We start from the raw sequence: 57222 nt of genomic DNA on the forward strand, positions 1-57222 counted from the left end.
TCGTCGGCGCGTTCTTCGGCGTGCTGGCGTAAGGGCCCGGCTGCATAGACTGTCATTGCAACCTGGTAAGGGGATGGAGCGGGCCTATGCCCTCCATCCCCTTACTTGTATAGAGGGAGTTCGTATGTTCGCGAAGGATCGCGAAGCAATGCGCCTGACGCCGGCAGAAGTCAGGCTGATTCTTATTGAGTCCCTGCAGTGGTGCGCCAACAACGCGGTCTACTTTTTGGGGCTTATCGGTGCGGCCACGTATGATCTGGCTGGCACGGCCTTTTTGGTTGCCGCCATTACGCTCGTGCGCAATCTTATGACGTCGGTGGGCAATATGGTGTCGGGCTCGGTCATCGATCGCTTTGGACCGCGTCGGACGTCGTTTGTGACGTGCGTGATTACGGCGGTGCTTTCGCTTGGCGTGGGGTTGGCGCCGTTGTCTGTCCCCGGGCTTGTGTTTGCCGCGTGTGTCTTGGGACTTGCGGGCGGTTTTATCAACACCTGCACGCATGCGTTTCCGGGATACCTAGAGTCGACCACCGAGGGCCGTACCCGCGTGAACGGTCTCATGGTGTTTTACAGCAATATCGCCTATACCGCTGGCCCGCTGCTCGGTGGTGCCATCGTGAGCTGTTTTGCCACGCAATCGGTCTATCTGCTCATGGCGGGCATGATGGGTGTGGCGGCCGTGCTCTCCTTGGGCTGCCACGAGTGTGTTGTTCCCGCAAAAGGGGAGAAGCCGAAGGGCGGTATTCTGGGCGGCATGGCCGAGGGTGCGCGACTTACGTTTCGCGACCACGACCTGCGCCTCATCTTTATCTCGGGCTTTTTGGGTTTCTTTGCGTTTGGCGCGTTCGATTCGCTGGAGTCGTTGTTCTACCGTGATGTGCTCAACGTGGATATCGTCTGGCTGGGCTGGCTGTCCTCGGTCGTGGGCCTCACTTCCTCGGTGGGCGCGTTCATCCTGACCAAGCTTTCTGCTCGCCATGTCAACCTACGATTGTTACTCGGCGCGCTCATGGCCGTGGGCATTGGGTCCATGGTGTACGTGGGCACCGATATGCTGGGGGTCGCGATTATCGGTCAGGCGATTAACGGTCTGGCCTGGGGGTTCCTGGAGCCGCTGCAGATGATCTTGATTCAGGAGCGCGCAGACATCAAATACCTGGGGCGCATTACCGGCTTTGTGCGTTTTGGCCTGATGAGCGCCGGCGTGGTGCCGCTGCTGGCGGCTCCGTTTTTGGCGGAGGCTTTGGGCGTCCAGACGGTATTGTTTGGGGCATCGACCATTATTGCGCTGGTAGGAACGCTGTTCTTTGTCACACAAGGGAGACGCCAGGGGCGTTAGCTATACATCAAATTCTAATTTAATACCACTCACCAGAGAATTTCGACCGTTCACCGAGGATTGGGGCAGATTGAAAAGTGGTATTAAAAACACGTTAGGTGTATGTCTATAATTGGTATCGAAAAGAAACGCGATGTATAGATTCGCGTGCAAGACAGAAAGGAAAAGCAATGAAGGAAACCGAGAAGATCGAGATCATGCACTTTAGCCAGGAGGGCTACGTCGAGGACGGCAAGAACGTCTACGAGGCCGGCAAGAAGATGACCGCGCTCGCCGACAAGGTCGCCGACGAGGGCTACGACGCCGTGTTCCTGATGGGCGTCGGCGGCACCTGGGACGAGCTCATGCAGCTCGAGTACCTCATGAACAAGTTCGGCGACCGCGACCTCGAGGTCTACCTGATCCACGCCGCCGAGTGGAACGTCTCCGGCCACAAGCGCATGACCGAGAAGTCCGTCGTGCTCACCGCCTCCGAGTCCGGCACCACCCCCGAGGTCCTCGAGGCCGTCAAGAAGATGAAGGAAAAGGGCATTCGTGTCTACGCCATGACCAAGCCCGAGGGTCTCATCGGCCAGGCTGTCGGCGCCGAGAATTGCGTCAAGATGGCTTCCGATCATGGTAACGGTGGCTGCGAGATGGGCTACTACCTCGCCGACTGCTTCGGCCTGCGCCTGCTCAACCGCCGCGGCTGCTTCCCGCAGTTCGATAAGTTCATCGAGCAGACCAAGGACGTTTGGACCCACCTGGTCGACATCCGCAAGAGCTTCGAGCCGCGCGCCGAGGAGCTCGCCAAGAAGTACGCCCTGGCCCCCTACACCATGTTCATCGGCTCCGGCGCCCTGTGGGGCGAGACGATCCTGTTCTCGATGTGCATCCTCGAGGAGATGCAGTGGAAGCGCACCCGCTACATCACCTCGGCCGACTTCTTCCACGGCACCCTCGAGCTCGTGGAGCCCGGCGTCCCCGTGTTCCTGTTCATGGGCGAGGACGAGAACCGCAAGCTCGACGAGCGCGTCCGCGCGTTCCTGACCCGCGGCGTGACCGGCGACACCGACATCAACATCATCGACACCGCCGAGTTCGCCATCCCCGGCCTTGACGACGAGTTCCGCGTCATCGTGTCTCCGTGGATCCTCTCCTCGCTGATCACCGATCGCCTTGCCGCTTACTACGAGACGGTCACCAAGCACAACCTCAACTACCGTCGCTACTATCACCAGTTCGATTACTAATCGGCGACAAATTAGCTACTGATCAAGAAGCACCCTGCCCGGGCGCATGCGTCCGGGCATTTTTATGCCGAAGTTCGCAAGAAAGGGGAATCGAATGAGGCAGTTTATCGTTGCATCCCATGCTCATTTTGCGTCCGGAATCGTCGAGAGCATTGGGCTACTCTCGGGCGAGCGCGAGAACGTCCATGCGCTGTCTATGTATGTCGACGGAAACGAGGACCTGGTCAAGGAGGCCGCAGCGATTCTGGACGGCTTTGCCGCGGACGATGAGGTCGTCGTTTGCACCGACCTCTTTGGCGGCAGCGTCAACAACGAGTTCACCAAGATCGCCCAGACGCGCCCCAACACGCACCTGGTGACCAATATGAATCTGCCGCTCCTTATTCAGCTGCTGTTCGTGCCCGACTCCACCCCGATCGATGAGGCCATTCGCCAGATCGTCGAGGCGGACGACACCAAGGTCAAGTACGTCAACGACCTGCTGGGGCAGGCCGAACTCGATGAGTTTTAATCGTTAGGAGCACATCATGATTCAGATGATTCGCGTGGACTATCGACTGCTTCACGGCCAGGTTGCCGTTAGCTGGACCTCGGCTCTGGGTGCCGACTGCATCCTGTTAGTGAGCGACACGGTCCTCAACGACAAGCTTCGTCTGCAGGCCCTGTCCCTTGCAAAGCCCGAAGGATGCAAGGTCGTCGTCAAAAACACCGAGGATGCCGTCAAGGCGCTCCAGAGCGGTGTGACCGACAAGTACAAGCTCTTCGTGGTTTGCGAGACGATCCAACAGGCCGGTGCCGTCGCCAAGGCGATGGGCGTCAAGAAGATCAACCTCGGCAATGTGGCCTTTAGCGAGGATGCCCGCCAGGTCTCGACGAGCGTATTCCTTACGCCCGAGAACGAGGCCTACGTGAAGGAGCTACTCGGCGAGGGCTATGAGCTGTTCATTCAGATGATTCCGGCGGATGCGAAGACTGATGCCGCAAAGGTCATCGGTTAGGGGCTGTCATGGTTATCAAGACGATCCTGATTTTCCTGATTGCCCTTTTGGGCTATTCCGAGTGGCTGACCGGTACGAGTTACCTTCAGCGCCCCATTGTGCTCGGACCGTTGGTCGGCCTTGTCATGGGCGATGTGGTGACCGGCACCATTATGGGCGCCACGATGGAGCTTGCCATGGTCGGTGCCATCTCGGTCGGTGCGTATAACCCGCCCGATACGATTTCCGGAACCATTCTGGGCGTGTCGCTTGCCATGCAGGCCGGCGCGGACGCTTCGGCGGCCCTGACCCTGGGCATTCCCATCGCAACGATCGTCCTGGCGCTCGATACGGCCCTGGGCCAGCCGGTCATGCTGCTGCTGGTGCACCGTATCGACAAAAACGTCGAGGACGGAGACACCAAGGCCATCACGCGCAACATGCTCATCGCCGGTTACGCGCAGAGCTGGTGCGGCCTGCTGATCATTCCCCTGGCATTCTTCTTTGGCGCCGATGCTGTTGCCAGCCTGCTCAACATCATCCCCGATTTCGTTCAGACCGGCATGGATGTCGCCGCCGCCTTCTTGCCCGCACTCGGCTTTGCGATGCTGGCGCAGATGATTATGAACAAAACAGTGGCTCCGTTCTTCTTCGCTGGCTTCTTCCTCGTCGCCTACTTTGGCATTAGCACGACGGGCGTGGCGATCTTTGCCGCGATTATCGTCGTCGCGATGACGGTTTTGGGTGACAAGAAAAAGGCGGAGCAGCCCGCAGCGGCAACCGAGGATCCTGCGATTGGGAGTGGGTTCGATGAGTTTTAAGTTTGAGTCTTCTTACGACGGGTTGATTTCCCGCGCAGACCTTAAGAAGCTGTTCTGGCGCTCGATTCCCTATGAGCATTCCTGGAACTACGAGCGTATGGGCCATATCGGCTTTATGTGGGCCCTTATGCCGATCCTTCGCAAGCTGTATCCGCAGGATGCGGACTTTAAGGCCGCACTCAAGCGCCATATGGAGCTCTATAACGTCACGCCGTATATCTCGACGCTCCCCATGTCCATTGCTGCCGCAATGGAAGAAGTCAACGCCACCGAAGATAACTTTGACACGAGCGCGATCTCTAATGTCAAGCTTGCTTTGATGGGACCGCTGTCCGGCGTGGGCGATGCCTTCTACTGGGGTACGCTGCGAATTTTGGCAACGGGTGTCGGCACGTCGCTGGCGCTGCAGGGCTCTATTCTTGGCCCGATTTTGTTCCTGCTCGTGTTCAACGTCCCCCACTACATCATCCGTTACCTGCTGACGTTTGTGGGATATCGCTTTGGCTCGGACATGATCAGCAAGGTCCAGGAATCGGGCATTATGGACACGATCGTCAAGATGGCCTCTATCATGGGCGCCATGGTGATCGGCGCTATGACCATGGAGATGGTCACCGTGGACATTCCGCTCATGGTCGGCGCGGGCGATGGCGCTCAGACGCTCGCCGAGCTGCTCAACGGAATCTTCCCGGGCTTTGTTACGATGGGGCTGTTTGGAATTGTCTATCTCATGCTCAAGAAGAAGATGAATCCGCTGCTCATCATGCTCGTGATCCTACTCGTGAGTATCGCCGGCGCGTTCTTTGGAGTGCTTGGTGTCCAGTAGGGTATCCGTCATAATTAAAACAATATAAGAGGGGGCGTCGCGCACATTGTGCTGCGGCGCCCTTTTGCCGAAAGGTGGACAAGATGGAGTATCCGCAGCTTGCCGTCATGAATATCAGCCATCGTTATTTTGACCTTGAGGAATTCTTTTCCTCGGCAGCGGCCTCGGGCTACACGTGTTGCGAGCTTTGGACCGGGGCGATGCATCTGTATGTCGATTGCCATGGATACGATTCGATCGAGCAGGTGCGGGAGCTGTCACAGCGGTATGGGGTTCGGATTGTGGGGCTTTGTCCCGAACAGAACAACCCCAAGCCGTGGAATATCGCGGCGCGCGGGAATGAAGCGCGTACCCGCACGCTCGCGTACTTTAAGAACGTTGTGGATATCGCGGCGGAACTTGGAGCCGAGCAGGTCATGGTCTCGAGCGGCTGGGCATTTTTGAACGAGCCGATCGAGGACGCGTGGGGTCGCAGTGCCTCGATGCTGCGTGCGATTGCCGAGCATGCGGGAGAGCGCGGCGTGCGACTGGTGCTCGAGGCCCTACAGCCGGTTGAGTCGATGATCGTGAACTCGGCGGCCGATACGAAGCGCATGATCGAGGCAGTTGATCATCCGGCACTTAAGGCGTGTCTGGATATGGGCGCCATGGCGGTGGCGGGGGATACCATCGACGATTACTTCGACCTGCTTGGCGATGATGTCGCCCACGTGCATTTTGTCGATGTTGCGGCAGATGGCACGACGCATCTTGCCTGGGGTGACGGCGACCGCGATATGCGCGCTGACCTGGATAGGCTGGTGGCGCGCGGCTATCGCGGAGTTGTTTCGGCCGAGACCTATGACGGGCGCTATTTTGCCGACCCCGCAGCTGCCGATGCGCAGGTAATGGCAGAGTATCGTCGTGCGATTGGCGCCTAGGTGGGGTTGGGCTGCGGCAACCTACTCTATGTTTCCAGATGAATACGGTGTGAGCGGTTGCGACGGATTTTCCCCGCAAGCACTCTAGTATGCTAAAGTACCCAGAAGACCGGCGGAGCTACGCCGGTCTTCTGCTCTATATGAAACACAGCATGAGGAGGCTCACCAGATGACGGCCACACCGTGGGGATTCCGGGACATATTGCCCGAGGAGGCTCAGGCGCGCGAGGAGATTGCGCTGACGGTGAAGGGCTGCTTCAGGGAGCATCATTACCTTCCGGTCGAGACGCCGCTGCTCGAGGACAAGGGTTCGCTCGAGGAAGGCGGCCGCATTGCGGACACGCCGTTTAAGCTCTTTGATGACGACGGTCGCCTGCTGGTGGTCCGTCCCGACAACACATTGCCGATCGTGCGTCTGGTTTCGACCCGCATGCGCGCGGCCGACCTGCCCCTACGCCTTCGCTACGAGGCGCCGGTGGTTCGTGAGTGCCAGCGCAATGCCGGCGGCTCGCGCCAGTTTACACAGCTGGGCTTTGAGCTTATCGGTGCGGGCGACACCGCGGGCGATGTCGAGATTGTCTCGCTCGTGGCCGAGGCGGTGCGCAAGCTGGCGCTGCCCGATGCGCGCATTATCGCAGGTAGCGTGCGTCCGTTTAAGGAGCTGCTCGCGGCGTGCGAGGATCGCGAGCTGGCTGCCGAGGCCCTGCGCTGCGTGCACGCCAACGACTTTGTGGGCCTCGATGCCCGCGTGGCGGCAAGCGCCGAGTCCGATGCCGTCAAGGTTGCCATTAGCGAGCTGCCGCGCTTGCACGGCGGCGCCGAGGTACTCGACCGCGTCGATGTGCTTCTGGCGGCGGCGGGCATCGTCGCGCCGCTCACGAGTGAGCTGCGTGCTCTGGTCGAGGGCCTGGCTCCCGGGGACGCCCAGGTGCTGTCGTTCGACTTCTCCATCATGAACTCTTTCGATTACTACACGGGCCTGGTCTTTAAGGCCTATGCCGGCGGCCTGCCTGACCCGGTCGGTTCGGGCGGCCGCTACGACTCCATCTTTACCGGCGCATTTGGCGACGGCATCGAGGTGCCGGCGGCGGGTTTCGCCTTTTCGCTCGAGCGTCTGGAGGCCGCGCGCACCTCGGCCGAGGACGCCGCTTCCGATGGCGATCACGCCGCGGGCCGTGGCGCCGAGGGCCCGCTGCGCATCGCCGTGCCCAAGGGCTCGCTCAAGGCCGATACGCTCGACGTGCTCGAAGCCGCGGGCCTGGACGTCTCTGAGTTGCGCGATCCGGGCCGTCACCTAATCGTGCGCGGCCGCGACACGCGTGCCGGTGAGGGCGCGGTCGGAGATATCGAGTTTGTCATTGTGCGCCCCAGCGATGCGCCCGCCTTTGTGGGCTGCGGCGGTGCCGATTGCGGCATCTGCGGTTGGGACTCGCTTATCGAGGCCGACCTCAACTTGCTGCAGCTGGTCGATCTGGGCTATGGCCTGTGCACCTTTATCGAGGCGGAGCCCGCATGGCGCGCCGGTCAGGCCGAGCGCAACTATGCCCGCCGCGGGTCGCTTCGCGTGGCAACCAAGTACCCGCGCATCGCGAGTGCCTGGTATGCTGAGCGCGGCGTGAACGCCGACATCGTCTCGCTGCACGGCAATATCGAGCTGGGGCCCATCGTCGGCATGACCGATCGCATCGTGGACATTACCGCCACTGGTGCCACCCTACGCGACAACGACTTGGTCATCACCGGCCGCATCATGGACTGCACGGCCCGCTTCTTTGTCAACCCGGGCGCCGCGCGCCTGGACCCGCGCGTTCGCAACCTGGCCGATCGCCTGGCGACTGCCGTGAAGGACAAGCATTTTGAGCCCGTCGCGGGCTCGGCACAATAGCGCGAGCGCGCACGGGCGCCCCAACGTACGGGCTGCGGGCCGATTGGCGCCGCCGCCCGGCCTCTCGTTTTTCGAACACAACCTCGACCGATAGGGGATACCGATATGAAGACCATCAAGCTTGCTCCTGGTGAGCGCCTCGTTACCAACCAGCTCAACCGCAAGGGCGTGCTACCGCAAAACATCGTCGACGCCGCCCGCGATATCGTGGCCAACGTGCGCGCCAACGGCGATGCCGCGGTGCGCGATTACTGTCAGCGTTTTGACGGCGTTGAGCTGCAGAGCTTCCGTCTGCCGCAAGAGCAGATCGATGCCGCGCTCGAAGGCCTCGATCCCGCTTTTGTCGCGGCGCTCGAAAAGGCTGCACGCCAGATTCGCGAGTTCCACCAGCGCGAGGTCGAGCAGAGCTGGTTTACCACGCGCCCGGACGGCACGATGCTCGGCGTTAAGGTGACCCCGCTCGCGGCGGCCGGCATCTACGTGCCGGGCGGTCGCGCGCAGTATCCCTCCACCGTGCTCATGAATGCCATTCCCGCCAAGGTCGCCGGCGTCAAGCGCGTGGTTATGGTGACCCCGCCGCAAAAGGACGGCCTTATCAGCCCCTACACGCTCGCCGCGGCAAAGCTCGGCGGAGTGGACGAAATCTATATGGTGGGCGGCGCCCAGGCCGTGGCCGCGCTGGCGTACGGCACCGAGACCATTCCGCGCGTCGACAAAATCACCGGTCCGGGCAACGCCTTTGTTGCCGCTGCCAAGCAGATCGTCTCCGGCGATGTGGGCATCGACATGGTCGCTGGCCCGTCCGAGGTCTGCGTGCTGGCCGATGCCACGGCCAAGCCTATGGTGGTCGCGGCCGACCTGATGGCTCAGGCCGAGCACGATCCGCTGGCGGCCTGCTATCTGGTGACCTGCGACGAGCAGTTTGCGCGTGAGGTCGAGGCGGGTATCGACATTCTGGTAGCGCAGTCCCCGCGTGCCGAGATTACGTGCGCTTCGCTCGATAACGAAGGCGCCATCGTGGTGGCCGCCGACATGGCGGCCGCCGTCGAGGCCGTGAACACCGTGGCGCCCGAGCACCTTGAGCTGCACTGCAAGGATGCGATGGGCCTGCTCGGCGGCATTCGCAACGCCGGCGCCATCTTTGTGGGCGCTTGGAGCTCCGAGCCGCTCGGCGATTACGTTGCCGGTCCCAACCACACGTTGCCGACCGGCGGCACGGCCATGTTCTCCAACCCGCTTTCGGTCGAAGAGTTCGTTAAGCGCTCGAGCGTTATATGCTATACGCCCGAGGGCCTGCTCTCCGACGCTCCCGCTACGCAGCGTCTGGCCGAGGCCGAGGGCCTGTGGGCGCACGCGCTTTCGGCCGCACTGCGTCGCCGCGTGTTGGAGCAGGGCGAGGATGCCGTGAGCGCCGAGTCGCTCGCCGCGGCCGACCTGACCAAGGTCGCCTGGCCGGGCGACGCCGTGGCGACGGTTGCCGAGGGCGTGGACCTGGCGGCTGCAGGCGCAGATGGCGCTGGCGTAACCGGCGGGGAGGCCTAATATGGCCGAACTCACGCCTCGCATGAAGGAGCTCGTCCAGCCTTACCTGGCCGGTATTGAGCCCTACGATCCCAACTTTACGCCCACGCGCATCAACCTTTCGGCCAACGAGAACACCTATCCCGTGCCGGCTGGCGTGCGCGAGGCGGTCGACGCCGCCCTGGCTGCCACGCCGCTCAACCGCTATCCCGATCCCATGTCCAACGATCTGCGCGACGAGCTTGCCGCTTGGCATGGTGTGGCGCGCGAGAATGTCTGCGTGGGCAACGGCGGCGACGAGCTGCTCTATAACTACCTGTTGGCGTTTGGCGGCGCGGGACGGACCCTGCTCAACTGCCCGCCGTGCTTTAGCGAGTATGCGTTCTTTGCGTCGCTCTGCCAGACCGAGGTGCGCGACGTGTGGCGCGACCCCGCGACCTTTGAGCTCGACCAGGCAGCCGTGCTTGCGGCGGCGTCCGAGTGCAACCTGGCAATCGTGACCTCGCCCAACAACCCCACGGGTGACGTGGCACCGCTCGACTTTGTCGCGGCGCTGTGCGATGCGTGCCCCGGCATGGTAATGGTTGACGAGGCCTACGTGGAGTTTGCCGACGATTCGTTTGGCGCGGTCACCACGGCGCAGGGGCTTATCGCCGAGCATCCCAACCTGGTGATTCTGCATACGTTGTCCAAGGCGTTTGGCGCTGCCGGTACGCGTCTGGGTTACGTGATCGCGGCGCCGGAAGTCATCGACGTGTTCGCGGCGATTCGCCAGATCTATTCAGTTAACGTGCTGAGCCAGGCGGCAGCACTTGCCTGCGTGCGTGCCCGTGATGCCTACACGCCCGTGGTGGCACAGATCGCATCCGAGCGCGAGCGCGAGCTGTGCGCCCTGCGCGCAATGGCTGCCGAGGGCATGCCCGTGGAGGCATGGCCGAGCGCGGCGAACTTTGTGCTCGTGCGCACGCCGCATGCCACGCGCGTGCGCGAGCGTCTGCGCGACGAGTATTCGATTTTGGTGCGCGACTTTAGCTACGCGCCGGGGCTTGCGGACTGTCTGCGCATCACTGTGGGTACGCCGCAGGAAAACGACGAGGTGCTGGCCGCGTTTGCCGCGCTGGTGAAGGAGGAGATGTAGATGGACCGCTATGCCGAGGTAACCCGCAAGACGGGCGAGACCGACATTGTCGTAAAGCTCGACCTGGACGGATCTGGCGTGTGCGATATCTCGACCGGCGTGCCGTTTTTCGACCACATGCTCAACGCTTTTGGCCGCCATGGCCTGTTCGATCTGACGGTGCATGCGGTGGGCGACGTCGAGGTCGACGCGCACCACACCGTTGAGGACACGGGCATTGTGCTGGGCGAGGCGTTTTGCCAGGCGCTGGGCGACAAGGCGGGTATTACGCGCTTTGCCGACGCGGCGATCGCCATGGACGAGACACTCGTGATGGCCGCCGTGGATATCTCGGGTCGCGGGCAGGCCTATTGCGAGCTGCCCGTGCCGACTGAGCGCGTGGGCAGCTTTGATACCGAGCTGGCCGTCGAGTTCTTCTATGCCTTTGCGCGCGATGCCAAGCTCACGCTGCGCGTGCGCGAGCTGGCGGGCGGCAATTCGCACCACATTATCGAGGCCGCCTTTAAGGCCGTGGGCCGCACGATGCGCCGCGCCTGCGAACTCGATCCCCGCGTGCAGGGTATCCCCAGCACCAAGGGCTCGCTGTAACCGTCACAAGGGTAAAACCACCACGAAGATGCCTGTCCTCTTTGTGGTGGTTTTGGATGATGAGAAGTGGAGGGGTCGCGTGGGCGAACCGAAGATCGTGGTGGTCGACTACCACAAGGGCAACTTGTCGAGCGTCGTGCGCGGGCTTGCGCGCGCCGGTGCCGCCGCCTGCACGTCGGACGATCCGGAGCAGATCCGCAACGCCGACGGCCTGGTCATCCCGGGCGTGGGTGCGTTCTATGACGCGATCGCCTTTATGCGTCAGAGCGGCGAGGAGGTGGCCGTGCTCGATGCCGTTGCCGCCGGAACTCCGCTGCTCGGCATCTGCCTGGGCCTTCAGCTGTTTTTTGAGCGCGGCAACGAGGGCGTGCCTGCGAACGAGGACGCGGACGCGGACGACGATGCCTCCGAGCAGGCCGGTGGTCCCTGGGTCGATGGCCTGGGCATCATGCGTGGCTCGTGCACGCACCTGGAGTCGAGCCGTCTGAAGGTCCCGCACGTGGGCTGGGACCAGGTGCGCATGACGCCCGCCGGTGCGGCCGATCCGTTGCTTGCCGGTTTTGCCGAGGGCGCCAACATGTATTTCACTCACAGCTACGCGGTGGCCGACGACGTCGATGCCGCCGATGTGTTGGCGCGCACGCACTATACACGGAGCTTCCCGTGCATCGTGCGCCATGGCAACGTGTGGGGCTGCCAGTTCCATCCCGAGAAATCCTCTGCGCTGGGTCAGCGCATCCTTAAGAACTTCGTGAGCATCGTCGAGGGGGCCGGCCGATGATTCTGTTTCCCGCAATCGATTTGATCGGCGGCAAGGTCGTGCGCCTGGAGCGCGGCGACCGGAGCCGCTGTAAGGTGTATTCTGACGACCCCGTGGCCGTTGCCCGCTCCTTTGCCGAGCAGGGCGCGAGCTGGGTGCACGTCGTCGACCTGTCCGCTGCCTTTGGCGAGGACGAGGACGCGTGCGCTGCCAACTCGGCAGCGATTAAGGCCATCTGCGGCGTCGACGGTCTGTCCGCGGACGTGGGCGGCGGCGTACGTTCGCTCGCGCGCATCGACGAGCTGGCCGGCTACGGCGCGCGTCGCATCGCGCTAGGCACGGTGCTCGTGACCGAGCCGGGATTTGCCGAGGTGGCGGCGCAAGGCTTTGGCGAGTTACTGGTGGCAGACATTGCCGCCCGTGACGGCCAGGTCAAGGTGAATGGTTGGCGCGACGGCGCGGGTGTGGCGCTCGACGACGCCGTGGCGCAGCTCACCGAGCTGGGCTTTAAGCATCTGGTGTATACCGACATCGCGCGCGATGGCATGCAGACGGGCATCGACGTGGCGGCGTATCGCCATGTGGCCGAGGTCGCGGGCTTTCCCGTCGTGGCTTCGGGCGGCATCTCGACGCTCGACGATATCCGCGCACTGGCCGCGGTGGGCGAGGATGCCATCGAGGGTGCCATTACCGGTCGTGCGCTCTACGAGGGCAACTTTACGCTGGCCCAGGCGTTGGCCGCCGCCCGAGGGAAGGAGTAGCCCATGCTTGCCAAACGCGTAATTCCCTGTCTGGATGTTAAGGACGGCCGCGTGGTCAAGGGCGTCAACTTTGTGAGCCTGCGCGATGCGGGCGACCCGGTGGAGCTGGCCCGCGCCTACGACCGCAAGGGCGCGGACGAGGTCGTGTTTTTAGACATTACCGCCACAAGCGACAACCGCGCGACGACCATCGAGATGGCGGCGCACGCGGCCGAAGAGCTGGCCATTCCCTATACCGTGGGCGGCGGTTTCCGCGACTTGGCGGGTATGCGGACCATGGTTGCCGCCGGTGCCGATAAGGTGTCGCTTAACTCTGCCGCCGTGCGCGACCCGTCGCTGATCAGCCAGGCCGCCGCGGCGTTTGGCAGCCAGGCCGTGGTCGTGGCGATTGATGCCAAGCGCGTGGGGCTGCCCGGGGAGCCGGGCGCCGATAAGTGGGAGGTCTTTACGGCGGGCGGCCGCAACGCTACGGGTATCGACGCGGTGGCGTGGGCCGAGGAGGCGGTTCGTCGCGGCGCCGGCGAAATCCTACTGACCAGCATGGATCGCGACGGCACCAAGGCCGGCTTCGATTTGGCGCTCACCCGCGCCGTGGCGCGCGCGGTACCAATCCCCGTCATCGCGAGCGGCGGCGTGGGCACGCTCGAGCATTTTGCCGAGGGCGTGATCGAGGGCGAGGCGGATGCCGTGCTGGCAGCAAGTGTCTTTCACTTTGGAACCTTCAGCATTCGCCAGGTGAAGGAGTATATGGCGTCGCAGGGCATCCCTGTGAGGTTGGACTTCTAGTGCTGCGGCTTGTCCAGGCACCGCATCTTGCCGCTCAAACCGTCGCTCGCGTACCAAAGTACGCGTCGCTCCTCTTTCGCGGCAACCTGCGGCACCTGGACAACCCTCGCCGACCTGTGGGGTTTCGTTTGTTACTTGGGAGAAATGATGACTGAGGTAGTAGAAGCTGCTGATCTTAAATACGACGCTCACGGGCTGATTCCTTGTGTGGTTCAGCAGTATGACACCGGCGAGGTGCTTATGGTTGCTTGGATGAACGAGGAATCGGTGGGGCTGACGCTCAAGACCGGGACCACGTGGTTTTGGAGTCGCAGCCGCCAGGAGCTCTGGAACAAGGGCGCGACGAGCGGCAACATGCAGGAGGTCAAGGAACTCTGGGCCGACTGCGATAGCGATACGCTACTGGTCAAGGTCGACTCTCCGGGCCCGGCCTGCCACACCGGCAACCGTACCTGCTTCTTTAAGCACGTAAAGGGGGGGACACGATGAAAGTCGTGACGCCGTTCGAGGTCGCCGAATGCAACACCGAGCTCCTCCGCGCGGGCGTGCCATGCCGCGTGCACCTGACTGATGCCTGCGGGGCGCAGTCGCTTTGGCTCGAGGCCGAGAAGGAAAGGCTCAATGAGGCCCATGCCGTCATCGTCGAGTTCTTTGAGAAAAAGGGCGCAAAGCCTCGGTTCGATGAGACCGGTACCTACTTTACGCTGCAGTAACGAGAGGAAATAACCATGGGAGTCAGAACAGCTAACGTGCAGCCGGGAAACATCGGTGAGACGCTGACGGGACTGGCCGAGGTGATTCACGGCCGTCGCGATGCGCCGCCGCAGGAGAGCTATACCGCGCGTCTGCTGACCGACGTCGAGGACGAGCTTCTCAAGAAGCTTGCCGAGGAGGCGAGCGAGGTGATCATGGCCTGCAAGGATAACGACCACGATCACATCCGCTACGAGGCCGGCGACCTGATCTACCACCTGCTCGTGACGCTCGAGCGCTACGGCATCACCCTCGACGAACTGGCCGGCGAACTCAACGCCCGCCGCCACTAGTCATTGGGGACGTTCTTAAACGACTAGTTAGGCGAGGGGCGTGGATTCCCATTCGCCGGTGGGGTGGGGGATATCGAAGGCCCGGTAGCCGCAGTCGTAGGCGTGGGCCTGGGCCTCGCGGATGTTCCAGCAGATGTCGCAGGCGCGGTGCGCGTCCGAGCCAAAGGTGATGGGCACCTCGGCATGGGCGAAGCGGCGCAACAGCCCGGTCGCGGGGTAGTAATCGTCGAGCCCCTTGCGCGGTGCGGCGGTCGAGACCTCAACGCGGCGACCCGTATCGTGGGCGCATTCGGCCATCTGCTCCCAAAACGGCGCGGGGTCAAAGTCGGGTGCAAAGCCGTCCTTCGAAAAGCGCATGACCAGGTCGGGATGGGCCATCGCGTCAAAGTTGAGTGAGCTTTCGCAAGCACGGCACCAGTCGTCGACGTAGCACTCCCACACGCCGCGCACGCCTAAGTTTTCCCAAACATGCAAGTTGGTATCGTCGTCGATCCAACCGCAAAGGGAATCGGGTGTATCGGGGCGCGCGACGTCCTCTGTCCCTGCCGTGCCCGCGGCGCCTGCCGCAATATCGCCCGGGTTGCCAATCCAGTGCACGCTGCCCAGACGTACGACGGCGCCCTGGGACCAGCGCTCTACCAAGGGCTCGCAGCCCTCGTACCAATCGCATTCAAAACCGTAGATAAAGGTGAGCTCCGGCGCAATCTGCGCGGCGAGTTTGCGGGCGTCCTCAAAGGCCAAACGATGTGCCGGCAAGTCGCCCTCGACGACCTGCACCTCGCAGTTAGCATCCATACTGGCGGGCAGGGTAAGGTGGTCGGTCGAGACCATGACGCGGCAGCCGGCGGCAGCAGCGGCACGGACGTTGTCCTCGAACGAGGCGTGCCCGTCCGAGAACGAGGTATGAGTATGGCAATCGACCAGCGGGCAGGCGGGCATGGCGACTCCTTTGCATTTGGTGAATCCGCTCCATTGTAACGGCGCCGCCCCCGACGCGCCGGGCACGTCGGGGGCCGAAATCGACTGGAAAGGGCGGGCAGCGCACGGTCGCCGCCGCATGGCATCGACCCAGCTTCCAAACATGTACGTCAGCATCCAAAAGCTGCAAAAAATGACATGTTTGGAGGGTGACGTACACGTTTGGACGAGGGCGACGTTCGGCAATCGACGGCGCCCGCTGCGGCTACTTGTCAGATGCTGCCGCTCGCTTGGCCTGCACCGTTATAATCGCGTGCCTCACGGCGGTGATGGGGCGATAGCGGATCATACGCGGTCCCGACCAGCGCATGACCTCGCGGATCTTCTCGCGCATGGCAGGCCGGTAGCAATGCGAAGGACAGGCCGAGCAAAATGTCTTGGTGCCCATGTGCGGGCAGTGCTCAATGCGCGCGATGGCGTATTTCTGCAGCTCGGCGCATTCGGGGCAGAGCGTAATGGTTCGAAGGCCGAGTTTCACGCGCACGGACTCATCGTCGCCAGCCTGTTCGACCACATGCCCGCCGCCATGATGCCCACGACACCACAGCGCAATCATCTGCGACACCATTTGGGCCTCACGCTCACGTTTGCGTGCTAGCTCCGGTGTGTCGACTGGGCGCGCCATTAGCTCAGCCTCCCGTGCTCGACCGAAAGCGAGAAATCGGCAAACGCGTAGGTGCTGGCACGGTGGCTCACGAGCACAATGGTCTTGCCGCGGCGCTTGAGCTCGTCGATTGCCTGCATCACGGACGCCTCGTTGAGAGCATCGAGCGCGCTGGTGGGTTCGTCGAGCAAGATGAAGGGTGCGTCGTTGAGGAAGATGCGCGCAAGGCCGATGCGCTGGCGCTCGCCGCCCGAAAGCGAGTCGCCCAGCTCGGCAACGGGCGTGTCGAGTCCCTGCGGCAGACGGTCGATGAGCGTGGTGAGTGAGGCGGAGCGGCAAGCGTCGAGCAGCTCGGCATCGGTGGCGTTGGCGTGCGCGACCAGCAGGTTCTCGCGTACGGTGCCGCAGAACAGATGCGTGTCCTGGGTCATATAGGACTCGTGGCTGCGCAGGCTCGCCGTGTTGATGTGGCGGGCATCGACGCCGCTCACCGTGATGGTGCCGGCTGCGGGGTCCCAAAAGCGCATGAGCAGCTTAAGCAGCGTCGACTTGCCCGAACCCGAGCGCCCCATGATGCAGGTCATGGTACCGGGCGCAAAGGTGCAGGTCACGTCGTCGAGGATGAGACTCGCAGCGGTGTCGTTCGCGACCTGCTCTGTGGCGCCCGCACCGCCCGCGTCCACGCCGCCCACATAGCTAAAGCTCACATGCTCGGCTGCGGCGCCGGCAAACTCAACGTTCTGTCCATCGGCGACCTCGGCGCACTGGGGCTGCTCGTCGAGCAAATCGAGCACGCGTGCGCCCGAGGCGAGCGTCTCCTGCAGTGAGGCGCCCAGGCGGCTCACGGCCATCACCGAGCCAAACGACGACACAAAGGTAAAGACGGCGACAAACGCTGCGGCAAAGTCAATCGTTCCCGCAGCCACCAGCTGCAGCGCACGCCCGAGCATCACCAGATTAGCCACAAGAATAAGCGCATCGGCTACGGCCTCGCTGACCGCCTGGCGGCGCTTGAGGCGCGCGTCCACGGCGCCGACTTGCTCGGTCAGCTTGCCCAGGGCACGGCTGCGATCGGTGCCACCGGCAAACTGGATGGTCTCGCCCGCGCCGCGCAGACTGTCGAGTACAAAGGCGCCCAGCTTACCGGCGCCCTCGCGGCTCTGGCGGCCGGTGGTGCCGCATGCCTTGGCCGAGGTCAGGGGCAGTAGCACGCCCAGGACCGCGTAGGCCACGAGCGCGATGCCCGCGAGCTCGGGGCTCACAGCCAGCAAAAAGCCCTCAAACACAACGGTGCAGACCAGAGCTATGGCAATGGGCGAGATGGTGTGCGCGTAGAAGACCTCGAGCAGCTCGATATCCGAGGTGACCAGGCTCACGAGCTCGCCCTTGCCGCGGCCCTCGAGCTTGGCGGGGGCGAGCTGGCGCAGGGCGCCAAATACCAGGTCGCGAATGTGTGCGAGCAGACGGAATGCGATGTAATGGTTGCAGAGCTGCTCGCCGTAGTGGAGCGGCCCGCGCGCGATGCCGCAGGCGGCGCAGGCCGCGCATGCTGCGATAAGACCAAGCCTCAAGGCGTTGCGGCCCAGCGCGGCCATAAGGCCAAGGGCGCCAAAGGCCGGCACGAACGCGGCGGTGAGCATGCCGATGCTGCCCAGCGCGACGGCTAGCACAAGCCAGCCGGCAAGCGGTCGGACGAGCCCCATCATGCGCCACATGATGGACGGCGCCGAGCGACGGGCGCGGCCGGAGTCAGGCGCCGCGGCAGCGGAAGACGAACTAGTACCGTTGAGGCCATCGGCACAGGCGGCGCTGCCGTCAACAGCCTCAACCGCGCCGGCATCCTCAGCATCACCCTCTGCATACGCATATGCCGAGAGCTGCTCCTGGCTGCTCCACATGCGCGCATAGGCGCCCGCGGCGGCCAAGAGCTCGCCGTGAGTCCCGTGCTCGGCAATGCGGCCGCGTTCCAGCACCAGGATCTGATCGGCGTCCACGATCGTCGACAGGCGGTGTGCCACCACAATTACAGTGTGCCCGCCGGCAAGCGACGCGATGACCTCGCCGATCGCGGCCTCGCTTGCGGCATCGACGTTGCTCGTAGCCTCGTCAAACACATAGATCGGCGAGTCGTGCAGCAGGGCGCGGGCCATGCACACGCGCTGGCGCTGGCCGCCCGAAAGGTTGGTGCCACCCTCGTTAATCACCATGTCGAGCCCGCCGTTGGCCCGCACAAAGGCCGCCACGCGCGTGCGGTCGAGCGCGCGCAAAAGCTCGGTGTCGGTGGCGTTGGGCTGGGCGAGCAGCAGGTTGCCGCGCAGGGTGCCGGCAAACAGGTAGCCGTTGGTGGGCACCAGCGTGACGGCGCGCATGAGTGAGGCGGCCGTGACATCGCGCAGCTCGACGCCGCCAATGCGCACGCTGCCGCGGTAGGCGTCCTTGCGGCCCGCGATAATCCCCGCGAGCGTGGACTTGCCGCCGCCGCTTTCGCCCACGAGTGCCACGAGCGAGCCGTGCGCAATGGTCGCGCTGGCGCTGTCCAGCACGGTGCGGTCGCCGTAGGCATAGCTCACGCCTGCGAGCTCGATATCGCCGCGACCATCAAGCTCAACATCGCCGCGCTCGGGCTCGGGTGTATCCAAAATGCCAAACATGCGGCGCGAGGCGGCCATGCCGTTCATGGCCGTGTGGAACAGCGATCCCAGGCGGCGCATAGGCAAAAAGAACTCCTGTGACAGAAAGACGATGAGGAAGGCAGCCTCAAAGCCGATCTTGCCCGTGGCGAGCTGCAGTGCGGCCACGATAATGCCGAGCGCGGCGCCCATATAGACGACCAGGTCCATAACGCAAATGGAGCGCAGCTGCATCACCAGCAGGTGCATGGTCGCTGTGCGGAAACGCTCGGACTCGGCGTTGATGCGCTCGTGCCAGCTTCGATCGGCCTGGTAGACCTTAAGGGTGGTGAGACCCTGCACGGCCTCCAGGAACATGCCGCCAAGATCGACATAGCTGCCCCAGTACTCGGCACCGATCTTTTTGGCGTTGCGCATGACCATCATAATGGAGACGGGGATGACCGGAACGCAGGCGAGCAGCAGCGCGGCGGGAAGACCCGCCTGGCCCACGAGCAGTACAAACAGCGTGATGGGTGCCAAGCCGGCAAAGAAGAGCTGCGGCAGGTAGCCGCCAAAGTACACCTGGAGTTGCGTGGCGCCCTCGACGCTGGTCTGGACGGCCTCGGCGGTGGGGACGGTCTCGGTGTAGGAGGGGCCGAGTGCGGTGAGCTTGTCGTAGACGAACGAGCGCACGCGGCGGACGGCCTCGAACGCGGCTTTGTCGCCGGCGCGTTGGGCCAGGTAGATGGAGGCGGCGCGCACGATGATGGCGGCGGCGAGCGGCAAGGCCGCCTGTGCGAGGGCATCGACGGCGAGCGCGGCGGAAAGACCGTCCGTGACGATGCCGCCCAAGATGCGCGCAAGCACCCACATCACCGTGATGTTTGCCATGAGCGCGATCCACTTAAACAGGACGCTTGCCATAATGTAGGGCGTTGCCTGCGGAACCAGGGAGAAGAGCCGCTTCTCGAACATGAAACTTCCTATGTCATAACGGTGCCGGGTGGGGTCCTCGGCAGCCGCTTAGTTAGCCAAATGCAACTAGAGTAGCATCGTGCAGCGGATAAGTATGCCGAGGGTTATTTTTTGGCCGATGAACTGCGTAGAAAGTTCAAAATTGTTGAGTGCGGCGAACTTTGTGGTGGACGGAATGCGGGCGCAATTTTGATCGTGTGCGGCCCGCTCCAAAACGTGTACGTCAGCCTCCAAAACCGACAAAAAATGACATGTTTGGAGGCTGACGTACATGTTTGGATAGGGGCAAGGGCGACGACGGACGAAAGTCACGCCTGTGCCACGTTCGATGTGCTAGCGTTTGGGTGAATAAAACGAGCCCGTGCGGAAAGGATCCGGACCGTATGCAACGTGGAAGTACATCTCCGCTGTCCCGCGAGACCGATGCGCCCGAAACCATCGTCAAGCTGGAGTGCGACATCGATGATGCGTCGCCCGAGGTACTCGCCTATGCCGCCGACCGCCTGCGCGAGGCAGGCGCCCGCGAGGTGCACTGGCTGCCCCTCTACTGCAAAAAAGGCCGCCCCGGCTGGCAGCTGCAGGTGATCTGCTCGCATGAGGATATCGAACGCCTGCAGACGATTATCTTTTTGGAAACCACGACCAACGCCGTTCGTCGCCAGGTGATGGAACGCGTTTGCCTGCCGCGTCGTTTTGAGCAGGTAGCGACGCCTTGGGGCGAGGTGTCCGTTAAGGTGGCGACCCTGCCAGACGGCAGCGAGCGCGCGGCTCCCGAGTACGAGGATTGCGCCCGTCTTGCCCGCGAACATGGCGTGCCACTCCAACGCGTGATGCAGGCGGCTCAGAGCGCGGCGCTACGATTCGAGTAGCACGGTAGATGGGCTCCACATCCGCCGGACCCCGTATTCAGCCCCCATCAACCCCACCCGAAAGGACTCCCCATGAAATACCTCATCGCCTCCGACATCCACGGCTCGGCATACTGGACCGAGCGCCTGGTCGCCGCCATCGAATCCGAGCAGCCCGACCGCATCGTGCTGCTGGGTGACCTGCTCTACCACGGCCCGCGCAACGACCTGCCGCGCGACTACGCCCCCAAGCGTGTGATTCCGCTGCTCAACGCCCTGGCCGACCGCATCATCGCGGTGCGCGGCAACTGCGACGCCGAGGTCGACCAGATGGTCCTCGACTTTCCCGTCATGGCGGACTACGCCACGCTGTTCGACGAGACCGGTCGCGAGCTGTTCCTGACGCACGGCCACGTCTTTGGCGCCGGCATGCACAACAGCGTCGACCACGCGCCCGCGCTGCCCGAGGGCTCCGCGCTCGTCTACGGCCACACGCACATCAAGGTTAACGAGGCAAGCGCCGCGCACCCGGGCCTGTGGCTCTTCAACCCCGGCAGCGTGAGCATTCCCAAGGACGGTGCGCACAGCTACGGCATCTACGAGGGCGGCGCGTTCCGTCACGTGATCCTGGAGGAGGAGTAACCATGGCCGAGCATATGGCTCAGCAAAATGCCGAGGGTTCGCGCGACCTGTCCACGCTGGTCGACGCGTCGGCCGAGCTGCAGCATCTGGTGCAGACCATCTGGCGCCTGCGTCAGCCCGATGGCTGCCCGTGGGACCGCGAGCAGACGCATCAGAGCATTGGCAAGAACATGATCGAGGAAGCCTACGAGGCGCTCGATTGCATTGAGGCGGACGACGTGGCACATCTGCGCGAGGAGCTGGGCGATGTGCTCATGCAGGTGGTGCTGCATGCGCAGATTGCGGCGGATGCCGGTGAGTTTACGCTTGCCGATGTGGCGCGCGATATCGACGCCAAGCTCATCCGTCGTCACCCGCACGTGTTTGGCGATGCGGATGCCGAGAGCTCCGACGAGGTGCTCAAGATTTGGGACGAGGTCAAGCTTGCCGAGAAGGCCGCCAAAGACCAGGCCGTGGCGGCAGGCGAGACTGCGCCCGAGGGTCTGCTCGACGGCGTGCCCACGCACCTGCCGGCGCTGATGCAGGCTCAGAAGGTGTCGCGCAAGGCGGCTGCCGTGGGCTTTGAGTGGGAGACGGTCCAGGACGTGTGGGACGAGGTCGCTGAGGAGCGTGCCGAGTTTGAGGCCGAGGCTCCCGGCTCGCCCGAGCGCGAGATGGAGTTTGGCGACCTGCTCTTTGCCCTGGTCAACGTTGCGCGCAAGGAGGGAATCGACGCCGAGAGCGCCCTGCGTGCCAGCACGGCAAAGTTCCGCCGCCGCTGGGCCGCGATGGAGCAGATGGCGGCCGACGCCCACGTGGATCTGGCCGAGCTTTCGACCCACGGCCTCAATGACCTCTGGGATGCCGCAAAGGCAGAGGAGTAAGACTGCGGGGGCGACGGGACGGACTTTCTCATCGCCCCCATTATTTTTCAAAAAGATTGTATCCCTTGGCTAACTTAGGGCATAATGCAAAAAGTGCGATAAGGCTAACTTACAGAGGCGCACCGACGGTGCGCGGTCAGCCGGTCGCTTGCATCCACTACGTTTCCAAGTGAGAGGGAGACAACATGAGCGATATTTTGGACGTCTACGGTCGCGAGGTGCTCGACAGCCGCGGCAATCCCACCGTCGAGGTCGAGGTCGTGCTCGAGGACGGCAGCTTTGGCCGCGCAATGGTGCCTTCGGGTGCTTCGACCGGCGCCTTTGAGGCCTGCGAGCTGCGCGATGGCGACAAGGGCCGCTACCTGGGCAAGGGCGTTTCGCAGGCCGTCGAGCACGTCAACAACGAGTGCGCTAACGCCGTCGTGGGCCTCGATGCTTTCGACCAGCGCGCCGTCGATGCCGCGCTGGTCGCCGCGGACGGTACCCCCAACAAGACCAAGCTCGGTGCCAACGCCATTCTGGGCGTGTCGCTGGCCGTTGCCCGCGCCGCTGCCGAGTCGGCGGGTCTTTCGCTGTACCAGTATCTGGGTGGCGTCAACGCCCACCTGCTGCCCACACCTATGATGAACATTCTCAACGGCGGCGTGCATGCCGACAATAACGTCGACTTCCAGGAGTTCATGATCATGCCGGTGGGCGCCCCGAGCTTTGCCGAGGGCCTGCGTTGGTGCGCCGAGGTCTACCACACCCTCAAGGGCGTGCTGCACGAGGCCGGCCTGGGCGGCGGCGTGGGCGACGAGGGCGGCTTTGCGCCCAACCTTAAGACCAATGCCGAGCCGTTCGAGTACATTACCAAGGCCGTCGAGAAGGCTGGCTTTAAGCCCGGCGTCGACTTCATGTACGCCATGGACCCGGCCTCGACCGAGTTCTACAACGCCGAGACCGGCATGTACGAGCTCAAGGGCGAGGGCGTGGAGTACACGAGTGCCCAGATGGTTGATTACTGGGAGAAGCTCGTCGACACCTATCCCATCATCTCCATCGAGGACGGCATGGCCGAGGAGGACTGGGACGGCTGGGTTGAGCTCACCCGTCGCATTGGCAACAAGGTGCAGCTGGTGGGCGATGACCTGTTCGTCACCAACACCGAGCGCCTTAAGAAGGGCATCGAGCTGGGTGCCGCCAACGCGATCCTGGTCAAGGTCAACCAGATCGGCACGCTCACCGAGTCGCTCGAGGCCATCGAGACCGCCAAGGAGGCCGGCTATGCTTGCATCGTGAGCCACCGCTCCGGCGAGACTGAGGACTCCACGATTGCCGACCTGGTCGTGGGCGTCAACGCCGGCCAGATCAAGTCGGGCGCCCCGTGCCGCAGCGACCGTATCGCCAAGTACAACCAGCTCATCCGCATCGAGGACGAGCTCGAGGGCAGCGCGCGCTACGCCGGCAAGGCCGCGTTCTACAACATTCGCTAAACGGGCGAATTTGGCGAGGGAGAGGCTGATTCGGTTCCGCCCCGCCTTGGCTGGACGCCGCAAAGCGCTGGGGGCGCTGGGCCATATGGCTCAGCGCCTTTTTTATGTCGAGCAAAGGCCGCCGAAGGCGTTGCGTGTGCTCGTGCTATAACTAGAATACTTAGCGCAAACAAACCTCAACCGCACAAGGCGCACATGGATCAGATTTACGACAACAGGTACTATTCCGCCGGTTCGCGTGAGCCGTCGCCTCGCCGTGCCCGCACGGTGCAGCTCGGTGGGTCCGCCTACGTCGGTGCCGACCGCTCCGCGCAGCGCCCGACAAGTACCTCGCGCCCCAATGCTCAATCGAATACTTCGGCAGATGGACCGGTGCGCCCGGCACGTTCGTCGCATGCATCGCGTCCCTCGACTCAGGCACACGACAAATCGAGCAGGCCCTCGAACCGTTTTTCGAGCTCGGACTTTATGCGCTACGCCAACGACAATGCGGTGGTCAAGGCAATCTATGACTTTACGCATGGCTCTCTGCGTCCGCTGTTTATCGGTATCGTGGTGACTCTGGCGCTCGTGAGCCTGTATTTCCCCGTGCGCGACCTGTACGTTGCAAAACGCTCGAACGACATCTTGGCCAAGCAGGTCGAGATTCGCGAGCAATACAGAGACGAGATGAAAAAAGACACTGACAAGTGGCTCTCGGAAGAGGGCATTAAGGATCGGGCACGGGAACTGGGCATGGTGATGCCCGGCGAAAAGAGGATTGAAGTACAGGGTCTGGACGAGGATTCGGATTCGTCGTCGAGCAAAAAGTCCTCAAACGCCAAGAAGGCCAGCGAAGTGGCCAAAGAGATCGAAGAGGTCGGCAAGGACGTGCCGTGGTACATTCAGACGCTCGACATGCTGTTTGGGTTTAGCGGCGTCGAAGGCCAGACGGTCGCGTCCAGCGGCGAGTAGGCGAGTAGCGCCCGGAGGGGAGCCCGCAATGACAAATTGCAAACGATATAAGGTGGCCGCGATCGACTTGGGAACGGTGTCGTCGCGACTAGTGCTAGCGCAGGTCGAGGGCGGGGCGATCGTGGAATCGTCCAAGCATACCGAGATCACCGACTTGGGCGAGGGCGTGGACGCGACGGGGCGCTTTTGCGAGGCAGCTGTCGAGCGTGTGCTCGCTGCGTGCCGCATGTTTGTGGACGAGGCCCGTGCCTTTGGGGCCGTGTGCGTCTGCACCACGTGCACGAGTGCCGCGCGCGATGCGTCCAATGCCGCGCTGCTGCTGGACGGCCTGCGCGAGTTGGGGCTCAAACCACAGGTGATTCCGGGCGAGGTCGAGGCGCGCCTGACATTTTTTGGCGTGGCGCACGACTTTGCCGGCGAGCGCATCATCGTCGCGGATTCGGGCGGCGGCTCCACGGAGCTCGCGACGGGCGTATACGCTCCGGAGCGCAGCGTCTTTGCGCTGGAGGGAACGCGCTCGCTGGACATCGGTTGCCGTCGCGTGACGGAGCGCTTTTTCTCCGCGTTGCCGCCCGCGGATGGCGAACTTGCTGCCGCTGCCGCGTGGGCAGGCGATCAGTTCGCCGCCTATTTTGAGGGCCTGCCTGTCGACTTTGAGCGCGCCGAACGCTTAGTCGCGGTGGGCGGCACGGTGACTACGCTGGTGGCTCTGGTCCACGAGCTGGAACCGTACGATTCGAGCTTTGTGCACCTACGCGAGCTGTCGCTGGAGCAGGTCTCGGCCGCTATCGAGCGCATGTCTGTGTTGGACGCGGAAGGCATCGCCGCGCTACCGGGTGTACAGCCCAAACGCGCGGGCGTGATCTTGGCTGGTGCCGTGGTGATTCGCGAGCTTATGCGAGCCGGCGGCTACGACACGCTCACCGTAAGCGAGAACAGCCTGCTTGCCGGCATGGCCGCCACCATTAACGAGGTTCTCGACGGCGAGCTACCCACCATCGGCTGGACCCCGAGCCTCAGCACCCTTTAACCATTCCCTCATAAGTTGCGGTGAAATGCGGACTAAAATCGCCCTTTCGGGCCCCAACCAGTCCCTATTCCACCGCAACTCAACAGCCGGCACCTAGGGACGTTTTTTTCTGCCGGCACCTGGGGACAGTCCTTGCTGAGCGCCTCCGCAGCCTTTATGCCAGTTTGTCGATTTGCCCAATTTCCCAAAGCGGAATATTGACGAGCGTGTCCTCGTCTCTATATGCCGCCAGAGAGCTCCTCACGCAACGCTCGAGTTTGAATTTTTCGCAGGCTATTTTCAGACTCTTCGCTTTAAGGTTCTCTGCCGCCTTGACCTCAAGCGGAAGCACGGTTCCCGCATGGTCGATGGCAAAGTCGGTTTCGGCATTGCCAGAGGTAGAGGACCAATACACGGGAGTTTTGTCCTGGAGCAAAAGCTCCTGCGCGACGTATTGTTCGGTCAGCGAACCTTTGAACTCGGTAAAAACAGCGGATCCGTTAAGAACGATGGCCGGAGAGAGACCGGAGAGCGCTCCGAGGATGCCGGTGTCGATGCAGAACAGTTTGAAGCCCGAGAGGTCTTCGTAGCTCGAGAGCGGTGCCTTTAGAGCGGAAACACGTGGCACCTTATGAACGATTCCGTAGTCCGTGAGCCACTGGAGGCTTTCCTCAAAATCGCGTGCGCGCGCTCCAGGGCGAAGGGCGCCATAGACAAACTTCTTGTTCTCCTTGGCAAGCTGGCCGGGAAGGGATTTCCAAACCAACCTCATGCGCTCGACGATGCGGGCGGGTGCATGTTTGCCAAAATCGGATTCGTAAGCCTCGATGATTTGCTGCTGAAGCCTTCGGGCTTCAATGAAGTCGCGTGTCTCGGCGAAAGCGGAGACAACTTCGGGCATACCACCGACAACAAGGTATTCCTTGAGCAAGTGCACGAGCTTTTCGGTGACGTTTGCTAGAAGGTTCATGTCTGCGGCAAGGATGGCGTCGGCGAGCGGGTTGCCGTCGACGGCGCGAACGAACTCGGCAAACCCCATGGGACGCATGGTGAGCTGGTCGATTTTGCCGACGGGAAATGACTCGTTTTCGCGTCGGAGCGCGAGGCCCATATAGGAACCGGCTGCTACGATGTGGTATTCGGGTGCAAGCTCGTTGAAGTACTTGAGCGAGGTGATCCCGCGTGGCGCCTCTTGGATCTCGTCGAAGATGATGAGCGTGTCTGTCGGCGTTACGGTTTGGCCACGTAGGAGCTCTATCTGGGAGATGATGCGCTTGGGGTCGAGGTCCCCATCGAACAGCGAGCGTGTGCTCGGCTCGAGCATAAAGTCAAAACGAATGACGTTTCGATACTGCTGGCTTGCGAATTCGTTAAGAAGCCAAGTCTTTCCTGTCTGGCGGGCTCCCTTAAGCAAGAGAGGTTTGCGATTCGCCCTTGATTTCCAAGCGATAAGTTCACTCATAAGCTGTCGTTGCATATTGCCTCCCAACCCTCTCGGCTAGTATAAGGCCATTTGGGCGTTTCCTTTGGAAAATGTGCGAGACAACCACGTTTTTCCATCGGAAAATGTGTGAGACAACCACATTTTTCCATCGAAAAATGTGGGAATGCCAATCTAAGTTGCGGAGAAATAGTTCCTAAATGGGCTGATAAACTGCCAAAACAGGAACTATTCCATCGCAACTTAGAGGCTTAACGGCATCCAGAAGAAACGAGCCCGCATCCCCAGGGGGCACGGGCCCGTAAAAGCCAAATGGTAGGGGCGGTGGGACGTCTGCGAATTTGCGCAGCAAATACGCACCGGCCTCGGTCGCCTGCCGGCGCCCTCGCCGGCTCGCTACAAACGCTCCGCGTTTGCTTAACGCTCGCCCCCTCGCGGGTTCGAGCCCCACCGGCGTGCAAAAGAAACGGGCCCGCATCCCTGGGAGATACGGGCCCGTAAAAGCCAATGGTAGGGGCGGTGGGACTCGAACCCACAATCCTTGCGGCGAGAGATTTTAAGTCTCCTGCGTATGCCAATTCCGCCACGCCCCCGTGAGACTAGAAGTCTAGCACAAGCCGTCCGTTACGCGTTGACGGCCATCGAGTGTTGGCCCGACTTCTCCAGGAACTCCTGGAACTTGGCTTCGTCGCCCTTGTTCTGGTATTGCAGGGCCAGCAGGTACTCCAGGCGGCAGCGCTTGACCGGGTCGTCGCCGACATCCTCGAGCATGCGCTCCAGCTCGGGAATGTCGTTGTGGCGCTTGAGGATCATCGTGTCGTACATCAGCTGACACTCGTGTGCAACCGCCTCGGCTTGACCGCCCTCAAAGCCCTTGATCTCGTGCAACAGCTCTTTGGACTTTTTGCGGTCCTCCTGGCCAACATAGTAGTTAAAGGCCTTGATCACCAGGTCGACGCGCTGCATCTTGGGCAGGTTGAGTCCCAGCAACAGGTCGAACATCTCGTTGGCGTGTTCGTGGTCCTCGCGCAACAGATAGGAGTTCAAGCGCAGGTAGTCGCGGTTGTAGCGCGGGTACAGCATGCTGGTGAGTTTGCCGTCGAGCAAACGATCGAACTCGTCCCACTGTTTGGCAGCCATCAACTGCTGCAGGCGCTTAAACGTGGTGCGTTTTTTGATGCTAAAGAACACCGACACGGCGATACAGATGATAACGACGGCGGTCCAGAGTGTGCGGGAATCGGGCATATTAGGGTCCTTAGTCGCTCATAAAGCGAGCGGTATGACAACACGTACTGGATGTATTATACGCAGCGCGCAAGCAAACTGGCATAAAAGCTCATCGAGGCCGAGTGCCATCGCTCGCTGCGGTACACTTACCTAAAGTAAACCATGAAGGGAGACATTACCTATGAAGAAAATCGTTTTGGCTTGCGGTGCTGGCGCTGCTACTTCCACGCTCGTTGCCCAGAAGGTCGCCACCCTGCTCGACGCCAACGGTTATGCCGACAAGTACGAGATCGTGCAGTGCGCCATCTCCGAGGCCAAGGACGCTTGCGACGAGGGCGCCGACCTGCTGATCGCCACCACCGTTGCCCCCGAGGGCCTCACCTGCCCGTACGTGAGCGGCGTGCCCTTCATGACCGGCATGAACCGCGTCGCTGCCGAGAAGGCCGTTCTTGACGTCATGGCTCAGTAGGCGCTGACTGCATGAGTGAGCAGAACGCCAATCCGGTCGAGCTCTTTGGTATGCGCGTTGCCCATGTGGGCATTAACGCCGCCGACCCGGCAGACGCCTTGGAGATTGCGGAGCTGTTCTCGACGATGATGGGCCTGCCCGTCATCGAGACCCCCGTTTCGTACTTTAACGATTCGCTGGTCGAGATCATGAAGCAGAACGGTCGTGGCACCAAGGGCCACATCGGCTTTGCCGTCAACGACATCGATGCGGCCGAGAAGTGGTTTGCCGAGCGCGGGCTCAAGGTCAACGAGGAGTCGCGCGCGCTACTGCCCGACGGCAGCACCAAGCTCGTGTACTTTAAGCGCGAGTTCGCCGGCTTCGCCGTGCACCTGTGCCGCGAGTAGCGCACAAGCTGTCATAGCTAGCAAAAAGGGATAGGGCCGCGTGGCCTTATCCCTTTTTTACGCCGAGGGGCTTCCTACCGTGGCAGGCGAATCGTAAAGCGGCTGCCGACGCCTTCGACCGAGGTTACGCCGATGACGCCGCCATGGCTATCGACAATCCACTTGGCAATGGCAAGCCCCAGGCCCGAGCCCTGCGCGCCGGCATCGCGTGCGTTGTCGGCGCGGTAGAACCGTTCAAACGCGTGAGCTGCGGATTCCTGGTTCATGCCGATACCCTCGTCCTCAACACTTATGTCGATCGCGCCCGTGCCCGTATCCGGCGCTACGCCAAAGGTGATGGCCGTTCCCGCGTCCGAATACTTGGCGGCGTTTTGTACAATCACGCGCAGAGCCTGCTTCACGAGCGCCACGTCGACGGGCGCGTCGCAGCGCGGGTCGCTGGCAAGCAAGGCGTCAAAAGCCAGCCGATACGTGTGCTCGGTATCGATCATCTGTGACTCCTCGCATACCTCGCTGACCAGTGCGGCCAGGTTGGTATCCGCACGCCGCAGAACCGTGCGTCCGGCATCGCCGCGCGCCAAAAACAGCAGCTGCTCCACAAGCTCTTGCATGTGCTCGCTTTCGGCCTTGAGCGAGGCGATGGACTCCGCCAGCACGTTCGGGTCGTCTTTGCCCCAGCGGTCGAGCATGTTTACGTAGCCCTGAATCACCGCGATGGGCGTGCGCAGCTCGTGGCTCGCATCGTTGACAAAGCGCATCTGCTGCAGCTTGGCCTCTTGCATCTGGCGCAGCAGGCGGTTGAGCGCAACCTCGATGCTTGCCAGGTCGGCGTCGCCGGTGGTGACGCTCGGCGAGTCGACGCTTGCGCGTTCGATGGCCTGCTCCAGTGTTTCCATCTTGCCGCCGGAGAGCTGCATGCGGCCGAGCTCGTCCACGCGCAGGGCCAGATCGTTGAGCGGTGCCATGGTGCGGCGCACGCGGCGGGCGCCGCCGAGCATGTCGAGCACGCTGATGACCTGCCAACCCACAACGACAAGGTAGAGAGGCCATAACGCGACGAGGTCCTGCGCGAGGGGGAAAGTCTTGGTGGTACGCGCAAGCGCGACGGTATAGGTGAGCGTTGTCAGGTCCCAGCCGCGCGCAGGCGCCAGCGACATGCCGTGAACGGCGACGCCGGGGATCCATCCTGCGGTAAACGCGCCGTCGGGCAGCATCTGGTTGTATCCATAGACGAGGATCGCCGCCGCAATCACCATCAGCAGCAGATCGAGCCAGACGTAGCTCATCAGGCGGCGCCACATATAGCCCCAGTTGATGGCGCGGGCGATGGAGGTGACGCGCTTGGCCTCGGCGTTACGCACGGCAGACATAGCCCACCCCGCGCACGGTTTGGATGATGCGGGCGCCGCCGGCGTCTTCGATCTTGGCACGCAGGTGCGCGATGTGCACGTCGACGTTGTTGGTGTCGCCCACGTATTCGTAGCCAAGCGCCTCGTGCGCGATGCGCTCGCGCGTGAGCACGGTCTCGGCATGCGCCATAAGCAGGGCGAGGACATCGAACTCGCGGGCCGTGAGCGCGATGGGCGAGCCGCCGACCGTGACTTCGCGGCGGTCGGGGTCGAGCGCGACCGAACCCACGGTGAGCGTGGCGGGGGAGGGCAAGGCGGAAGCTTGGGCCGAGTCGCTGACCGGGGGTATCGCAGCGGCGTCTCCGCCCGCACCGGCCGCCATGCCCGTCCCGGCGCCGGCGCCGCCAACGCCCGAAGCCGCCCGCACGGCCTCCGAGCGCTTCAACGCCACGCGGATCCGTGCGAACAGTTCCTCAATCGCAAACGGCTTGGTCAAGTAATCATCGGCACCGGCATCGAGCCCGGCAACCTTATCCATCACGGCATCGCGCGCGGTGACCATGATCACCGGCACGTCCTTGTGCTTGCGGACACGCCGCAGGACTTCCATGCCGTTGAGCTGCGGCAACAGCACATCGAGCAGAATCAGATCGTAGTTGCGCTCCAGCGCCAGGTCCACGGCGGTGCGGCCGTCGGCGGCGTGCTCCACCTGGTAGCCCTCGTGCTCCAGCTCGAGCGTCACAAAGCGGGCGATTTTCTCCTCGTCCTCTACGATCAGGATCCGTGCCATGCGTACCCCCGTCTGCGATTACTTGTCGTCGTTGAGATTTTGCTTGATGTCGTCCGCGGCGTTGGCAGCGCTGTCCATAAGGTTGTTGATGCTGCCAGGCACGTCGCCGTCGCTGTCGATGCGGTAGCGCATGCCAAAGAACAGGCCAATCAGCATCAGCCATATCGTGGCGCCCCAGGCAAACAGCGCGACGATGGGGATCAGGATGGGGATGTTGAGGATGATCGCATCGCGGCGCGTGGCGATAAACTTGGTGTCCAGGCTCAGGCGGAAGAGCTTTTTGAGGTACTCCCACACGCTGTCCATCTTCTTGGAGAAGTCGGTCTTTTCGCTCGACTTCTCGTAGGCGGCCTGCGCGGCGACCATCTCGGCCGAGGGCTCGTCGACCGGCGCGGACTCGGTGGCGGCGTGCGCCGACGTAGTCTGGGTCTTGCCCTGCGACTCGAGCCAAATGATGGCGTCCAGGACGTTGCCGTCGGCGGCGTCGAGCGCGGCCTTGGCATCGGTGTAGCTCACGTTGCACTTGGTGCGGATGGTTTCAACTTTTTCGAGGTCGTCCATGACCTGTCCTTTCGTTCGATGGGCGCGACGCCAGGCGATCTGCCCGGGCGCGAGCGTTGCGTTCGGCGGCCTGCGTTGCGCGGCGCCGCCCCGCCCTTGGTCGAACTCTATAGTGCAGGTTATAGATTAAGCGATTCTTGAGCCAAGATTAATGTTGGATGAGTTTTTGCGTGTGTATGGGTGAGTGATTGGGGGTCATTATTAACGACTGGCGGTGAGGTCTAATACTTTTCCCGAGAAGCGTACGAGCTAAATCGGACCCCCGAAGCATCGACACTTTAAGCACGTCGTTTCCTGCGGTTTTGATGCTGGAATCATGCGATTTTGCCACTGAAAAATGCGGATGCTTCGGGGGTCCAAAAACAGGCGTTCACTTTCCGGGAAAAGTATTAGACCTGGATAGCGGGGGATGGTGGGCCGGCAGCAAGCCGGTGGCAGGGGTTGGGCCTGTCTCCGGATTGGGGCGTTGCCGCTGCCTATGTGCTACCCGCAGATTTGGTCGACCACCTCGGTGATGGTCTTTTTTGCCGCTGCGAGGTTGCGCTGCGCTTGGGCGACAGCGGCTTCGGCTTGCTTCTTCGCCTTTACGACCTCGGCAAAGCGATTGATAGATTCGCTGTACTCGCGCGTGCGCGGATCGAGCGCCGGCGGGACTTCGATTTCGAACAGGTCGGTCGGGCGGATGGCGCGGATGTCGGCTGCTTCGGTTAATGCTTGAATTAGCTGTGCCCCATGGCCTTCTGTAAGGTATCCAACGATTATCTCCGAAAACACCACGCGCTCCTCTTCGGTCATCGTTTCGAATGACGGGCGAATGACGGTGGTGTTATGTGAAGCAACCAGGTGCTGCTTTGCGTCATTGGCGCTGACGACAAGCAGGTTGGACGCGCCGTAGCGACCCAGCATGCGTGGCATGACGATGTCTCCAGCGCGGAGCTCGTAGCGATCGAGAACGCTGGGGTCCACCTTTACGATTTTTGAATCCGAACCATTTGCACTCTCTACAGCGTCTGCGGGTAGAAGGTTGCCGTCCTGAAAATCTTGAGATGAGATACGTCGTACCTCGATTGCATCAATGTCGTTCGATGTGGTGCTCTCGCGTGGCATAAATGGTGCTACTCGCGTATAGGCGTCACCGAGCTTGGCACTGAAGTTTATGGTGAGACTGATAAGGCTGATTTTGCTTTTTGAGAGAGCCGCACGATGCAGGAGTAGCTCGCGCGTCGCAAAAGTGGACGTTTCGATGGACGTCGATCTGGGCGTATTGGTATCAATGCGGGCCCAGTCATGAGAGATAGTAAAGGTGACATCTGAGTAATACGATGTTTCGGTTACATATCGAAAACGCGGTCTGGATTCGATTGCGCTGCGAAATGAAACGCTGCGATTTCCTGAAGACAATATGAGAAGTGCGCTCGTCATGTAGGGCCTGGGCTCAGAAAGTGGCAAATAAACGATGCTCTCGATGAGTCCTTCGCGTATCAGGATTGTGCGTGCCTGCTCGGCTTTATCAAGTAGGTTGGCGGGCAGCACTACGGCTGCGCGGGTGCGATCTGAAAGAGCGAGCGCATACAGGCACCAAATAAAGGGACCCCAGTCGCAAAAATCGAGGTAGCCGGGCTCTAGGTAATCAATCAAGGACATGCAATCTTTTTCGATGTCGCGTTTGTCCGTGCGGTAATAACCCAATGCATCGATAAACACCGGCGCCGTATCGTCATTGCCGGCGTCCTGCTTGCCGGGCTCGAGCTCGCAAATGTTGGGCACTCCGTTGCCGTTCAGGCTGAAGCATTCGCGAAGCGCCTCGCAGCCAATGGCGCCAGGCAGACGGACGGTGAGTAGACGGCTGTCTTGTTCCAGGTTGAGCGCGCGCGAGAGGGCGGCGGCAGTGAGGCGCGGCAATGATGTGGTTTCACGCATGTATAGAGACCTTTCTTCTTAGTGGGTTATATATTAGCAGAATAATTTGAAAATTTCTAATGACGAGAACAGCGCACTGTGCTATCCTCGAAGCAATCCAAAACCAACTCAATATTAACTGCTTGATACAACCGCTATACAGCCTTTAGGCAAACTGCGCTATCGAGCAGGGCAATTTCACTTACGAAGCAGCAGGTTAGGTCAATAACTACTACCTATGCCTCAGAACATTCTAAAACTTAGAACAAACTTACCGACAAACATTTGCAACCGGACAGGAAGAAGCATCCATGAAGAACGAAGACAACATTTATGAGGTATTCCTCAACACGCTCGACGAAGACCTCCGTGGCATGTGCGAAAAGAACGTGAAGGCGGAGAAGCCGTTTCCGTATCCGTACTGCGGTGAGGAGAACGTTGAACGCCTTGCTAAGGCGCTTGTTGGCGTACTGGAAAAGCATTCACCCGATATTCCCGGGCTGGTGCCCGAGCAGTATCGAGACGATGTGCACGAGGCTCGCGAGCTTTTGGCCGCGGCGGCGCTCGCTTTGCTGTCGCTGTACTTTCCCCAGCGCGATAACTGCATGCGCTGCATGGCCATCTTAATTAGCCTGTTTCGGCACGGAAGCAATCCGCGCTTTAAATCGAGCGGCGTGCTCATGTTTGAGCAGGTTTCGACAGGTATGAAGTACTCGTCCGAAAAAGGGGGACGCATTCCGTCTCGCTTTGTGCGAAGCATCGACTACAAAAGACCCAGCGACCACGTGCATCGCGATGGATCGCATGGATTTACGGCGGACGAAGACGATGCCGTCATGTTTTTCGAACGTTACCGCGTGATTCAGCAACGCGTATTCGATGCGAGTTCGCGTTTCAACTTCGAGCTATGTGTCAAACGCCCGTTTGAGGCGCTTTCGGACAATCGACAGAACTTTTATTACAGGGAGGAAAAGATGGAAACCGATTTGGCAACCAAGGTACAGAGGCTTCGGGACCGCTACACCCTCAACTACGCTCAGGCCAAGGGATACGACCTGCTCGACAAGCTGATGATCGAGTCGTTGCTTGCGTACCTGCGCGACGGGACGGTCTCAACCGTGGCGCGCGAGAGCTATGTGGCGCAGGCCGAGCGACTGATTGACGGCGCGGTCAAGTTGCCATGCGCGACAAGCCCCAAGGAGGGCGAAGGCATCGACCGTATTTCCTAGCAACTACGCAGAACCATCGACAAGAAAGGGGCCGTGACATGTCGGTCATTAAGATGTACGGCTACGAGGCCGCGCAGCAAACGGAGTATCAAACCAAGAAGTGGGCTACCAAGGAGGAAATGCAGACGCTGTCATCCGGCGACGAGCAGCGCGATGTGATCTTGGCCCAAGGTGCCACGGTGGCTTTTTACGAGGGCGACAAGCATTGGGAGACAAGCGTGTCCAACAATGTATTTGTCTTTGGCGGTACTGGCAGCGGCAAAACGGCGAGTTTCGTTTTGCCCAACCTGCTTAATCACCACGAGTGCTGCTATGTGGTCACGGACACCAAAGGCGAACTGCTGCGCCGTACGGGGAAGGGCTTCGAAGAGGACGGCTACGAGGTAACGGTTCTCGACACTATCAATCCCGAGCAGTCGTCCGGGTACGATCCTTTGCGCTACGTGATGGATGTCGAGGACATCCCAACCACAGTGGCGTCAATCATGGAGGGGGTCGATCCTGGCAGGCGTAGCTTTAGGGACGATCCGTTTTGGGACAATGCGAGTGATCTGCTACTTCGAGCGATTATTGGAATCCTGTTCCTCTTGGAGCGCCTTGCCGGCACATTTGCGTCGGGCGGGGATCCTGAGGCTCCGCGCTGCTACCTCAAAATGAACAACGTCTTTAAGCTGGCGGCGCTCATCAAGGTCACGGGAGATGGCGAGGGCCGCTTCCCGTTGGACTACCTTGTGGAGCAGGTGGAGTCCAAGGAATTTCTTGACAAGTACGAGTCGGCGAACGCGGACCTGTATGGCGTTGAGCAGTATCGCGATTTTCGCGGAGCAGCCGATAGGACGCTTAAGAGCATTCTGATCACGCTCAATGCGACCATCTCGCGGCTTAAGACTCCCCAGCTCATGCGCGTCTTTGAGAAAGATGAGATGCGCCTCGACCGTATCGATGAGGGCAAGCGCGTGATCGATCTTAAGGTGAGTGACAACGACTCGTCCAATGCGTGGCTCGCCAACGTTGCCCTCAAGCAGCTGTTTAACCTGGCCCAGCGCCGCGCCGATGCCAGTCCCAGTGGGCATTTGCAGCGCCGCGTGCAGTTTGTTCTGGATGAGTTTCCCAATGTGGGCCGCATCCCCGATTTTGAACGGAGTATTGCGACCGTGCGCAGCCGTGGCATGAGCTTTTTGATGTGCGCGCAATCGTTGAGCCAGCTCGATGGTGTGTATGGCGAAACCACAGCGCATACCATCCTGGATAACTGCGACAGCTTGATCTACATGGGCGGTGGCAGCAACATCGCGACGCAGAACTACATAAGTGAGCTGTGTGGCGAGTCGGTTTTGGGCACCAACTATGTGGGTGCCGAGCGCACTGCCGTCGATGTGCGCGGTTGCGTGATAACTCCGGGCGAGGTGGGGCTTATGCCGCGCACCGACTGCCTGGTCAAAGTGACCGGCATGCGCCCTTTCCGTGCCAAGAAGTATTTTTGCGCCGACCATCCCAATGCGGCCAAGTGGCTGAGGGACTAGTCCTTGCAGCTTTGCGCGCTCCATCTTGCTTGTTTGGCCGCACGGCTACCATTGGCCGCTAGCCGTACGGCCCCGTTTTGCCTCCTTACCGATTTTGTTTAGAAGGGAATTGCCATGCCCGTTATGTATCGTGAACCCAGCATTATCAAGAAGTCCAAGGACGGCCGCGTTGCCGCTGTCGATATGGCAAGTGAGCTGCTCAACAGCCGCGTGCTGTTGCTAGAGGGCGAGGTCAACGATGTGACCTGCAACGGCCTTATTAAGTCCATGCTGGTGCTGGAACATCAGGACGCCCACGAGCCCATCACCCTCATCATCAACAGCCCGGGCGGTAGCGTTACGGCGGGGCTGGCGCTCATCGACACCATGCAGTCGCTCGATTGCCCCGTAATCACGGTGGGCGAGGGCGTCGTGGCCTCGATGGCCGCAGTGATCCTGGCCTGCGGCGACCACCGCCAGGTGTACCGCCACACGCAAGTGCTCATCCACCAGCTGATGGGCGGCACGGGCATGGCGCAACAGACCGATATCGAGATTGTGGCCCAGCACACCGCGGCCATGCGCGCCGAGCTGGACGAGCTGCTGGCCGAGCATGGCAACCTGAGCGCGCAGGAGTTCCACGAGCTCACCGAGCGCGACTGCTGGTGCAACGCCAAGCGCGCCCTGGAGCTAGGCCTGGTGGACGAGGTGATTGCTCCGAGTAAGAAGGCGCTCTAGCGGGGCGCATGCCTTTTGAGCATGTAGAGCAGGACGATCGAGCGTGAAAATTCACAGCCAGAAAGAGGTTGAACATGAGCAGAATTTGGGATGTTGATGGCATTGAGTGGGAAGACCTGCCTACCGTGAGCGACCTGCTGTGCGCGGCAGACAATAAGATCCTGGCGCGTGAGGTCGCCCTGCGATACGCCGGCAAGGCAGGCGGTTGCGGCTGTGGCGATAGCGAGCACGGCCTAAAGCGCGCCCGCCGCAAGCTCAAGAAGCTGCGCAAGATTGACCCCGAGCCCAGCGACAAGATCGTCCTGCTGCCCAAGCACGTCATCAATCGTCGTGGTGCAGGCCGCGGCTTTGGCTATTACGACGTGGAGGCATGCGTCTTTACGCGCGCCGGCGTGCAAGGGCTAGGGAAGGATTTGCTCGACAGTGTGCGTCCGTGGGAATTGATTTTGATGGATGATGAGTCCGCGAGCGAGATGCTGGGCTATCGCGTATGGCTCGGCGGCGAGTGGGATCTATGCGAACGTTATCGCTTTTTGGCTGTGGTGTGCGCCCGCGTGCTGAACAGCATCTGGGCGCAAAAGGAACTGCGCAAGTGCCTTGAGGAGGGCGATGCAGCCTGTGATATGGACGAGGACGAGGCGATTGAAGGCGTTCGCCGCGATGTACTGTACCCCGAGGAAGTAATCGACGCAAAGCTCGGCGGCTATTGGGATGTGAGTTTGGGACTCGACCTGCCCTGGAAGGACGAGCATCGGCAGACCTACACGCGAATCGACAGGGCTATCGATGACCTGTTTGCCGAGGAAACGAAGCGCTGCGCTGCGGAGCTTGGGAAGAAGCTTGAGCGAGGGTATGAGAAGCGCGGGGAGGTGCCGTTGTGTCAACTATTTCCCGACGAATGAGAATGGGCGGCGAATGCCCCCCCCCCTCGCCTTTGAAGGCAGCGGCCGAATCGCACGGGGCCTGCCATGGGGCCCTGTTGGGATCGACAGAACGGGCGCATGGGGCGGGGTGCCTCTGAGCCTGGACTCGCGTTGAAATCGCGCATGGGATGCACGGCTACGGGCTATTTCGCGGCGCCGCACCCGGAGCAACGGTAACCCGTGAGGACTTGTTTGGTTCCGGCCTCTACCTGACGCGTCTCCTGATGCGTAATCGCCTCATGGTGGACTGTCTTGTAGTCATCCACTACAGAATAAGAACAGCCTGTATCAAACTGATAATTCATTGCTTCCATACCGTCATAGCAAATGTGGCCGTCCGAGAACAGGAAATGGCTGCCGCTACGAACCTGTTCGTCCCACGCCTTCTGGTCGACAACGGTGTAGGTTTCGGTGGTGTATACCGGTTCAGTGCGGTACTGAGCCTGCCATGCATGCTCATGGTTGTGCTTGTTGGTAGAGCCGGAAGAGGGCTTTGATTCCGACTTGGACGGCGAGGAGTCCGAGCCCGTCGACGGCTTCGCCGCATCCTCAGCTCTCACGGTACCATCGGCCGCGGCGTCCTCCGCCTTCTCCTTGTCGGCGGCAGGTACCTTGGAGGAGTTGTCGGCGACCTCGTCCGCCACGTCCTTGCCGTCGTCCCCCGCGGGCGTGCCGTTGGCCTCGGCAGCCTCGGGCTTGGGGGCGAAGGCGCCGGCCGCCCATGCGCCGCCGAGCCCGAGCCCCGCAACGACGAGCGCGACCGCCGCGACGATGGCGGCTTTCCGCTTCAGGGGCGTTGCGTCGCCGCCGTTTCCATCGGGAATGAAGCCGGGGTCCTGATCCCGCTCATCTTGGGGCTTGATGTTGTTCTCATCCATGGCGTTGCCTTTCTCTAGTCCTCAACCGGATTCTATTCCATCGCCCGGACATTAGATTCTCGGCGATGCGGTCGACCCGGACGCCGCTGCCGATTGTCTCCGGCACTGTGGTTATGCGCCCCTTCCCCATAGGGCCCGCTGACGTTCACTGAGAAGTGATCCGAATGGCCACCGCCTTTTGGCTACGACATACGTTAGCGTGCTGAATCGTATGCGCGAGCAAGAGGTCTTGCGTGAGTATCTTGAGGGGGGGCGATGGGGGCTGCGATGGGGAGGTGACGATTGAAGGTGTTCGCCATGATGGTCACATCCCGAGGAGGTAATCAGCGTAAGGCTCGGTGACTATTGAGATGCAAGCTTGGGGCTCGACCTGCCTGGAAAAACGAGCATTTCAAATCCCGCTTGCGAATCGACAGGGCCATCGATGGCCTGTTTGCCGAGGAAACGAAGTGCTGCGCTGCGGAGCTTGGGAAGAAGCTTAAGCGTGGGTACGAGAAGTGCAATGAACAAGTTGACGAGGACTTGCTAAACGGGATGTCCTTGTGAATGGCTCCCGGCAATTCGATAAAAATCTGTCCGGACGGAATGGTAGAAAGATAGCGCAAATGGAATCTGTGCATTAAGGAGTTGGCAATGGAAATCGTCTATAAGGAACTGTTTCGTGTAAACCGTCCTATCTATGGTCCTGGACCAGGAGGTTTCTTCATTAAAAGATTCAAGAAAAGCGGATACAGTGAGGCTGAATTATTCGATTTAATTTCAGGAATGGACTTTTCTCTCGCTGGAGCTGACGAGGACATCAGCCTGAAAAAGAAATGCAAAATAATCGAACGGGCGGTTGCTGAGACGCATTATACGAGCTGGGTCCTTAGCCTGATCGGCATCATTGTCTCTCTTATGGCCGGAGGATATTTGTCTGCGCTGATAGCCAGCAATCCACTTTCTGCCGGAATTTTCGGGGCGCTATTCCTGATTGTCTTGGGAATATATGCATGGTTTCGGTTTTGCTTTGAGCGAAATCGGACCGTGCTGTTGTGTGCATTGGAGCACATAAAGACGCTTCAGCCATAGTTGCACGAAATCGAAAGACAGAGGTAAGAAACGCGTGTCGCTGCCCATAGGCATAGGGGGCACCGTCGGCATTCTTTCGCAAATTGGTTTATTCGGCCTCGGCCCCGTACTCTTTTAGCACTGAGTCTTTCCCTTTAGCTCGTCCTTCCTCTCTCCAGTTTAGACATATCTAGATACATCATCTTGTCCCACTCGCAATCCACCTTGTACTTGAGCCTCACCGTCACGAGCGTGAGGGTGAGGCTGCAGCTCAACACCGCACCGTCGGATCCGCGCTCTTCGGACTACTTCAAAGCGAGCATCAACAGTTGCTGAAGCACGCAGGCGACCGTCTGCTGCTTCGCGCTGCTTAGGCACGCGCGATTGGGGGCTAGCGACTCTGGCTGAGGCGCGCGGGGCGTGAGCGCGGGTGGTGCGGCCCACGGTTGGTAACAACGGTAGTAACTGCCATTCGGAGGTGAGAGGTGGATTTCTAGAAATAAGGCGAATTAAAAAGCTCTGCTTTTTTGAATGGTAAAGTCTTGTGTTTGTAGAATGTTGCTATTACTGATTGAAATGAGATAGACATCGTGGAGACTCGTCAGACAAAGCCTTATCGCATCGCCTCTCTCTTTGCGGGATGCGGTGGTCTTGACCTCGGTTTCGCCGGGGGGTTTGATTTCCAAGGCAAGCATTTTGCTCGTTTGGCCACTGAAGTAGTCTATGCCAACGATTTCGATCGCGATGCCGTGACCTGTTTTAATGAGAACATCCCGAATTACGATGCCGCCGCTAATTGCATCGAGAAGGATATTCGCCAGGTTGAGCTTGACGAGATACCGGATTACGATATTCTCCTTGCCGGCTTCCCTTGCCAGCCCTTTTCCAATGCCGGCCTTCGCGGTGGCGTAAACGATAAATACAACCGTGGAACCCTTTTTGAGGAATGTGAGCGCATCCTAAAGGGGAAAATTAATGCAGGCAAGAAGCCCAGGGCATTCGTCTTTGAGAACGTGCGCGGAATCATGTCTTCTAAGATGGATGACGGAACTCCCGTCATTGCTGAGATTGAGAACCGCATGAGGATACTTGGCTACAACGTCTGTCACCGGCTTGTGAAGGCGAGTAACTATGGTGTGCCCCAGAACAGGTTCCGACTCTTGATTATCGGCATAGATAGTTCTCTGAACAAAACGTTTGATTTCGATGAGATGGATCGCGTTGTCGACTCAGAGCAGCTGCCTTCCGTTTCTGCTGGGCGGCCTGAGAAGTTGCTCCTGGGGTCCATCCTTCAAAATCCCTCGGTTGAACACGAAAATGGGGATTTCTGGTCGTATACCGATGCCACTCAGGCCATGATTGAGCAGATCGGTCCCTGCGCTCATGGCGATAAGGCTTTTAAGTATTTTACCGAAGACATGACCATTGGCGATCTCCCCGAGGTGGTCTTTGAGGGCCGGTCGTGGAAGGATATTCCCTACGAACTTCTTAAGCCCAGGTTTAAGAAGATTGCCGATGATCCAAAACGCTACCACGCCCCTAAGTTTTTCCGCAGGTTCGCTTTTGGCGAGATTAACGGTACGATTACGGCCTCAGCGCAGCCGGAGAATTGCGGCATCACTCATCCCGTTGAGAACCGCCGCTATACAGTTGGCGAGATTGCGCGAATCCAGTCCTTCCCGGATTCTTACGATTTCAGCAAGATTCCCTTGCAGTCACGTTATAAGGTTATCGGCAATGCTGTGCCGCCGGTGCTTGGCTGGGTCATTGCCAAAGCCCTGACGAACAAGCTCCTGGAGGCTGACGGTGAGTAAATACTTCTCAATCGATGCAATTATGGCAGCGTTCTCCCTACTAAACACAGAGCTTTCAGCTGGGACGCATTTTAGCGCGCTGCAATATATGTTCGCCCTTGACAACTATGCTCACAAGTTCGGTAGAGACTGCGATACCGATTCCGATGAGGACACATTTGTTTCTTTCGCCCATAAAGTTGGCGGACTTGAAGATGGGGAAGTCCCTGACCACATTGATGGCTTTACCGGCAAAAAGCCGAAAAAGGACAAAGATTCTGCCCGAATCCATTCAAATTTCATTAGCGCAGGAGCTGTTCAACGTTCCGAGCGCGCAACCCGCGAAGACCCCGAGCTTTACCCCAGCGGGGCAAAAAGCTATCTTTTTGCTATTTCCAAGAAGGTGCTTCTTGCTGATTCAATTTGTTATGAGCATTTGGACGCCTATCTTCCATCAAAGGAAATGAAAACTGCGTTTGCCGTGTGGGTTGAACGCAACTCCGCCTTCAAAGATGACTCCTCTTTTGCGGAGGCCCTTAAGGACGCTCTTGGCCAAAGCTATACTGGCAATTTGATAAACGCTCTCTGGAAAGAGGGTGCGCCGTCCCCAGATGATATTGGCATTGACGATGATGTTTTTTCAAATGTTAAGCCGCGTATTGATTGGGCGATGATTGGGGAGTACTTTCCGGTGGGCGAACCGAACAGCACTCATTCCGAACCAGACAGGGCGAATCTAGTAAAAAACAGTTCTGAACTTCTCGAAAAAGTGGCGGGCTTGCCTCGCAATTTGATTTACTTTGGTGCTCCTGGTACAGGAAAGTCCTATCAACTGAATAAGCTTGTCAGGGATGGCTTTGCCAAGAAAAACATTCGGCGAGTGACCTTCTATCCGGACTATACGTACTCGCAGTTCGTGGGATGTTTTAAACCATATAGTGAACCTGGCAGTAAGGAGATATCCTACGAGTTCGTTGAGGGTCCATTCCTGAAGACTTACCTCGAGGCAATAGCGCACCCCTATGACAACTTCGTCCTGCTAATTGAAGAAATCAACCGCGCGAACCCCGCCGCTGTCTTCGGTGACGTGTTCCAGCTGCTTGACCGCGACAAGAGCGGGAACAGTGTTTTCCCAGTTGCAGCGCCGAAGGAGATGGCTGGCTGCATCGGCAGCTATCTCAATGCGCTCAAAGACGATGCCGATGTTCGAGACGCTATCGAGGGGTATTACGACCCCGATATGGACTTCGATGACTTTAGGGAGATAGCCTGCGAGGAGCTCTCCCTACCGCCCAACATGTACATCTGGGCGACCATGAACAGCGCCGACCAAGGGGTGTTTCCGATGGACACCGCATTTAAGCGGCGTTGGAACTTCAAGTATATTGACATCGATGCTGGGGCCGGCAAGCCTCTCGAAGACGGGAAGAAGATATCCGAGATAGAGGTGACGATTACGGTAAACGGCACCGATTCTCAAATCGTTTGGGATAAGCTGCGCCGCAAGATCAACGGACTGATGAAGGACCTCAGGATCAATGAGGATAAGTTCTTGGGCCCCTTCTTCATCTCGCCCAATGACCTCAATGATCGATTCAGCGATGTGTTCAAGGACAAGGTTCTTCTCTATTTATGTGAGGACGTTGGGAAGTTGAAGCGCGGACGGCTTTTCAGCGATGAGACGGCGACCTATTTCGAGCTGTGTAAACAGTTCGACCGCGATGGAGTTGCCATTTTCAAGGGCATCGAGCTCGCCGATGTTGTCGCTGGCGAGCCGTCGGAGGGTGTTGCTGCCGAATCTGAAGAAGAGACCGAGGAATAGGCAATGAAATCGGTGATGGTCCGCGAGCTAAGGCCCTTTTCTCTTACTTGGCTTGCTGACGTGCTGGGATGTACGGTTGCGAGGGCAAAGACCCTCGTTGGCGACATGATGGCGCGCGGTATTGTGCGGTACCGGACGGGAAAGAAAGCCGATCCCGAGGAAGCCGATGTGGAGAACGCCGCTCCCTCTGAAGTCTATCAGTTTCGCTTCGTGGGCCTGGTGATGACCGAAGGCGCGGTGATTATTGTCTATCCCAAGTACTTCCACGACCGGATACCTGTTATTGATGAGCTCAGGTTGATAATGCGAGTTCTCAAGCGTGATGCGGGCATCGCGGTGCTGACGAGTTTGGAAGACACCGATGAGGGCACTAGCGACAAGTTGTCCGTAATGCTGGCGCTGTTGGAGCTGTACGGCGAGTACGGTGAGTACTCGAACTACGTGGAAGATCGCGAACTCAACGGTAACGGGAGTATTGACTGGAACCGTACAATTGACGGACACTTGCCCGTTCTCTCGAACTGTCGACCGATATACATGGAGTACGAGACGCGCAAGACGTATCGCGATGACTCTGACTTCATCACGCGGCTGCATCGCGCCGTGCTGACCGAGTGCTCGCGTAAGTTCGGGGAAGTGGGTATCGACAAACTGCTTTCGCTCGATGAGGTGTGTCTTTCGGACGAGGACATCGAGACTTTCGGCGATGTTGAGATGCTAGGTTGGCGTCTGGAGCGCGAGCGTGCGGCCCAGTTCTTGGACTGGAAGCTCTTAACGCTCGATTTGCTTGAGCGCTACCTGCTGCTGCGTGAGAGCGAGGTACGCAGTGATGAGGTCCAGGCACTGGGGACAACGAGCTTTTACCACCTGTGGGAAGAGGCCTGCAAAACGGCTCTCGGCGATGCGCTTGGTAAGCGGCTGGGCGCGCTCGGGCTTACGCTTGAGGGTAAGTGGGCGGCTGATAGTCGGAAGAAGTTGATCGAGATAATTCCACGGCCCCTGTGGGAGCGCTGGCGCGGCGATGGGTTTGCTGAGCCCGAAGGTACCGATACGCTCATCCCTGATGCCATTGCCATTGCAAATGGACCCGATGGCGAGCGGCTGTTCTGTATCTGTGACGCGAAGTACTATGTGCCGAGTGCAAATGGCAAGATGGAGCACCAGCCGGGGCTGGAGTCGGTGGCCAAGCAGTTCTTGTACCAGAGTGCATACCGGGAGTTTATCGAGGCTTGCGGGTTCGACCGGGTGGTGAACGCGTTTCTAGTGCCGGGGACCGTTGATAGGCCCGAGCTGATGGCGAGGGTGTCGTTTCCGGGCGTGATTGCGGAGGAAGATAAGCCGCTCAACAATTTCATTAACATGTTAATGTTGCCGGCGGAGGTCGTGTTCGAGGCGTATCTTCGCGGAGAGATATTGAATACTTGCCGACTACTTGCATTTGAGGGTACTTGCTAGCGGGAAAGCCAAGTCGGTTAACTGGCAACTGTGGCTAGGGGGAGTCGGTTCTTTCGATCCTAAACCAGACTGGGTAACGAACGCGGACTATATGCAGATTGCCATATATGCTGGCAGTGGGCAGGGAAAGAGTGCGATAAGCGGGTAGCAGCCCAATGCCGCTCCGTGGCCTTCGGCTCTGCTGAAGGCCACGGGATTAAGCTCAGTCCCGCTTCTCCGGGTCATATCCCTTTGTATACACGGTAAAACTAAGGTCATAGATCATGCCGGTGCTGCAGACACATGCGTCGGGCGTGTTCCATGTGTCCTGGACGGTCAGGTCGGTTGAGACACGCTCGGGCTCATCAATTCCAAGCAATGGAATGGGCTTAGCCATCTGATCGGCGCTATTTATCTGCGCAATGATCTCCAGCAACTTGTATAACTTGATATGCCAGGAGCTGTACGGGCGCTCGCCGGGCCCCTTGAAATCCAGTGTGCATTTTGATTGCGGCCTTTCGGCGAGTCGGCTCAAGCGTTCAAAAAGCGCTGGGTACTCGACTCCTGGAAACTCGACTCGTACATATCGATTGCCATCGCGGACGACTCCGTACCACATTACAGAGTATGGAAAGCCGATCCTATCCGGTCGTTTGATTTCTGTCCTGCAATTGGGCTGGTTGACGATAGACAGCCATGTCGCATAGAGCTCGTCGGAAATAAGGTCACTCGCTTGGTATGTTGGGCCGAGACCATCGAGGACAAAGTTGCCAAGACGCTCAAAATAGTGGGCACAATCTGTTAGGCCTTTTTTATATGCCGTATCGGCCTTTCTCTGCATATTGAGCGCGACATCGCGGGGTGATTTGCGACCAAGATGTTTTTTGGTGTTATATCGCGGGTTGCAGTAAAGCTTGGTTTCCTTGTTATATCGGTCGCAGTATTTGCTGTTGGGACCGGTCGGAAAAAAGAGCGAACCGCAGGTTTGGCATGACATCGGCATAATGCCGCACAGCAGCAGCTCGTGGAGGATGCGGGCATAAAGGCTTGCGAAGGACCATTCCTTTTCGGTGAAGTAGAGCTCTCCTGCCTTTGAAATAACGGCTTGAAGCCCAACGAGCCTATTGAGGTTTTCCTGGTCGTTAAGCTCTGCATGCGTATGGAAGTCTCCATTTGCGAAGATCTGGTTCTCGCGCATAGCTTCTAGATAATTTTTACGAAACGCCTGCATAAAGGGGGCGCTATTCATCCGCTTTATATCGTTCAAATGTTCTACGAGCTTTTGGGCCGTTTCGTTTCCGGGCAAGTGCTTTTTGGCTGCGCATGCAAAAGCTTCGCCAAAGCGGATGATTGCCGGCAGCTGCTCATCGAATAATCGAAATTGTCTCGGGTCGCTTGTTTTGATGGCGGCTGGGAAAAACTCTTCGTTTTGCGCGAGCAGGCTAGGTGCCTCGGTGTTTTTAAGCAGCGGGGCAAGCTCCAGACATTCCTGATAAAAAACAATGAGAAGCGCTCGAAAGAGCTCGGTATTGGTGCAAACACAAGCTGTTTCTATCTGTGATTTGACCTTTGGAAAGTTGTATCTTGGATTGTCGTGGTCATACGGCACCGGTGCTGTTAGATCGGTCTTGCCGTTGGTAGCGTTAATGCTCATGTCGTTCGACTCGAGTTTGAGATAGGAGCTAAAGAGGGACGCTATTTCTTGCTTGTTGAGTTGGCCCGATGTTGTAATCACCGCGCGGTACAAGCGGTTGATTTCGTTGCACTCAATAGCGTTGTTGTCCATCCAGCAGCTGTAATAGCGATAGTCAGGAATCGCAGTGATGTTCATGACGCACTGTCTGCAGACACTTTCGAGGAGATATCTGGCCATGCCGGAAATCTCTCCGTGCGCATGGCGCGTAATGACCTTGTCGATTATCGGAGCAAAGAAATCGAGATCGCTTTCCTTTTGTTTTTGAAGGTTGACTTCGATTTCGGCTTCGTTCAATTCTGCTTGTGCGGATTCTTGGTCGGGGTCGTCTGGATCGAGCTGGTCGTCATGGCCTGGCTCGGCTGCCCAGTCCATCGAAGCTTGTTGCGCATGGTGAGGAGCAGTAGAGGACTGGCGAATGGCGTTTTGCAAATCGATATAAAAGCGCTGGTTTGCTCGCTCACGAAAGTGGTCTCCGATTTCGTTGAAAAGCGAGCTTAAGTCAACGCGCAATAGGTCGTTGGCTATGGAGACGAGATTCCATGCGCTTGCATTGCCGGTTGCGTTTTCGTCACCGGCACAATCAATCTCTGGCGTCCTGTTAAGAAGAAGCATACGGGGATTGACGGGGGAGCGAAGAAAGCCAGCCTCAAAACCCCAGTTAAATGGTTCTTTTTCGGACTCAAGCATTGATGCTCCAAACAGCCAAAATTTAAAACGCGATAAAAGTCATATTACGCGGCTGTTCGCGGCTGTTCAATGGAGTCAAGCGAAAAGGCTTAAAACCAGGGAGGCCGTTATGTTCGAGTGCATCAAGCTCAACGAAGGAAACATCGATGTATGCGAGCGCGAGGTTGTCGTTCTTCGCGAGATTATCGCTGCCGCCATGGGTCGTTTGCACCAGATGCGCAAGCAGTGCGAGCGCGGCTACGCGTCTTCGGAAGATTTCGAGAATGCGTTGGATGCCTACGGAGTGATCCGTGAGCGAGCCGACGAGCTTGACCAGCTTGGTTTCGAGTTCAGGTGGTCGTCAGTCCCCGATGCGGGGGTCGATGAGTACATCGGGCTCGAATGGATCCAGGACGACAACTCTCCGCGTGAGCGCGGTTTCGATATTGCTTGTTAATGTGTCCGCGCGACTTGGTATCACTGTGGGCAAACAATCTCTAGTCGGGGTCGACTAGAGACTGCGTCCTAGGTGCCGTCGATTCCGGTTCTAATTTCTGTTGAAAGGGAAATCATGAACGCTTCTCTCCAAATTCCGTTCAGCACCGTTGAGGCCGCGCCCCGCACCGCCAAAGGTGAGGTCGTCAAGCTCGTGCAGGGCGCGCTGCTCATTGCCGTTGCTGCGGTTGCCGCCGTCGGCATCGCCTCCGTCGCCGCTCCGTTTTGTGTTTGGAAGGGCGAGGTCGCGCTGTTTCTGAACGAGTCGTTCCACACCAACTGCTCAGTTTCTGCGATCGCGGAGTACGCGTCAGCGGCACCCGGGTCTGATTGGGCGTCGCTGCTCGTGGCCGTGCTCATCGCGGCCTACCCTGCCTACCATGCCGTCTGGCGCGTTCGCGAGGGACTTGGGCTCAGCTGCGAGGCACCGGTATTCTGCAGCCGTGTGTCGCGCCTGCTCGCTGCGGTGAGCGCCTGCCTGCTGCTTGCGATGCTGTTCATGGGCTATGGAACGAGCTGGCTCATCAACGGCAGTGCGATGGGTGACCAGGGACTTGTTGAGTCGGGGCACAATGTATGGACCGCTTCTATCGTGATTATGCTGGACTGCGCCCTGATGTGCCTGTTCAAGTGGTTCCTTGCCAAGGGCCCCGGACGCAATTTCGGCAGCGGCTTTGCCGTCGAGCTTGTCCGCCTCGCCGACGTTCTGCTGAAGCGCGCGAGCTCGAACCTGGTGTTGTGCTATGTGGCCGAGCTGCTTGCCTGCCTGCTGGCGCTGACCTTCATTGCCGTGGCCTATGTCGTCGTGAGCGTGGCTATCGCGCTCGCATTCGCAGCCATCGCCTTGGCGGTGTGCGTTGCCGGGATTCCCGTTATCCTTGCTGCCTCGTGGCGCAGGTAGCGGGGCGATCATGCGAGTTCTTATCGCAGCGTGAGAAAAACTTGCAGAAATCGCAAGTTCTTTTCACGCGATGAGAAAAACTTGCAGATTGGCGCGAGGACGACGTCCCTCCGCGCGAGCGCGGTTTCGATATTGGTCATTAATGTGTCCGAACGGTTGATTGGAGACAAAATGTATCCGGACTATGAGTGCAACAACTATCCCATGAGCATTACGGATGAGGATGGTCCGTTCCTGGTCATGGAGGCGGAGCTGTCTGGCGACATCGAGCTCAATGATGAGTTTAAGAAAGACGCCAGCTATAGATATTCGTGTGCGACTGTTTCTGCGGCGATCGATCTTTGCAAGTCAATGACGGACGGCGATGCCGATCCTTGGTATGAAAGTTGGGAGAAGGCGGTTGAGCGTTATCCGCTCGAGAAATTCGAGGATGCGACAACGCTGTATTGGATTGAGCCGACCGATCCGCACAAGGCGCTGTGCGCATTCCATCCCCATCCCGATCTTGAGCGGTACGTGGCTGAGGCAATTGGCGCCGTTGACACCTATCTGCTGGAGCGAGAGTACTGTCCCTTTGCGGTCAGCCACTTAGATCTAAAGGATGTTGACGTCCTGCTCAGCGCCGCTTGGGGATTGGCTCGAGTCCTTAAAGATATTTGGGGAACTTGCGACCCTGATGTTATGGAAAAGATTGAGGATGCTTCGTACGGTGCGCATATAACGGTTAGGGACCTGATCGCGGGCGAAGAGGCAGCTAAAGCCAGCGCAAAGTCCGATGACAATTTCTAGCCGCCGCGCTGAATGGCGCGCCTGATTGACAGGCCGTCGGAAAAGTCCGGACATTCTGCCAATCTCGGTCGCTACATCGTTCCCTTGCTCGCGGCGTAATGTTCCGCCTGTTTAAGGGCGTTCTCGTAGGCGCGCTGCTTTGCTTCGTACTCTTGCGCGTAGCGCTCCTGTTCCACTTGGCTGGGAACGGGTACGGTCATGCTTCGCAGGTCCTTGGGAGATAGCTGTGCAAGCGAGTCTCCGTGCGAGGAGGCCAAGAGCTTCTGCTGTCCTTCATCGGATGACAGGTAGGCTAAGAAGAACCGTGCTAGTAGTTCATCTTTAAAGGATGCGCAGAAGACGACATCGCAAGGGACAATGAGCTTAGGGCATAACTGGGGTTTCTGGGGTGCCGGTTCGCGCTTCATGCTTCCCGGCACTACGAGGGCCAGCTTAAATGGCGGTCCGAAGCGTGAGATCATTATGCAGGTTTCATACTCGCCCAGCGGTTTGAGACGATAGAAATAACCTGGATCCGTATCGCCCATATCGTAAATATCCGTATCGGATACGCGCTCGGGTAGATCTTCGAAACCGATGGTCGTTCCATCGACTAAGTGTTTAAGCGATAAGTAGTAGCAGTCGATTCGTCGGTCCGTTCTGCCAAGACCCATCTGTGGCACCTTTAAAAGGGTGCTACGCGGAATGCCGCGGCGTATGTCCGCTACGGTGCCAAAGCGAACGAAGGACTCCTCTGCAAAAGAGGTGCTTTTAGCTTTCGGAAGTAAAGGCCAGATTTTTTCAGCACCCCGATCGCCGAGATGCCAATGCGTTGCATCGGTTGTTTCGGCATAAGCATGGCTAATCGAGTCTTGGATCTGATGCATGAGCTCACTTGTCATGGGCTTGTCATCAAATGACCGCCCATCAAAGAGGAAATATGACTCGTTGGGTTTGCGGTCGCCTAGAAATAGTAGGGCATAGCCATCGCTATTGGCTGCGATCGTATTGGGAAGCAACACTATCGCTGTCAATAGTCCAAGCTGGCAGAGCAGACGGCGCCCGTCTGCGGCGCGTGCCAGGTTGAGCAGTCGGTTGGAGACTTGTACGACCGCAATGGAATTCGGACGTTCACATGCAAGGGAAGCTGCGAGAAAAACGTAATACCATTCGCTGACCGAAAGCGGGCTTGGTACATCGACAAGTGTTTGCAGTTGATGGGCCCTCGACGTAAGGAAATCCTGAACATGCTCATTTGCAATTTCGAGCGAGGGCTCAAATTGAGTGAGGGGGATTTGCTCGGGGGGTCTGCAGTAGATGAGCACGGACTCATCGGTACGGGGCATGGCGCCCGATTCTGGCGTTGAGGCAAAGACATCGGCTTTGGTAAACGAAAAAGACGGGTCAGCGGATGTGTCGCGAGTTCCAAATTCGATGTTTTCGGGGTCCTTAAGGTCGATGCCCCAAATAGACCATGCGGATCCATCTGCATAGTCCTGGGCAAACTCAAAATCTCGGCAGCACAACTCGATAAGCGTATGAACTCTTAGCGTTGGCTGGAGTTTTGAGACCATAAAGGAAACCAGGTTTGCAAGAAATGCGCTGCTATGAGGCTCTGGCTCCTGATTGTAGGCATGGTAAAGGCCTAGCTGGGCTTGTTCTGCGCGAGACAGAAGCACGATTGCCTCCTCGGACATACGTTGTGCGATATGGAGTGCGCCGTTGTTGGCAATGGCACGATGCGGTCAATTCATATTATCAGCCTAATTCCGATTAATTTGAAATTGAGTGTTTATAGCTTAATCCGCGAGGGTATCAACTGCGATAAGTTTTTAGAAATAAAATTCTAAAAATGGTCTGGCCTTCGGACCAATATTGCGACAGCAACGAAAGGACAGCTAATGAACGGATACGACATGTACAGGATCGAGCCAGACATCCCCAAGAAGCCAACTGTGATGAATATTGTCGGCATGATTCTGCAAACCCTATTTGCGGTTGTGCTGTACGTTGTCGCCGTCGACATGATGTGCTTGCTGACGACGTGGCTCGGCGGCTTTATGTTCGAGATCGGCGAGGGCAACACGGTGATTCCGCTCCACTCATGGCGTCTGGTGGCGTTTAGGGTGTACTGGGTTGTACTGGGCGTGGGCGTCGTTGCAGCGCTTGCCCGCAAATGGATCGTGCTGTTAACGGGAGCGCGTGAATCCGACATGTGCGAGCTGCTCGGTGCAATTGAGGATGCGGGCGCATTCGCGTCCGTCGTGTGCGCGATCGTCTGTTTGCTGGGCTATGCCGCCGCATTTGATTGGTGGGCCGGCGTTACCGGAAAGATGGCTTCGGATTCCCGCGCCAATGATTACCTGCTTTGGGCTGTTGTCTTAACCATTGGAACGATTGTTGAGTGGCGAATTGTCGAGGGAGTCTTCAAGGCTTTATTCCCTCATGAGTGCCTGTTTCACGGGCTTCGCTTTGCGTCCGCCTGCGTGGTTACTCCTCTGCTTGCGCTTGTGCCCACCGCACTGACCATCGTCGTGTGCGCGGTGGTGGTAGGCCTATTTGCCGGGATTCTGTTTGCATCGCTTGCGATCCCCGTAGTTTTCGCGTTCCTCGCCATCGCCATTGCAGCCAGCCATTAATGAATCACGCGCGCCGAGGCTCGCATAAAGAAAGGAACGGCCATGTCGCTAATCTCTAGCGCTCAAAAGGTTCTGTTGCTCGCCGTACTTACCGCTCTTGTGGCTGGTGCCCTGATGTACGAAGTCCTGCATCCCACCCTGTTCCCGCTGCTCAAGCAGGGTATTTTACAGCTGCTCTACCACATTCCAGTCTTTACGCAGCCGGGCAACGTGATCTATTTGGAGTCGGTGACCTCGCTGGCGCTGTAGGAGTTTAAGGGCTTGGGCCCACGTCATAGGTAAGAAAGCAAGTTTTGAAAGGAAAACACCCATGACTCAGAAGCAGTATCGAAGCGTCGATCGCTACCAGGACCTGCTCAATCGAATTGCGCCTACGCGCCTGGTGGAGCAGACGCGCCAGAGCGTTATTGGCCACGAGGGAAGCTTGGAGGCCTTTGTGACGGCGCTGAGCTTTGAGGTCAACCGCTGCGTGATGTTGGCACGCGGCGCCGATCCGCGCGAAGTCCTTTCGCCCGCTGCCATTTTGGTGATGGGTTCTACCGGTACGGGAAAGACCCACACCATCAAAGCCGTGGCGGATGCCGCGGGGCTCAAGCTGTTCGTGTTCGATGTCTCCACCATGACGGGAGAGGGCTGGCGCGGTGCCAGCATGAGCAACTGCCTGTCGCAGGTCGCGGACTATCAGGCTGCGAATCCCGGCGATATCTGCCTGGTGCTCTTTGACGAGTTTGACAAGGCGGTTCGTGCCGAGCCCGATGGGAGCGACGTTGCGTCCAGCTTTAGTCCGTCACAGTCGTTCCTTAAGCTCTTGGAAGGCGGGGAGATGCCGTTTGAATGCGAGAGCCAGAAGGGCACGGCGATGAAATCGCTCAATCTTGATCAGGTTGTCTGCATTTTGGGCGGCGCCTTTATGGGCTTGGATGCTCTGGTGCGCAAGCGCCTGGCCGGCAAGGCCGGTACCATGGTCGGTTTTGGATCTTCGTATGCCGCCGTGCGCACCGCCGCAAAATCGGCAAACGAGCTGCGAGACAGTGCGACCATCGAGGATGTTGAGACTTGGGGCATTATGTCCGAGCTGTGCGGGCGCATTGGCTCGGTGATTAACTTTAACGCCTTGAGCGTGGACGACCTGGTCCAGATTGCGTATGAACAGTACCTGCCCAAGTACAACAACATGATGGGAAATGGCGCCAAGATGGAACTGACGGCAGATGCTGCTCGCCTTGCGGCGAAGCGCGCGGTTAAGGAAGGTGCCGGCGCGCGCGGTATGCTCCGTCAGCTGCGTCCCCTTATGATGTACGCCTGGAGGGACATGCGGGAAGATACCTATATTTCCCGTGCGACCTTGGTCGTGAGCGACGGGGAACTTGCGGTTGCGTACGAGCGCTCTCATGAGCCGCGGGGCTTTTTGCAGGAAGAGATGGGGGAGAATTCGCCCTTTCTGAACGGGAGGGAGATTGAAGCCCTGACGCTGGTGAACAACTGGATGGAGCATGAGGACGAGGACGAGCATAAGCCGTATCAGCCTGAGTTTGCTTGGCTGGTGGATTTGGTGGACGGCTCGGCGCTCGACAAGATCGTGCAGGGCGGCAAGGCATTCGATCTTGCTGGGGTGTTGTTGCGCGGCGTTCCGTTTGATGGGCCGGAGCGCATTGCCGCCCACGAGCTGCTTAAGGCGTGCGCCTGCTACAACGACGTGCTCTATGCCGATCAGGACAAGTATCGCAACCTTGCTCAGGTGCTTACGCTCACCAAATTGGTGTACAAAAATTCGCCCGATTGCTTGCTGAGCCCGCTCGATGTGGTTATGAACGGCACGACTACGGGCAACGGTTTTCAGGGTCTTGGCGAGTGGGTCGATGCCATGAGCAGGTCCGAAAAGCCTTCGTTGGAAAAGTGGCAGTATCTGGCGGCCGGGGAGGCCCTGCGGATTTACGACCACTTTAGCAAGCGCCCCGACCAGGTTAAGGAGCTTGCCGCCGAGGTGTCCCTGATGCGTGTTGCCCTTGCAGTGATGGACGTTGAGGAGCGTGAGGCATTGGAGTGCGATCTTGAGAAGCTGCTCGCTTCGTGCGAGTAATCGCCGGCTGTTCCTCTTTCCTTTCTCTTCTTTTCTCAAGCGGCATAGACGCCGTCTCAACCGCCCTGCGTGAGTTTTTGTCCGCATGGGATGGTATTCAACACATGCAACAACTAAATCGGAGGTTTGACCATGGCTACGTGGGAACTGAACTGTCAATCGAGCCCGTCGTCTGCGGGCGACAAGGAGCTTGCCCCCTATCTCGCACGCCAAAAGGTGATGCGCGAGTTTTTTGAGCGTGCGCTGTTTGCCCCCAAGGACCAGGACGGCGCCAAGAATCAGGGCGACAACGGCCTGTATTTTTTGGGCGCCACGACGGGCTCGGGTAAAAACTACACGGCCGAGCAGGTCACGGCAGACCTGATTGCCGGTGGCTGGGATGAGTCGGGCTGCTTTAACAAATGTCCTGGTCGCCGTACCTTGGTGTTTGTGGTGCCGGGCAAGGACAACCGCGACAACTATGTTGCAAGCGTGCGCGAATTGCTGGTTGAGCAGGGCATGAGTTGTGGTGAAGCGGCACACATGGTGTTCGATCTTCCGCGTGCTGGAGAGAACATCACAAACTGGATTGATACCGCGTTTGACAAGGGCAGCATGAGGCCGCGTGATATTCCTTGTCCCTTTGGAGCGAAGGACGAGGCTGTTGTTCGCGACATTACGCACGCCTGGAACAGCGCGATGGAAATCGCTGATGATCTTTTGGGCATTTTGGACAAGAAGGATCGCTTGGGAAGTGTTGTCGACCGCCTGACTCCAGGGCTGTGGGATAAGCTGGCGTTGGCAGACGCGAGCTTGCGTCGAGCGGTGAGCCGTGGACGCCAGAGCATCACGCGTGGCTTTGAGGAGATTCCCCGGATTTGGCCCTCGGCATTGCTTAACGATAAGCGCACGCCGCATGTAATTGCATGCACGCCGCAAAAGCTCGTCAATAGAATCGATACGGTGACAGGAGCGGGCGTCGTGTTCTTTAACGCAACGGTTGCCGACGAATGCCTGTTTATCTTTGACGAGATCGACCATGCGAAGGCCGATATGCTGTCGATGCTGGCAACGGGGCATATGAAATTTCAGCCCGACGAGATGCTGCGTATTCTTGACCGTCATTTTAATGGTGGCGTGGTGGATCCTCTGCTGTTGGGAAATCGAGACCAGTGGATGGCGGTCTATACGCATGCCTCGACCTCGGGCGAGCACGAGGGGTCAAACGCGGCAACGGGCAAGGTTTCGCGCACAAGTGTGGAGACGGCTGCCGAAGAGATTGCCAAGAACGCCCAGCGTATGCAAAAGATGATCGCTGCGTGTATTCAGGATATGGAGCTGCAGCAGCCTTTTGCCTTGTCTGACAAGGCGAAAGACGAGCAGCTTGCCGGACGTCACCTGTTTGGCAGCGACGATATTTCGGTGGGCGATGGCCTGTCGAATCCCTTGCGTTATGAGTTCGATACTCGCCGCAACCGCAACATGATTACGTCTTGCGGGACGGACGAGCAGCAGACCGTCAACAAGGCGGTGCGCCGTGCGCGCGGCCTTGTCAGGATGGTGGTGGGCCATCTTGCCCGTTGCGCCACGCTTATGGACAAGCTGTACTACGGCAGCATTTCGTACAAGGACGATCTTTCGCGCAAGAATATCATCGATGCCATGGGCATTAGGAACGACCAGACCAACGAGAAATACTTCTGGAATTCGCTGATGCTGGCACTGTTCTTTAAGGACCGCAAGAACGACGAGATCGATGCCGTTGACGACTCGATGTATGCGCGTGGTGTTGACTACCTGGTGATGGAAACCACCATCGACCATATGTTTACCACGTACCTGACTAATCACGGCATTGAGCGCATGCCCGAGGCGTATCTGGCCTCCATTGCCGCCAAGGCTCCCTGCGTGTGCATGAGCGCTACCTGGAATGCGCCGACCATTAAGAACTTTGATCTGGATTACCTGGACGAAGTGCACGGCGTGGTTCGTAAAGATGCTTGGATTGGCGAGCTCAACCAGGAGATCGTGCGGCAGACCAAGCTGTTCAACAAGCAGGCGGCAACGGTGTACGACGTCGACGTTGTTTGGGTTGACGAGTCCAAGAAGCTTGCCGGCATGGCGGCCGTGGCCGGCGGCGCCTATGGCGGCGGTATCGTGTCGCCCGACGAGGTGTACGAGCATGCGATGGAATTCTTTGACCAGATTGGCGTGAGCGAAGGGCTTGCGGCGTGCCTGCGCCGAAAGATTGCCGACAGGGTGACCACGAGCGATGCCGAAAGCATCGAGTTTGAGCTCAAGCGTCTGAGCAAGACGCTCGTTGCCGTGAGCGCCTGGGCGCGTGGCGTGGCGCGCAGTGAGCAGCAGGCGGGAGCCATCTTTACGACACGACACATGGGAAACCATGGCGACTTTAATAGTTTGGCGCTGGATCTTGCCCGAGAAATCGTTGCCGAACTGGTGATTAGGAACGTTAAGCACCCCGAGGCGTCGTACGAGAAGTCGCTCGAGGAAGCCAAGGATATGGTGCCGTGCTTTAACGCCTCCGGCTGGGAGGAGGGCTGGCGTGACGCTCAGGGGCGTCTGAAGGACGGCAAGCCGACCCTGATGTTTATCAATCTTGCTGCTGGCGGCTTTTCCAAAAACCTCAAATACGAGGTGCCGGAGAGCCTGCGCGACACGGTGCGCCAGGTGGACTGCGGCTTCGATAACGCTGAGCGACATCCCAAGATGGATCTCGATTTTTTGTACGTGGAGTCGCCCACGAGCCGCTTGACCTGGGGAGTCGATATGAGCTCAAAGAAGTTTGACCAGCAGGCGCTGCTTGGCGTGGTCGAACAGGAGGAGCTCGTGACGCGCGGTGAGATCCCGTTTATTCAGAAGCGCCATCGCGTGCGCACGGTACTGGCGGGCGTTGGCGGAAAACTGCCGGTGCGCGACACCC

The 57222-nt window shown here is 59.3% G+C and carries 52 protein-coding genes and 1 tRNA gene (1 of these 53 only partly in view); 40 read left to right on the forward strand and 13 right to left on the reverse strand.

Features of this window, described 5'->3' with window-relative positions:
- Positions 1-124 precede the first annotated feature (124 nt).
- The 17 genes from DW211_RS06250 to hisE all read left to right on the forward strand — a co-directional run bounded on the left by DW211_RS06250 (position 125) and on the right by hisE (position 14600).
- Positions 125-1339, forward strand: a complete 1215-nt coding sequence (locus DW211_RS06250; protein ID WP_199576711.1) for an MFS transporter — start codon at positions 125-127, stop codon at positions 1337-1339.
- Positions 1340-1509: 170 nt separating this feature from the next.
- A complete protein-coding gene (locus tag DW211_RS06255; RefSeq protein WP_118259873.1) occupies positions 1510-2571 on the forward strand; it encodes an SIS domain-containing protein in 1062 nt (353 codons plus the stop codon).
- A gap of 94 nt (positions 2572-2665) precedes the next feature.
- Positions 2666-3082 (forward strand): PTS sugar transporter subunit IIA, encoded by a 417-nt coding sequence (locus DW211_RS06260; RefSeq protein ID WP_118259874.1) that lies wholly within the window; start codon positions 2666-2668, stop codon positions 3080-3082.
- A gap of 16 nt (positions 3083-3098) precedes the next feature.
- Entirely contained in the window at positions 3099-3569 is a 471-nt protein-coding gene (locus DW211_RS06265; protein WP_099432278.1) for a PTS sugar transporter subunit IIB, read from the forward strand.
- An 8-nt stretch (positions 3570-3577) separates the two neighbouring features.
- Positions 3578-4369, forward strand: coding sequence for a PTS sugar transporter subunit IIC (locus DW211_RS06270; RefSeq protein ID WP_117637121.1), 792 nt, complete (start codon positions 3578-3580; stop codon positions 4367-4369).
- Positions 4359-5195: a PTS system mannose/fructose/sorbose family transporter subunit IID gene (locus DW211_RS06275; RefSeq protein ID WP_099432276.1), complete on the forward strand. Its 837-nt coding sequence runs from the start codon at positions 4359-4361 to the stop codon at positions 5193-5195. The genes DW211_RS06270 and DW211_RS06275 overlap by 11 nt, the downstream gene beginning before the upstream one ends.
- 83 nt (positions 5196-5278) lie before the next feature.
- Complete coding sequence (locus DW211_RS06280; RefSeq protein ID WP_118259876.1) at positions 5279-6115, forward strand: sugar phosphate isomerase/epimerase; 837 nt, start codon at positions 5279-5281, stop codon at positions 6113-6115.
- Positions 6116-6284: 169 nt separating this feature from the next.
- A complete protein-coding gene (gene hisG, locus DW211_RS06285) occupies positions 6285-8000 on the forward strand; it encodes an ATP phosphoribosyltransferase (protein WP_118259877.1) in 1716 nt (571 codons plus the stop codon).
- Between the two features lie 105 nt (positions 8001-8105).
- Positions 8106-9542: a histidinol dehydrogenase gene (hisD, locus tag DW211_RS06290; RefSeq protein WP_117790883.1), complete on the forward strand. Its 1437-nt coding sequence runs from the start codon at positions 8106-8108 to the stop codon at positions 9540-9542.
- Position 9543: 1 nt separating this feature from the next.
- The gene (gene hisC / locus DW211_RS06295) at positions 9544-10659 is read left to right on the forward strand and encodes a histidinol-phosphate transaminase (protein ID WP_118259879.1); all 1116 of its coding nucleotides are present in this window, start codon (positions 9544-9546) and stop codon (positions 10657-10659) included.
- Positions 10660-11247 (forward strand): imidazoleglycerol-phosphate dehydratase HisB, encoded by a 588-nt coding sequence (gene hisB, locus DW211_RS06300; protein ID WP_118259880.1) that lies wholly within the window; start codon positions 10660-10662, stop codon positions 11245-11247. It abuts the gene before it with no gap.
- A 79-nt stretch (positions 11248-11326) separates the two neighbouring features.
- Complete coding sequence (locus tag DW211_RS06305) at positions 11327-12028, forward strand: imidazole glycerol phosphate synthase subunit HisH (RefSeq protein ID WP_118334194.1); 702 nt, start codon at positions 11327-11329, stop codon at positions 12026-12028.
- A complete protein-coding gene (locus DW211_RS06310) occupies positions 12025-12768 on the forward strand; it encodes a HisA/HisF-related TIM barrel protein (protein WP_117646207.1) in 744 nt (247 codons plus the stop codon). Before DW211_RS06305 ends, DW211_RS06310 begins: the two co-directional genes overlap by 4 nt.
- Before the next feature lie 3 nt (positions 12769-12771).
- Positions 12772-13554, forward strand: a complete 783-nt coding sequence (gene hisF / locus DW211_RS06315; RefSeq protein ID WP_118259882.1) for an imidazole glycerol phosphate synthase subunit HisF — start codon at positions 12772-12774, stop codon at positions 13552-13554.
- Between the two features lie 147 nt (positions 13555-13701).
- Positions 13702-14043, forward strand: coding sequence for a phosphoribosyl-AMP cyclohydrolase (gene hisI / locus DW211_RS06320; RefSeq protein WP_118259883.1), 342 nt, complete (start codon positions 13702-13704; stop codon positions 14041-14043).
- Positions 14040-14267, forward strand: coding sequence for a hypothetical protein (locus tag DW211_RS06325; RefSeq protein ID WP_117772820.1), 228 nt, complete (start codon positions 14040-14042; stop codon positions 14265-14267). Before hisI ends, DW211_RS06325 begins: the two co-directional genes overlap by 4 nt.
- 15 nt (positions 14268-14282) lie before the next feature.
- Positions 14283-14600, forward strand: coding sequence for a phosphoribosyl-ATP diphosphatase (gene hisE, locus DW211_RS06330; RefSeq protein WP_117629974.1), 318 nt, complete (start codon positions 14283-14285; stop codon positions 14598-14600).
- 27 nt (positions 14601-14627) lie between these two features.
- Here hisE and DW211_RS06335 read toward each other — a convergent pair whose 3' ends face one another.
- From DW211_RS06335 to DW211_RS06345, 3 genes are all read right to left on the reverse strand, one after another.
- A complete protein-coding gene (locus DW211_RS06335; protein ID WP_117629973.1) occupies positions 14628-15539 on the reverse strand; it encodes a PHP domain-containing protein in 912 nt (303 codons plus the stop codon).
- 244 nt (positions 15540-15783) lie between these two features.
- Positions 15784-16203 (reverse strand): nitrous oxide-stimulated promoter family protein, encoded by a 420-nt coding sequence (locus DW211_RS06340; protein ID WP_118259885.1) that lies wholly within the window; start codon positions 16201-16203, stop codon positions 15784-15786.
- Positions 16203-19769, reverse strand: a complete 3567-nt coding sequence (locus DW211_RS06345) for an ATP-binding cassette domain-containing protein (protein WP_118259886.1) — start codon at positions 19767-19769, stop codon at positions 16203-16205. Before DW211_RS06345 ends, DW211_RS06340 begins: the two co-directional genes overlap by 1 nt.
- Positions 19770-20152: 383 nt before the next feature.
- Here DW211_RS06345 and larC point away from each other — a divergent pair, with 383 nt between their 5' ends.
- From larC to DW211_RS06375, 6 genes are all read left to right on the forward strand, one after another.
- Entirely contained in the window at positions 20153-20638 is a 486-nt protein-coding gene (gene larC, locus DW211_RS06350; protein ID WP_089573585.1) for a nickel insertion protein, read from the forward strand.
- Positions 20639-20710: 72 nt separating this feature from the next.
- Positions 20711-21259, forward strand: a complete 549-nt coding sequence (gene yfcE, locus DW211_RS06355) for a phosphodiesterase (protein WP_117640918.1) — start codon at positions 20711-20713, stop codon at positions 21257-21259.
- Between the two features lie 2 nt (positions 21260-21261).
- Positions 21262-22122: a nucleoside triphosphate pyrophosphohydrolase gene (gene mazG / locus DW211_RS06360; protein WP_089573583.1), complete on the forward strand. Its 861-nt coding sequence runs from the start codon at positions 21262-21264 to the stop codon at positions 22120-22122.
- Positions 22123-22307: 185 nt separating this feature from the next.
- Positions 22308-23597, forward strand: a complete 1290-nt coding sequence (gene eno, locus DW211_RS06365) for a phosphopyruvate hydratase (protein ID WP_089573582.1) — start codon at positions 22308-22310, stop codon at positions 23595-23597.
- Between the two features lie 195 nt (positions 23598-23792).
- Positions 23793-24551: a septum formation initiator family protein gene (locus tag DW211_RS10305; RefSeq protein ID WP_233540580.1), complete on the forward strand. Its 759-nt coding sequence runs from the start codon at positions 23793-23795 to the stop codon at positions 24549-24551.
- A 28-nt stretch (positions 24552-24579) separates the two neighbouring features.
- Entirely contained in the window at positions 24580-25581 is a 1002-nt protein-coding gene (locus tag DW211_RS06375; RefSeq protein ID WP_118259888.1) for a hypothetical protein, read from the forward strand.
- 154 nt (positions 25582-25735) lie between these two features.
- Here DW211_RS06375 and DW211_RS06380 read toward each other — a convergent pair whose 3' ends face one another.
- The 3 genes from DW211_RS06380 to DW211_RS06390 form a co-directional block, all read right to left on the reverse strand.
- The gene (locus DW211_RS06380; protein ID WP_089573580.1) at positions 25736-27037 is read right to left on the reverse strand and encodes an ATP-binding protein; all 1302 of its coding nucleotides are present in this window, start codon (positions 27035-27037) and stop codon (positions 25736-25738) included.
- Between the two features lie 472 nt (positions 27038-27509).
- Positions 27510-27594: transfer RNA gene (locus DW211_RS06385), tRNA-Leu, on the reverse strand.
- Positions 27595-27625: 31 nt separating this feature from the next.
- Positions 27626-28249, reverse strand: a complete 624-nt coding sequence (locus tag DW211_RS06390; protein WP_118259889.1) for a hypothetical protein — start codon at positions 28247-28249, stop codon at positions 27626-27628.
- 163 nt (positions 28250-28412) lie between these two features.
- On the opposite strand from DW211_RS06390, the gene DW211_RS06395 reads away from it, so the two are divergent.
- Together DW211_RS06395 and DW211_RS06400 are read left to right on the forward strand one after the other, a co-directional pair.
- Complete coding sequence (locus DW211_RS06395) at positions 28413-28700, forward strand: PTS sugar transporter subunit IIB (protein WP_117640417.1); 288 nt, start codon at positions 28413-28415, stop codon at positions 28698-28700.
- 11 nt (positions 28701-28711) lie between these two features.
- Positions 28712-29086: a VOC family protein gene (locus tag DW211_RS06400; protein ID WP_118259891.1), complete on the forward strand. Its 375-nt coding sequence runs from the start codon at positions 28712-28714 to the stop codon at positions 29084-29086.
- Positions 29087-29160: 74 nt separating this feature from the next.
- On the opposite strand, the gene DW211_RS06405 is transcribed toward DW211_RS06400, so the two are convergent.
- The 4 genes from DW211_RS06405 to DW211_RS06420 form a co-directional block, all read right to left on the reverse strand.
- Entirely contained in the window at positions 29161-30456 is a 1296-nt protein-coding gene (locus tag DW211_RS06405; protein WP_118259892.1) for a cell wall metabolism sensor histidine kinase WalK, read from the reverse strand.
- Positions 30440-31225 carry a response regulator transcription factor gene (locus DW211_RS06410; protein WP_118259894.1) on the reverse strand — a complete coding sequence of 262 codons (786 nt, stop codon included), beginning with the start codon at positions 31223-31225 and terminating at the stop codon, positions 30440-30442. The genes DW211_RS06405 and DW211_RS06410 overlap by 17 nt, the downstream gene beginning before the upstream one ends.
- Before the next feature lie 18 nt (positions 31226-31243).
- Positions 31244-31786, reverse strand: coding sequence for a DUF4342 domain-containing protein (locus DW211_RS06415; protein ID WP_089573575.1), 543 nt, complete (start codon positions 31784-31786; stop codon positions 31244-31246).
- Positions 31787-32269: 483 nt separating this feature from the next.
- Entirely contained in the window at positions 32270-33706 is a 1437-nt protein-coding gene (locus DW211_RS06420; RefSeq protein WP_118259896.1) for a hypothetical protein, read from the reverse strand.
- Positions 33707-33996: 290 nt separating this feature from the next.
- Here DW211_RS06420 and DW211_RS06425 point away from each other — a divergent pair, with 290 nt between their 5' ends.
- From DW211_RS06425 to DW211_RS06440, 4 genes are all read left to right on the forward strand, one after another.
- Positions 33997-34914 carry a hypothetical protein gene (locus DW211_RS06425; protein WP_118259898.1) on the forward strand — a complete coding sequence of 306 codons (918 nt, stop codon included), beginning with the start codon at positions 33997-33999 and terminating at the stop codon, positions 34912-34914.
- A 38-nt stretch (positions 34915-34952) separates the two neighbouring features.
- Positions 34953-36437 (forward strand): VirD4-like conjugal transfer protein, CD1115 family, encoded by a 1485-nt coding sequence (locus tag DW211_RS06430; RefSeq protein ID WP_158568502.1) that lies wholly within the window; start codon positions 34953-34955, stop codon positions 36435-36437.
- Between the two features lie 114 nt (positions 36438-36551).
- Positions 36552-37154 (forward strand): ClpP family protease, encoded by a 603-nt coding sequence (locus DW211_RS06435; RefSeq protein WP_118259902.1) that lies wholly within the window; start codon positions 36552-36554, stop codon positions 37152-37154.
- A gap of 74 nt (positions 37155-37228) precedes the next feature.
- A complete protein-coding gene (locus tag DW211_RS06440; protein ID WP_118259904.1) occupies positions 37229-38056 on the forward strand; it encodes a hypothetical protein in 828 nt (275 codons plus the stop codon).
- Positions 38057-38220: 164 nt separating this feature from the next.
- On the opposite strand, the gene DW211_RS06445 is transcribed toward DW211_RS06440, so the two are convergent.
- Positions 38221-38955: a hypothetical protein gene (locus tag DW211_RS06445; protein ID WP_118259906.1), complete on the reverse strand. Its 735-nt coding sequence runs from the start codon at positions 38953-38955 to the stop codon at positions 38221-38223.
- A gap of 633 nt (positions 38956-39588) precedes the next feature.
- On the opposite strand from DW211_RS06445, the gene DW211_RS06455 reads away from it, so the two are divergent.
- The 4 genes from DW211_RS06455 to DW211_RS06470 all read left to right on the forward strand — a co-directional run bounded on the left by DW211_RS06455 (position 39589) and on the right by DW211_RS06470 (position 45075).
- Positions 39589-40026 (forward strand): hypothetical protein, encoded by a 438-nt coding sequence (locus DW211_RS06455; RefSeq protein ID WP_117766994.1) that lies wholly within the window; start codon positions 39589-39591, stop codon positions 40024-40026.
- A gap of 569 nt (positions 40027-40595) precedes the next feature.
- The gene (locus tag DW211_RS06460) at positions 40596-41819 is read left to right on the forward strand and encodes a DNA cytosine methyltransferase (RefSeq protein WP_118259909.1); all 1224 of its coding nucleotides are present in this window, start codon (positions 40596-40598) and stop codon (positions 41817-41819) included.
- Positions 41812-43620: an McrB family protein gene (locus DW211_RS06465; RefSeq protein ID WP_118259911.1), complete on the forward strand. Its 1809-nt coding sequence runs from the start codon at positions 41812-41814 to the stop codon at positions 43618-43620. Before DW211_RS06460 ends, DW211_RS06465 begins: the two co-directional genes overlap by 8 nt.
- A 3-nt stretch (positions 43621-43623) precedes the next feature.
- Positions 43624-45075: an LlaJI family restriction endonuclease gene (locus DW211_RS06470; protein WP_118259913.1), complete on the forward strand. Its 1452-nt coding sequence runs from the start codon at positions 43624-43626 to the stop codon at positions 45073-45075.
- 202 nt (positions 45076-45277) lie between these two features.
- Here the strand turns inward: DW211_RS06470 and DW211_RS06475 are convergent, their stop codons facing one another.
- On the reverse strand, positions 45278-47437 hold the full coding sequence (locus tag DW211_RS06475; RefSeq protein ID WP_118259914.1) for a hypothetical protein: 2160 nt from the start codon (positions 47435-47437) through the stop codon (positions 45278-45280).
- Between the two features lie 109 nt (positions 47438-47546).
- On the opposite strand from DW211_RS06475, the gene DW211_RS06480 reads away from it, so the two are divergent.
- The 3 genes from DW211_RS06480 to DW211_RS06490 all read left to right on the forward strand — a co-directional run bounded on the left by DW211_RS06480 (position 47547) and on the right by DW211_RS06490 (position 49601).
- Positions 47547-47873, forward strand: a complete 327-nt coding sequence (locus tag DW211_RS06480) for a hypothetical protein (RefSeq protein ID WP_118259916.1) — start codon at positions 47547-47549, stop codon at positions 47871-47873.
- 114 nt (positions 47874-47987) lie between these two features.
- Positions 47988-48812: a hypothetical protein gene (locus DW211_RS06485; protein ID WP_118259918.1), complete on the forward strand. Its 825-nt coding sequence runs from the start codon at positions 47988-47990 to the stop codon at positions 48810-48812.
- A 132-nt stretch (positions 48813-48944) separates the two neighbouring features.
- The gene (locus DW211_RS06490; protein ID WP_158568503.1) at positions 48945-49601 is read left to right on the forward strand and encodes a hypothetical protein; all 657 of its coding nucleotides are present in this window, start codon (positions 48945-48947) and stop codon (positions 49599-49601) included.
- A gap of 71 nt (positions 49602-49672) precedes the next feature.
- On the opposite strand, the gene DW211_RS06495 is transcribed toward DW211_RS06490, so the two are convergent.
- Positions 49673-51259, reverse strand: coding sequence for a restriction endonuclease subunit S (locus tag DW211_RS06495; protein ID WP_118259922.1), 1587 nt, complete (start codon positions 51257-51259; stop codon positions 49673-49675).
- Between the two features lie 222 nt (positions 51260-51481).
- Between DW211_RS06495 and DW211_RS06500 the strand changes: the two genes are divergently transcribed.
- From DW211_RS06500 to DW211_RS06515, 4 genes are all read left to right on the forward strand, one after another.
- Complete coding sequence (locus DW211_RS06500) at positions 51482-52219, forward strand: hypothetical protein (RefSeq protein WP_118259923.1); 738 nt, start codon at positions 51482-51484, stop codon at positions 52217-52219.
- 42 nt (positions 52220-52261) lie between these two features.
- Entirely contained in the window at positions 52262-52468 is a 207-nt protein-coding gene (locus DW211_RS06505; RefSeq protein WP_118259925.1) for a hypothetical protein, read from the forward strand.
- A gap of 61 nt (positions 52469-52529) precedes the next feature.
- On the forward strand, positions 52530-54299 hold the full coding sequence (locus DW211_RS06510) for an AAA family ATPase (protein WP_118259926.1): 1770 nt from the start codon (positions 52530-52532) through the stop codon (positions 54297-54299).
- A 132-nt stretch (positions 54300-54431) separates the two neighbouring features.
- Positions 54432-57222: the 5' portion of a hypothetical protein gene (locus DW211_RS06515; protein WP_118259928.1), read on the forward strand. Its footprint extends 1160 nt past the window's final position; the window shows 2791 of its 3951 coding nt (coding positions 1-2791); it begins with the start codon at positions 54432-54434; its stop codon lies off the right edge, out of view.

Origin of the sequence: Collinsella sp. AM18-10 (genome assembly GCF_003471585.1) — a bacterium.
Classification (GTDB): domain Bacteria; phylum Actinomycetota; class Coriobacteriia; order Coriobacteriales; family Coriobacteriaceae; genus Collinsella.

What these genes read in the sequence shown, in the direction of transcription:
- DW211_RS06250 (WP_199576711.1), top strand. Translation starts at nt 125, where the DNA reads ATGTTCGCGAAGGATCGCGAAGCAATGCGCCTGACGCCGGCAGAAGTC.
- DW211_RS06255 (WP_118259873.1), top strand. Translation starts at nt 1,510, where the DNA reads ATGAAGGAAACCGAGAAGATCGAGATCATGCACTTTAGCCAGGAGGGC.
- DW211_RS06260 (WP_118259874.1), top strand. Translation starts at nt 2,666, where the DNA reads ATGAGGCAGTTTATCGTTGCATCCCATGCTCATTTTGCGTCCGGAATC.
- DW211_RS06265 (WP_099432278.1), top strand. Translation starts at nt 3,099, where the DNA reads ATGATTCAGATGATTCGCGTGGACTATCGACTGCTTCACGGCCAGGTT.
- DW211_RS06270 (WP_117637121.1), top strand. Translation starts at nt 3,578, where the DNA reads ATGGTTATCAAGACGATCCTGATTTTCCTGATTGCCCTTTTGGGCTAT.
- DW211_RS06275 (WP_099432276.1), top strand. Translation starts at nt 4,359, where the DNA reads ATGAGTTTTAAGTTTGAGTCTTCTTACGACGGGTTGATTTCCCGCGCA.
- DW211_RS06280 (WP_118259876.1), top strand. Translation starts at nt 5,279, where the DNA reads ATGGAGTATCCGCAGCTTGCCGTCATGAATATCAGCCATCGTTATTTT.
- hisG (WP_118259877.1), top strand. Translation starts at nt 6,285, where the DNA reads ATGACGGCCACACCGTGGGGATTCCGGGACATATTGCCCGAGGAGGCT.
- hisD (WP_117790883.1), top strand. Translation starts at nt 8,106, where the DNA reads ATGAAGACCATCAAGCTTGCTCCTGGTGAGCGCCTCGTTACCAACCAG.
- hisC (WP_118259879.1), top strand. Translation starts at nt 9,544, where the DNA reads ATGGCCGAACTCACGCCTCGCATGAAGGAGCTCGTCCAGCCTTACCTG.
- hisB (WP_118259880.1), top strand. Translation starts at nt 10,660, where the DNA reads ATGGACCGCTATGCCGAGGTAACCCGCAAGACGGGCGAGACCGACATT.
- DW211_RS06310 (WP_117646207.1), top strand. Translation starts at nt 12,025, where the DNA reads ATGATTCTGTTTCCCGCAATCGATTTGATCGGCGGCAAGGTCGTGCGC.
- hisF (WP_118259882.1), top strand. Translation starts at nt 12,772, where the DNA reads ATGCTTGCCAAACGCGTAATTCCCTGTCTGGATGTTAAGGACGGCCGC.
- hisI (WP_118259883.1), top strand. Translation starts at nt 13,702, where the DNA reads ATGACTGAGGTAGTAGAAGCTGCTGATCTTAAATACGACGCTCACGGG.
- DW211_RS06325 (WP_117772820.1), top strand. Translation starts at nt 14,040, where the DNA reads ATGAAAGTCGTGACGCCGTTCGAGGTCGCCGAATGCAACACCGAGCTC.
- hisE (WP_117629974.1), top strand. Translation starts at nt 14,283, where the DNA reads ATGGGAGTCAGAACAGCTAACGTGCAGCCGGGAAACATCGGTGAGACG.
- DW211_RS06335 (WP_117629973.1), bottom strand. Translation starts at nt 15,539, where the DNA reads ATGCCCGCCTGCCCGCTGGTCGATTGCCATACTCATACCTCGTTCTCG.
- DW211_RS06340 (WP_118259885.1), bottom strand. Translation starts at nt 16,203, where the DNA reads ATGGCGCGCCCAGTCGACACACCGGAGCTAGCACGCAAACGTGAGCGT.
- DW211_RS06345 (WP_118259886.1), bottom strand. Translation starts at nt 19,769, where the DNA reads ATGTTCGAGAAGCGGCTCTTCTCCCTGGTTCCGCAGGCAACGCCCTAC.
- larC (WP_089573585.1), top strand. Translation starts at nt 20,153, where the DNA reads ATGCAACGTGGAAGTACATCTCCGCTGTCCCGCGAGACCGATGCGCCC.
- yfcE (WP_117640918.1), top strand. Translation starts at nt 20,711, where the DNA reads ATGAAATACCTCATCGCCTCCGACATCCACGGCTCGGCATACTGGACC.
- mazG (WP_089573583.1), top strand. Translation starts at nt 21,262, where the DNA reads ATGGCCGAGCATATGGCTCAGCAAAATGCCGAGGGTTCGCGCGACCTG.
- eno (WP_089573582.1), top strand. Translation starts at nt 22,308, where the DNA reads ATGAGCGATATTTTGGACGTCTACGGTCGCGAGGTGCTCGACAGCCGC.
- DW211_RS10305 (WP_233540580.1), top strand. Translation starts at nt 23,793, where the DNA reads ATGGATCAGATTTACGACAACAGGTACTATTCCGCCGGTTCGCGTGAG.
- DW211_RS06375 (WP_118259888.1), top strand. Translation starts at nt 24,580, where the DNA reads ATGACAAATTGCAAACGATATAAGGTGGCCGCGATCGACTTGGGAACG.
- DW211_RS06380 (WP_089573580.1), bottom strand. Translation starts at nt 27,037, where the DNA reads ATGCAACGACAGCTTATGAGTGAACTTATCGCTTGGAAATCAAGGGCG.
- DW211_RS06390 (WP_118259889.1), bottom strand. Translation starts at nt 28,249, where the DNA reads ATGCCCGATTCCCGCACACTCTGGACCGCCGTCGTTATCATCTGTATC.
- DW211_RS06395 (WP_117640417.1), top strand. Translation starts at nt 28,413, where the DNA reads ATGAAGAAAATCGTTTTGGCTTGCGGTGCTGGCGCTGCTACTTCCACG.
- DW211_RS06400 (WP_118259891.1), top strand. Translation starts at nt 28,712, where the DNA reads ATGAGTGAGCAGAACGCCAATCCGGTCGAGCTCTTTGGTATGCGCGTT.
- DW211_RS06405 (WP_118259892.1), bottom strand. Translation starts at nt 30,456, where the DNA reads ATGTCTGCCGTGCGTAACGCCGAGGCCAAGCGCGTCACCTCCATCGCC.
- DW211_RS06410 (WP_118259894.1), bottom strand. Translation starts at nt 31,225, where the DNA reads ATGGCACGGATCCTGATCGTAGAGGACGAGGAGAAAATCGCCCGCTTT.
- DW211_RS06415 (WP_089573575.1), bottom strand. Translation starts at nt 31,786, where the DNA reads ATGGACGACCTCGAAAAAGTTGAAACCATCCGCACCAAGTGCAACGTG.
- DW211_RS06420 (WP_118259896.1), bottom strand. Translation starts at nt 33,706, where the DNA reads ATGCGTGAAACCACATCATTGCCGCGCCTCACTGCCGCCGCCCTCTCG.
- DW211_RS06425 (WP_118259898.1), top strand. Translation starts at nt 33,997, where the DNA reads ATGAAGAACGAAGACAACATTTATGAGGTATTCCTCAACACGCTCGAC.
- DW211_RS06430 (WP_158568502.1), top strand. Translation starts at nt 34,953, where the DNA reads ATGTCGGTCATTAAGATGTACGGCTACGAGGCCGCGCAGCAAACGGAG.
- DW211_RS06435 (WP_118259902.1), top strand. Translation starts at nt 36,552, where the DNA reads ATGCCCGTTATGTATCGTGAACCCAGCATTATCAAGAAGTCCAAGGAC.
- DW211_RS06440 (WP_118259904.1), top strand. Translation starts at nt 37,229, where the DNA reads ATGAGCAGAATTTGGGATGTTGATGGCATTGAGTGGGAAGACCTGCCT.
- DW211_RS06445 (WP_118259906.1), bottom strand. Translation starts at nt 38,955, where the DNA reads ATGGATGAGAACAACATCAAGCCCCAAGATGAGCGGGATCAGGACCCC.
- DW211_RS06455 (WP_117766994.1), top strand. Translation starts at nt 39,589, where the DNA reads ATGGAAATCGTCTATAAGGAACTGTTTCGTGTAAACCGTCCTATCTAT.
- DW211_RS06470 (WP_118259913.1), top strand. Translation starts at nt 43,624, where the DNA reads ATGAAATCGGTGATGGTCCGCGAGCTAAGGCCCTTTTCTCTTACTTGG.
- DW211_RS06475 (WP_118259914.1), bottom strand. Translation starts at nt 47,437, where the DNA reads ATGCTTGAGTCCGAAAAAGAACCATTTAACTGGGGTTTTGAGGCTGGC.
- DW211_RS06480 (WP_118259916.1), top strand. Translation starts at nt 47,547, where the DNA reads ATGTTCGAGTGCATCAAGCTCAACGAAGGAAACATCGATGTATGCGAG.
- DW211_RS06485 (WP_118259918.1), top strand. Translation starts at nt 47,988, where the DNA reads ATGAACGCTTCTCTCCAAATTCCGTTCAGCACCGTTGAGGCCGCGCCC.
- DW211_RS06500 (WP_118259923.1), top strand. Translation starts at nt 51,482, where the DNA reads ATGAACGGATACGACATGTACAGGATCGAGCCAGACATCCCCAAGAAG.
- DW211_RS06505 (WP_118259925.1), top strand. Translation starts at nt 52,262, where the DNA reads ATGTCGCTAATCTCTAGCGCTCAAAAGGTTCTGTTGCTCGCCGTACTT.
- DW211_RS06510 (WP_118259926.1), top strand. Translation starts at nt 52,530, where the DNA reads ATGACTCAGAAGCAGTATCGAAGCGTCGATCGCTACCAGGACCTGCTC.